General features: G+C 65.2%; 43 protein-coding genes, 1 tRNA gene and 1 riboswitch. Of the genes, 22 read left to right on the top strand and 22 right to left on the bottom strand.

Annotated elements, in window-relative coordinates; translation table 11 throughout:
• Positions 1 to 149: 149 nt before the first annotated feature.
• Together crcB and GGD65_RS39290 are read right to left on the bottom strand one after the other, a co-directional pair.
• Complete coding sequence (gene crcB, locus GGD65_RS39295; protein WP_183238681.1) at positions 150 to 539, bottom strand: fluoride efflux transporter CrcB; 390 nt, start codon at positions 537 to 539, stop codon at positions 150 to 152.
• Between the two features lie 19 nt (positions 540 to 558).
• Complete coding sequence (locus GGD65_RS39290) at positions 559 to 1,767, bottom strand: MFS transporter (RefSeq protein ID WP_018322581.1); 1,209 nt, start codon at positions 1,765 to 1,767, stop codon at positions 559 to 561.
• A gap of 112 nt (positions 1,768 to 1,879) precedes the next feature.
• Positions 1,880 to 1,970: riboswitch (Fluoride riboswitch) on the bottom strand.
• A gap of 272 nt (positions 1,971 to 2,242) precedes the next feature.
• Between GGD65_RS39290 and GGD65_RS39285 the strand changes: the two genes are divergently transcribed.
• Together GGD65_RS39285 and GGD65_RS39280 are read left to right on the top strand one after the other, a co-directional pair.
• Positions 2,243 to 3,106, top strand: coding sequence for a DUF1194 domain-containing protein (locus GGD65_RS39285; RefSeq protein ID WP_091964726.1), 864 nt, complete (start codon positions 2,243 to 2,245; stop codon positions 3,104 to 3,106).
• A 167-nt stretch (positions 3,107 to 3,273) separates the two neighbouring features.
• The gene (locus GGD65_RS39280; protein WP_018322583.1) at positions 3,274 to 3,909 is read left to right on the top strand and encodes a hypothetical protein; all 636 of its coding nucleotides are present in this window, start codon (positions 3,274 to 3,276) and stop codon (positions 3,907 to 3,909) included.
• 36 nt (positions 3,910 to 3,945) lie between these two features.
• Here the strand turns inward: GGD65_RS39280 and GGD65_RS39275 are convergent, their stop codons facing one another.
• Positions 3,946 to 4,719, bottom strand: coding sequence for an enoyl-CoA hydratase/isomerase family protein (locus GGD65_RS39275; protein ID WP_312017779.1), 774 nt, complete (start codon positions 4,717 to 4,719; stop codon positions 3,946 to 3,948).
• A gap of 15 nt (positions 4,720 to 4,734) precedes the next feature.
• On the bottom strand, positions 4,735 to 4,866 hold the full coding sequence (locus tag GGD65_RS40920; RefSeq protein WP_283813762.1) for a hypothetical protein: 132 nt from the start codon (positions 4,864 to 4,866) through the stop codon (positions 4,735 to 4,737).
• A 104-nt stretch (positions 4,867 to 4,970) separates the two neighbouring features.
• Between GGD65_RS40920 and GGD65_RS39270 the strand changes: the two genes are divergently transcribed.
• Entirely contained in the window at positions 4,971 to 5,354 is a 384-nt protein-coding gene (locus tag GGD65_RS39270; protein WP_183238679.1) for a VOC family protein, read from the top strand.
• Between the two features lie 77 nt (positions 5,355 to 5,431).
• Positions 5,432 to 6,064 (top strand): hypothetical protein, encoded by a 633-nt coding sequence (locus GGD65_RS39265; protein ID WP_183238678.1) that lies wholly within the window; start codon positions 5,432 to 5,434, stop codon positions 6,062 to 6,064.
• On the opposite strand, the gene GGD65_RS39260 is transcribed toward GGD65_RS39265, so the two are convergent.
• A complete protein-coding gene (locus GGD65_RS39260) occupies positions 6,061 to 7,170 on the bottom strand; it encodes an Acg family FMN-binding oxidoreductase (protein ID WP_246783584.1) in 1,110 nt (369 codons plus the stop codon). The genes GGD65_RS39265 and GGD65_RS39260 overlap by 4 nt on opposite strands.
• A gap of 80 nt (positions 7,171 to 7,250) precedes the next feature.
• Positions 7,251 to 8,255, bottom strand: a complete 1,005-nt coding sequence (locus GGD65_RS39255) for a GntR family transcriptional regulator (protein WP_244550723.1) — start codon at positions 8,253 to 8,255, stop codon at positions 7,251 to 7,253.
• On the opposite strand from GGD65_RS39255, the gene GGD65_RS39250 reads away from it, so the two are divergent.
• From GGD65_RS39250 to GGD65_RS39230, 5 genes are read left to right on the top strand one after another with little or no spacing between them, the layout of a single operon-like run.
• A complete protein-coding gene (locus GGD65_RS39250; RefSeq protein WP_183238677.1) occupies positions 8,249 to 9,184 on the top strand; it encodes a hydroxymethylglutaryl-CoA lyase in 936 nt (311 codons plus the stop codon). The two genes, GGD65_RS39255 and GGD65_RS39250, sit on opposite strands and share 7 nt — an antisense overlap.
• Complete coding sequence (locus GGD65_RS39245) at positions 9,181 to 10,395, top strand: CaiB/BaiF CoA-transferase family protein (RefSeq protein WP_183238676.1); 1,215 nt, start codon at positions 9,181 to 9,183, stop codon at positions 10,393 to 10,395. The genes GGD65_RS39250 and GGD65_RS39245 overlap by 4 nt, the downstream gene beginning before the upstream one ends.
• A 42-nt stretch (positions 10,396 to 10,437) precedes the next feature.
• Entirely contained in the window at positions 10,438 to 11,484 is a 1,047-nt protein-coding gene (locus tag GGD65_RS39240; RefSeq protein ID WP_183238675.1) for an ABC transporter substrate-binding protein, read from the top strand.
• Positions 11,481 to 12,329 carry an ABC transporter ATP-binding protein gene (locus tag GGD65_RS39235; protein WP_179735355.1) on the top strand — a complete coding sequence of 283 codons (849 nt, stop codon included), beginning with the start codon at positions 11,481 to 11,483 and terminating at the stop codon, positions 12,327 to 12,329. The genes GGD65_RS39240 and GGD65_RS39235 overlap by 4 nt, the downstream gene beginning before the upstream one ends.
• Positions 12,330 to 12,331: 2 nt before the next feature.
• Positions 12,332 to 13,183: an ABC transporter permease gene (locus GGD65_RS39230; RefSeq protein ID WP_179735357.1), complete on the top strand. Its 852-nt coding sequence runs from the start codon at positions 12,332 to 12,334 to the stop codon at positions 13,181 to 13,183.
• A gap of 10 nt (positions 13,184 to 13,193) precedes the next feature.
• On the opposite strand, the gene GGD65_RS39225 is transcribed toward GGD65_RS39230, so the two are convergent.
• The 8 genes from GGD65_RS39225 to GGD65_RS39190 form a co-directional block, all read right to left on the bottom strand.
• Entirely contained in the window at positions 13,194 to 14,441 is a 1,248-nt protein-coding gene (locus GGD65_RS39225) for a methyltransferase (RefSeq protein WP_183238674.1), read from the bottom strand.
• Complete coding sequence (locus GGD65_RS39220) at positions 14,434 to 15,168, bottom strand: TlyA family RNA methyltransferase (protein WP_183238673.1); 735 nt, start codon at positions 15,166 to 15,168, stop codon at positions 14,434 to 14,436. The genes GGD65_RS39225 and GGD65_RS39220 overlap by 8 nt, the downstream gene beginning before the upstream one ends.
• Before the next feature lie 51 nt (positions 15,169 to 15,219).
• Positions 15,220 to 15,774 (bottom strand): nucleoside 2-deoxyribosyltransferase, encoded by a 555-nt coding sequence (locus GGD65_RS39215; protein ID WP_092259915.1) that lies wholly within the window; start codon positions 15,772 to 15,774, stop codon positions 15,220 to 15,222.
• Between the two features lie 186 nt (positions 15,775 to 15,960).
• A complete protein-coding gene (gene dxs / locus GGD65_RS39210; protein WP_092259983.1) occupies positions 15,961 to 17,889 on the bottom strand; it encodes a 1-deoxy-D-xylulose-5-phosphate synthase in 1,929 nt (642 codons plus the stop codon).
• A gap of 604 nt (positions 17,890 to 18,493) precedes the next feature.
• Positions 18,494 to 18,745 carry an exodeoxyribonuclease VII small subunit gene (locus tag GGD65_RS39205; RefSeq protein ID WP_008132970.1) on the bottom strand — a complete coding sequence of 84 codons (252 nt, stop codon included), beginning with the start codon at positions 18,743 to 18,745 and terminating at the stop codon, positions 18,494 to 18,496.
• Between the two features lie 74 nt (positions 18,746 to 18,819).
• A complete protein-coding gene (locus GGD65_RS39200) occupies positions 18,820 to 19,749 on the bottom strand; it encodes a histone deacetylase family protein (RefSeq protein WP_026202776.1) in 930 nt (309 codons plus the stop codon).
• A 133-nt stretch (positions 19,750 to 19,882) separates the two neighbouring features.
• On the bottom strand, positions 19,883 to 21,538 hold the full coding sequence (locus GGD65_RS39195; protein WP_183238672.1) for a bifunctional UDP-sugar hydrolase/5'-nucleotidase: 1,656 nt from the start codon (positions 21,536 to 21,538) through the stop codon (positions 19,883 to 19,885).
• A gap of 182 nt (positions 21,539 to 21,720) precedes the next feature.
• Positions 21,721 to 22,479, bottom strand: coding sequence for an enoyl-CoA hydratase-related protein (locus tag GGD65_RS39190; protein WP_183238671.1), 759 nt, complete (start codon positions 22,477 to 22,479; stop codon positions 21,721 to 21,723).
• A gap of 205 nt (positions 22,480 to 22,684) precedes the next feature.
• Here GGD65_RS39190 and GGD65_RS39185 point away from each other — a divergent pair, with 205 nt between their 5' ends.
• Positions 22,685 to 23,923 (top strand): MFS transporter, encoded by a 1,239-nt coding sequence (locus GGD65_RS39185; protein WP_183238683.1) that lies wholly within the window; start codon positions 22,685 to 22,687, stop codon positions 23,921 to 23,923.
• A 91-nt stretch (positions 23,924 to 24,014) separates the two neighbouring features.
• Here the strand turns inward: GGD65_RS39185 and GGD65_RS39180 are convergent, their stop codons facing one another.
• Entirely contained in the window at positions 24,015 to 25,793 is a 1,779-nt protein-coding gene (locus GGD65_RS39180) for an acyl-CoA dehydrogenase (RefSeq protein ID WP_183238670.1), read from the bottom strand.
• Positions 25,794 to 26,051: 258 nt separating this feature from the next.
• On the opposite strand from GGD65_RS39180, the gene GGD65_RS39175 reads away from it, so the two are divergent.
• Positions 26,052 to 26,126 (top strand) — tRNA-Gln (locus GGD65_RS39175).
• Positions 26,127 to 26,190: 64 nt separating this feature from the next.
• On the opposite strand, the gene GGD65_RS39170 is transcribed toward GGD65_RS39175, so the two are convergent.
• Complete coding sequence (locus tag GGD65_RS39170; RefSeq protein ID WP_183238669.1) at positions 26,191 to 26,511, bottom strand: hypothetical protein; 321 nt, start codon at positions 26,509 to 26,511, stop codon at positions 26,191 to 26,193.
• Between the two features lie 104 nt (positions 26,512 to 26,615).
• A complete protein-coding gene (locus tag GGD65_RS39165; RefSeq protein WP_018322651.1) occupies positions 26,616 to 27,071 on the bottom strand; it encodes an Hsp20 family protein in 456 nt (151 codons plus the stop codon).
• A 326-nt stretch (positions 27,072 to 27,397) separates the two neighbouring features.
• Between GGD65_RS39165 and GGD65_RS39160 the strand changes: the two genes are divergently transcribed.
• Together GGD65_RS39160 and GGD65_RS39155 are read left to right on the top strand one after the other, a co-directional pair.
• The gene (locus GGD65_RS39160) at positions 27,398 to 27,622 is read left to right on the top strand and encodes a hypothetical protein (protein ID WP_049815116.1); all 225 of its coding nucleotides are present in this window, start codon (positions 27,398 to 27,400) and stop codon (positions 27,620 to 27,622) included.
• Positions 27,619 to 27,798 carry a hypothetical protein gene (locus GGD65_RS39155; protein WP_183238668.1) on the top strand — a complete coding sequence of 60 codons (180 nt, stop codon included), beginning with the start codon at positions 27,619 to 27,621 and terminating at the stop codon, positions 27,796 to 27,798. Before GGD65_RS39160 ends, GGD65_RS39155 begins: the two co-directional genes overlap by 4 nt.
• Positions 27,799 to 27,813: 15 nt before the next feature.
• On the opposite strand, the gene GGD65_RS39150 is transcribed toward GGD65_RS39155, so the two are convergent.
• A complete protein-coding gene (locus GGD65_RS39150) occupies positions 27,814 to 28,725 on the bottom strand; it encodes a LysR family transcriptional regulator (protein ID WP_183238667.1) in 912 nt (303 codons plus the stop codon).
• 111 nt (positions 28,726 to 28,836) lie between these two features.
• On the opposite strand from GGD65_RS39150, the gene GGD65_RS39145 reads away from it, so the two are divergent.
• On the top strand, positions 28,837 to 29,469 hold the full coding sequence (locus GGD65_RS39145) for a DsbA family protein (RefSeq protein ID WP_183238666.1): 633 nt from the start codon (positions 28,837 to 28,839) through the stop codon (positions 29,467 to 29,469).
• A 43-nt stretch (positions 29,470 to 29,512) separates the two neighbouring features.
• Positions 29,513 to 30,412 (top strand): MBL fold metallo-hydrolase, encoded by a 900-nt coding sequence (locus GGD65_RS39140; RefSeq protein ID WP_183238665.1) that lies wholly within the window; start codon positions 29,513 to 29,515, stop codon positions 30,410 to 30,412.
• Positions 30,413 to 30,422: 10 nt separating this feature from the next.
• Here GGD65_RS39140 and GGD65_RS39135 read toward each other — a convergent pair whose 3' ends face one another.
• Positions 30,423 to 30,911 carry a MarR family winged helix-turn-helix transcriptional regulator gene (locus GGD65_RS39135; RefSeq protein ID WP_183238664.1) on the bottom strand — a complete coding sequence of 163 codons (489 nt, stop codon included), beginning with the start codon at positions 30,909 to 30,911 and terminating at the stop codon, positions 30,423 to 30,425.
• 124 nt (positions 30,912 to 31,035) lie between these two features.
• Between GGD65_RS39135 and GGD65_RS39130 the strand changes: the two genes are divergently transcribed.
• The 5 genes from GGD65_RS39130 (at position 31,036) to GGD65_RS39110 (ending at position 36,317) form a co-directional block, all read left to right on the top strand.
• Positions 31,036 to 31,578 (top strand): VOC family protein, encoded by a 543-nt coding sequence (locus GGD65_RS39130; protein WP_018322658.1) that lies wholly within the window; start codon positions 31,036 to 31,038, stop codon positions 31,576 to 31,578.
• A gap of 27 nt (positions 31,579 to 31,605) precedes the next feature.
• Positions 31,606 to 33,243, top strand: coding sequence for an FAD-dependent oxidoreductase (locus GGD65_RS39125; RefSeq protein ID WP_183238663.1), 1,638 nt, complete (start codon positions 31,606 to 31,608; stop codon positions 33,241 to 33,243).
• Positions 33,240 to 33,446, top strand: coding sequence for a DUF2783 domain-containing protein (locus GGD65_RS39120; RefSeq protein WP_018322660.1), 207 nt, complete (start codon positions 33,240 to 33,242; stop codon positions 33,444 to 33,446). Before GGD65_RS39125 ends, GGD65_RS39120 begins: the two co-directional genes overlap by 4 nt.
• Positions 33,447 to 33,545: 99 nt before the next feature.
• Positions 33,546 to 33,998 carry an EF-hand domain-containing protein gene (locus GGD65_RS39115; RefSeq protein WP_183238662.1) on the top strand — a complete coding sequence of 151 codons (453 nt, stop codon included), beginning with the start codon at positions 33,546 to 33,548 and terminating at the stop codon, positions 33,996 to 33,998.
• Between the two features lie 33 nt (positions 33,999 to 34,031).
• Positions 34,032 to 36,317 carry a heavy metal translocating P-type ATPase gene (locus tag GGD65_RS39110; protein ID WP_183238661.1) on the top strand — a complete coding sequence of 762 codons (2,286 nt, stop codon included), beginning with the start codon at positions 34,032 to 34,034 and terminating at the stop codon, positions 36,315 to 36,317.
• Positions 36,318 to 36,336: 19 nt separating this feature from the next.
• Here GGD65_RS39110 and GGD65_RS39105 read toward each other — a convergent pair whose 3' ends face one another.
• A complete protein-coding gene (locus GGD65_RS39105; RefSeq protein WP_246783583.1) occupies positions 36,337 to 36,939 on the bottom strand; it encodes a hypothetical protein in 603 nt (200 codons plus the stop codon).
• A 285-nt stretch (positions 36,940 to 37,224) separates the two neighbouring features.
• Between GGD65_RS39105 and GGD65_RS39100 the strand changes: the two genes are divergently transcribed.
• The gene (locus GGD65_RS39100; protein WP_183238660.1) at positions 37,225 to 38,412 is read left to right on the top strand and encodes a CaiB/BaiF CoA-transferase family protein; all 1,188 of its coding nucleotides are present in this window, start codon (positions 37,225 to 37,227) and stop codon (positions 38,410 to 38,412) included.
• On the opposite strand, the gene GGD65_RS39095 is transcribed toward GGD65_RS39100, so the two are convergent.
• Positions 38,409 to 39,131: a DUF72 domain-containing protein gene (locus tag GGD65_RS39095; RefSeq protein ID WP_183238659.1), complete on the bottom strand. Its 723-nt coding sequence runs from the start codon at positions 39,129 to 39,131 to the stop codon at positions 38,409 to 38,411. The two genes, GGD65_RS39100 and GGD65_RS39095, sit on opposite strands and share 4 nt — an antisense overlap.
• 92 nt (positions 39,132 to 39,223) lie before the next feature.
• Here GGD65_RS39095 and GGD65_RS39090 point away from each other — a divergent pair, with 92 nt between their 5' ends.
• Positions 39,224 to 39,439, top strand: coding sequence for a hypothetical protein (locus GGD65_RS39090; RefSeq protein WP_018322666.1), 216 nt, complete (start codon positions 39,224 to 39,226; stop codon positions 39,437 to 39,439).
• A gap of 1 nt (position 39,440) precedes the next feature.
• Here the strand turns inward: GGD65_RS39090 and GGD65_RS39085 are convergent, their stop codons facing one another.
• Positions 39,441 to 40,589: an amidohydrolase gene (locus GGD65_RS39085; protein ID WP_183238658.1), complete on the bottom strand. Its 1,149-nt coding sequence runs from the start codon at positions 40,587 to 40,589 to the stop codon at positions 39,441 to 39,443.
• Positions 40,590 to 40,832: the final 243 nt, after the last annotated feature.

Here is a 40,832-nt window from a genome sequence, read left to right as displayed (position 1 = left end):
GGATCGCGCTTCCCTCCGGCGTAAAATCAAGCGCGCTGGCTGGGACAACGCATTCCTCTTGGCCACCCTCAGCCATATGCGATAGCCCTGCCGCAAGCGGGGCGAGGTGAAGCTGTGGCCCGGCCAACGCTTCGACAAATGCCATCGCGCTAGCCTCCCAGACTGTCGGCAAGGAGGAAACCGCAACTGACGGCGGCAAGGCAGAGCCCGACCGAGAACACGACATTGCCGAGCGCATGCATCGCCTCGCCGTTACGCGCGAGTGTCAGCGTCTGCAGGCTGAACGAGGACACCGTGGTGTAGCAGCCGAGAAATCCCGTCACCGCGAACAGCCACGGATTGGGCGTGGCAAAGGCCGAGCCGGGATGGGTCGCCAGCGCGCCGAAAATGCCGATCAGGAAGGCGCCGGTGACGTTGATGGTCATGGTGCCCCACGGAAACGTCTCGCCCAGCCGCCGCGCGATCACGCCGGAAATAAAATAGCGCGCGCAGCCGCCGAGCACGCTACCGACCATGATCGCGATTGCTCCGCTCAGCACGATGAACGACCTCCCATCCTCATTTGTCCTCCGCGGCCAGACCGTTGCCGACGGCCAAGAGTCCCACGAGCGAGACCAGCGCGAAGCCGAGTCCCGCAAAGAAGGTTCCTGCCGGACCATAGGCGTCCCACAGCGCGCCGGCGATCACGCTCGCGGCCAGCAAGGCAAGGCCGGTGAACAGGTTGAAATAGCCGAACGCGGTGCCGCGCAGGCTGGGCGGCGCGGCGTCGGCGACGAGGGCCGAGAGCAATCCTTGCGTCAGTCCCATATGCAGCCCCCACAGCACGACGCCGAGTGCGAGGCCGCCAAGGCTCGGCAGCAGCGCCAGCGCGAGATCGGCACAGGCGAGGAAGACGAGCCCGAGCGCGAGCAGGCCGGTCCGGTTGATCCGGTCCGAGAGCACGCCGGCCGGATAGGCCGACAGCGCGTAGGCGATGTTCATCAGCACCAGCACCGCCGGCACCCACATCGCATTGAGCCCGATGTTCTGAGCCCGCAGGATCAAGAAGGCCTCGCTGAAGCGGGCGAGGGTGAAGACGACGCCGACGGCCACGACGCGCCAATAGACCGTGCCGAGCTGCCGCATCGCGGCGAGATTGAGCGGATTCCCCGCAGGCTCCCGGCTCGGATCCGGCTCCGGCTCGCTCACCGCGAATGCGATCAAGCCGAACGACAGGAAGGCCGGCAGCACCGCCACCCAGAACACCGCGGCAAAATTGTCTGCCGTCCACCACATCAGGCCGATCGCCACGAGCGGCCCGAGGAAGGCGCCGATGGTGTCGAGCGATTGCCGCAGGCCAAAGCTCGCCCCGCGCAGGCCGCGAGGTGCGATATCGGCGATCAGCGCATCGCGCGGCGCGCCGCGTATGCCCTTGCCGACACGGTCGATGAAGCGGGCGGCCACCAGCCATCCGACGCTGGGGGCAAGCGGGAACAACGGTTTGGTGAAGGCCGCGAGCCCATAGCCGAGCGCTGCGAGCAGCTTGCGGCGGCCGAGCCAGTCGGACAACGCGCCGGAGAAGATCTTCGTGATCGAGGCCGTCGCCTCCGCGATGCCCTCGATGAAGCCGACGGTGAGCGTCGAAGCGCCGAGCACGGTGACGAGATAGACCGGCAGGAGCGCGTGGATCATCTCGGAGGAGATGTCCATCAGCATCGAGACGAAGCCAAGCACCCAGATCCCCCTGGGCAACCCGCTACGTGCAGCAGTCGGTGTCGTCGTCGTCACGTCGTCGCCGTCTCCTTCGCGTTCTCCTGGCCAAAGGCCAGACAACAAAAAACCCGCCACCGGCGGGTTTGTCCATGCTCCCGCCAAAGGCAGAGGCCCAATGATTGCCCCTCCTCAAGCAGGAGTCATCAGCGCACTACGGTCCAGGATTCGGGTTCAAGGCCGTCGGGCGGTTATCGGGGGACTCCATCCCCATCTGTCTGGCCAACCTAGCATGGAAATCGTGCCGGACAAGTAGGCGGGACGCTCTGTCCCGCGGCTCGTCGTTCCGGCTTTGCGCATCGCGAGCCCGATGATGCCAGCAATCTGGCGCGTTCCAGCGGCGCGAGCGCGGCAACACGGCGGCAGCTTTGCGCAAGGGCGTGCACATACCCAACCCGCAGCTTCCTAACCTGAATGTGAAGCGCAAGCGATCTTCGCCCTTTGCGGCTCGGCGATTGCATGTCACCATCGCGTCATACGACGGGAGACTGCGATGCGCTTGCTGTTCTCGATCGGGGCTGTGCTGGTTGCCGGCATGTTTGCCGGAGGGGACGTCGCGGGCATCGCGGCACCAGGACCAAAATTTGAACCGCCAAAGAACGAGCCGCAGCGGCTTGCGGCCGACAGGGACGCGCAGACGGTCGACGTCGAGCTGATCCTCGCCGTCGATGTCTCTTACTCCATGGACATGGACGAGCTCGCGATCCAGCGCGAAGGCTATGCGCAGGCGATCCAGTCGAAGGAATTTCTTCAGGCGCTGAAGCTCGGTCCGAACGGTCGGATCGCGGTGACCTATTTCGAGTGGGCCGCCTCGAGCGACCAGAAGATCATCATTCCCTGGCGGCTGGTCGACGGACCGGAGACGGCCGATGCGGTTGCCGCCGAGATCATGAAGACGCCGATCCGGCGCGCCTCGCGTACCTCGATCTCCGGCGCGATCACGTTCGCGATGCCGCTGTTCGACGAGGATCCCTATCGGGGCCTGCGCCGTGTGATCGACATTTCCGGCGACGGCCCCAACAACAATGGCGGCCCCGTCACGGTGGCGCGCGACGCCGCGCTGGAGAAGGGCGTCGTCATCAACGGCCTGCCGATCATGGTCAAGGAGCCGTCCTATTCGACCATGGATATCGATAATCTCGATTTCTATTACGAAGACTGCGTCATCGGCGGTCCAGGCTCCTTCGTCATAACGATCAAGGACCGTGACAAGTTCAAGGAGGCGATCCGCACCAAGCTGCTGATGGAGGTCGCCGGCCGCACGCCGGAGCGCCCCGTGATGCGGGTCGCCGACAAGGAGCCGCGCGTCAATTGCCTGATCGGCGAGAAGATATGGTCGGACCGCTGGGGGCGCTGAAGCCCCCGGGCTGAGACCTTTTGCCCATCCAACCGGCAGTTGAACTTAACGGCTCGTTAACCGGTGCATGGCCCTAATCGGTCGGTTTCTGTCCGTTTCAGTCGGCGTCCCGATATCGCTGAAGCCAAACGAAGTGGGTCTGTCGGGCCCGTCTTCCGAGCAATCATATGGCCGTCATCTCATCCAGCACCAGCCAGATTTCTCCCGCCAATGAGCGGCTGTATCACCAGAGCGCGCTGCTTGGTGACTGGAAGGGCAATTGGGTGGGCAACAACCAGCCCGTCGGCTTCAAGGTCGTGAACATCCGCGGGGCCCGCGCGCAGGTCGAGTACACCCATAACGGGCACACCGAGCGCGGCTTTGCCGAGGTCCAGGGCACGCTCATCACCTTTGGCGGGGTCACGGTCGGCACCAAGGACGGCAAGAACATGGTGATGCTGTTCTCGTTCGGGGGCGCTGGCAAGCAGACCGCCAATCTCGAGAAGCAGGCCCCGCCGGCTTCCGACAGCCGTCTCATGGGAAGCTGGGGCGGCTATTCCAGCGCCAACGGCAAGAGCGCGAGCTTCAAGGTGCTCGCGGTCAATGGCAAGGAAGCCCAGGTCAGCGTCACCACCGACGGCGTCACCCGCCAGGGCACCGGCTACGTCTACAAGAACGTCATCATGTTCGGGCAGACGCAGATCGCGACCGATGACGGGCAGAACGGCAAGGTCATCTACCAGGTCGGCACGAAATCCTTCATGGTGCCGGTCACGAAATATCCGCCGGCCGATTCATCGTCCTCCGTCGACAGGACCGCCTGAACGCGCGGCGACCCGACACGCGGGGGCCTGGTGTCCTCACCATTTCGGCGCCCGCTTCTCCACGAACGCCCTCAAGCCCTCCTGCGCCTCATCCGACGTCGCGACGTTGCAGAAATCGTCCACGGCGCTCGCAATGCTGCGGCGATAGTCGAGATCGATCTGGCGCATGAAGGCGGCGCGGCCCATCCGCAGCACCGCGGCCGATTTGCCGATGAACTGCGCAGCGAGCCTCGCGACCTCGGCCTCGAGCTCCGCATCCGCGACGACGCGGTTCACCACGCCGAGCTCGCGTGCTTCCATGGCGCTGAAGATCCGGCCGGTGAACAGCAGCTCGAAGGCGCGGTGACGTCCGACGATGCGCGGCAGATGCGCGTAGTGGATCGCGGGAATGACGCCGACGTCGATCTCGGGATAGCCGAACGTCGCGCTCTCGGCTGCCAGCACCACGTCGCAGGACACCGCCATGGTCATGCCGCCGCCGCGCGCCGCACCGCCGACCGCGGCGATCGAGGGTTTTCCGAGCCCGTACTGGGCATCGTAAAGGTCGATATAGAGCGCCCGGAGGAATTCCCGGATCTCGGCGCCAGACCTGCCAAGCAGGATGTCGAGGTCGAGGCCCGCCGAAAAACGTTCTGCAATTGCGCTCGCCAGCACGACAACGCGTGCGCCGTCGTCATCCGCAGCGCGGCGGAAGGCGGCGACGACGCTGCGGATCATCTCGAGGCTCAGAGCATTGACCGGCGGGCGGCGCAGCGTGATGCGGGCGATGTTGCGAACGCATTCGTACGCGACGGGATTGTCAGAGGTCACCGCGTTCTCCATGCTTCATTGGGGCAGCACCTTCAACTCCCGCTCGACCTTGCGCAAGCCTTCGCAGGCGGCCGCAAGCGCGCCATCGCCGATCAGCCGCCAGGCATCGTCGGCCCCTTCCGCCAGATGCGGGATCGTCAGCGGCAAGAGCGCGGCTTCCTAACCAGCTTACGTTGCGGCGCGACCCGTGCAAGACCTCGGGCGCGCATGCTAGGCTGCGCTCTGGAGATTGCTCGCGACGGAGAGGACAGATGACCGACGAACATCTCATGATGGCCGGCTCGGCCACCGTTTTCGTCGTCTCCGACATCGCCGCGAGCCTCGCCTATTACCGCGACGTGCTCGGGTTCGAGGTCACCTTCGAATATGGTGAGCCGCTGTCCTACGCCTGCCTCTGTCGCGAGGAGGTCGCCCTGCATCTGCTGGCAGCGGCCAGGACGAAACGCTTGCCCGGGCAGGGCGGCCTCTGCATTTTCGTCCGCGACGTCGACCTGCTCTATGCCGAATTGTCCGGCCGTGGCGCCAGGCCCATCAACCAGCCGGAGGATCGCGATTACGGCATGCGCGATTTCGACATCGTTGATGCCGACGGCAATCAGCTCACTTTCGGCATGGGTATCCCGGAACCCGGCTGAGGCGATGCCGGCGCGGCCTCGCTGGCATTCCTCATCGCCGGAGGGTATGATTTGCGAGGTTTTCGAAGGTTACCTGAATGTCCCGCCTTGCAGCTTCATGCGGTCTTGCAGCTATCGTCGCCGTGCTCTGCCTCGGCGGCACCTCCGTCGATGCGCAAGTTGCACCGCTGAGATATGTCATACCGGGCGGACCGTTTGGCTTTGGCGGCAGCGATGGCCAAGGCTCCGATCCTTACGGCAATTTTCCGAGCTTCAATGCCGGTGACGCAGGCGGGCGCACCAATTTTGCGAACGGCTTCTTCGTCGGCAGCCAGCGCGGCAACCTCAATTGGAGCGGCCTCAGTCAGACCGGACTTGGTCAGAGTGGATTTGGTCAGAGCGGTTTTGCCGGCAATTTCAGCGCGCTCTCGTATGACAGCACCCAGTTCGGCTACACCACCAAAACCTTGGGCGACATGCCCGTCACCTTTTTTGCCGGTTTCGACACGCTGAAATATGGCAACGGCATCGGCAGCTCGCTTGCGCCGCTGACGTCCGGTGCGACGCCCGGCACCAGCGCATTTGCGGGCGTCGAGTTCAAGCCGACCTCCAACCTCAGTCTGTCGTTCGGCGCCGGTTTCATCCAGCAGGACTCGGGTCGCATGGACAGCGATATCAGATCGAACATGCTGCCCGGCGAGTCGCCGGCCCTGAGCGGTCTTCGGCGTTAGGATCGCATCACCAGTTCAGGCGGACGCCGCAGCGATTTCGGCAGGTCCGGGCCGTACCCGAAACGCATCACGATATCGGGGCGCCGCTCGCCGAGTCCGAGTGAGGCCGCGAATTGCGGCCTCAGCGCCGCCACCTCGACCGGCTGGTTGACGAAGGCATATTTCAGTCCCAGCGCGGTCGCCTGCAAGCCGAAGCGCTGGCAGGCGCGCCCCACTGCAATCCAGCGCGGTGTGTCGCTGCGATTGGCCGTGAGCACGACGACGCCCGCAGAGCTGACGAGCTGTTCGCGGTACTTCTTGTTTTCGCCGCTCTCCGTGAAGAAGAGTTTCATAAGCGGCCGCGCCAGCCACGACGGCAGGGACGGGTTTCCCGAGGCGGGTGAGAACAACCCGTCCATGCTCGCGAGCGCCTCCGTCTCGTTGAAGCGAATCCAGTTCACGAGCTCGCGCATGAAGGCCCCGTCGCGCATCTGCGCGGCGTTGCCTTCGAGCACGTAGTCGGCGACCTTCGCGATCGCGGCGTGCTCGGTCAGCAGGATGGTTGTGACATCAGGTTCGCGACAGGCGTTCTCGAGCCGGCGCAAGGTCTCGGGCGGGGCCGGCCTGCCGTCGAACGTCGCGCGCGTGCATTGCCGTACCGGAATCGCGGCCGCCAACGCCGATGCGGCGGGCGGTGTTTCCTCGAGCGTGATCACGATGCGGTCGCCGTCGATGACCGGGTCGGCGCGCCAGCCCAGCGTGGATGCAGCGAGGATGAGGTTTTCGGCGGCGCAGCCGAGGCTGACGAAGAGGTGATGATCGTCCGGATCGACAGCCGGACAGCGGCGCGAAAAATCCGGCGCGATCGTGATTTCGTTGCCGTGCGCGGAGAAGACCCACGGCTGGGTGTTATGGCTATTGGCGGCGAGGGTGGCAAAGCGCACGAGCTCGCGATCCCGTGGCACGGCCTGCAGCGGAGCCCGCGACGTCGTCACCGCCGCGTCATAGGTCATCGTTGCTCCCGCGGCAGGGAAGCCGCCGATCGCAGCCGCGGGAATCCCGAGTGCGGCCGCGATGAACTGCCGTCGGTGAACCACAAACGTCCGCTCCATGTCCTTGCGCAGCATGCCTCTAGCAGCAACGGGCGCCAGAACGATTGACCGGAATCAAGATCAGATGACCGGTCCACGCAATTCTGGTTTGGGCATCACGACAAGCCCGCCACCAGCGGCCTTTGCAGGTGCCTGGCCATCAGTTCCGCCGCCTCCGTGTAACGTCGCGTTTCCAGGACGTCGAGCAGGCGCAAATGCTCGCGCACGTGCCGGCGCATGCCGTCGCGGTCGGCGAAGCTGCGATAGGCGAACAGGCGTCTGATCGAGTTCACGCGCTTGAGCGCTTCGAGAAAAAAGGGATTGCCGGCGCCGCGGATGATGTCTTCGTGGAATTCGCAGCCGGAGTGAAAGATCTCGCCGATCGTCATCTTCTCGATCTCGCCTTCGAACACGCGCTGTTGGCGCTCGCGCAGGCGTGTGATCACCTCCTGCGGCAGCGTAAAACCCGGCTGCGCGATCGCCGCCGGCTCGATCACCGCGCGAAACGCCTTGGCCTGTGCTTGAGCTTCGGGGCTTGAGACCGTCTCTGCGAAACGCCAGCCATAGCCCGGCAGGCGTGCGATCCAGCCCTCGGCAGCGATCCTGTCCAGCAGCCGCTGCAGCTCGGCCCGCGTGACGTCATAGCGGCGCATCAGCTCCGCCTCGGTAACGTCGGTCGGCAGCCGGCTCGCGAGCACGTCGCCTGCGACGGACGCATAAACCTGCTCGTTGCGCCTCACTGCCGCGAGCGCCGGTTGGGCTGCGCCGCTGGTGGGATTCTTGGCCAGCACAAAACCGCGATGCGGCTCGCCGCGCGCCAGCCCCGCTGCTTCTAGCGCCTTCAGGCCGAGCCGGATCGGCGCGCGCGAAAGGTCCAGCGCATCGGCAAGCCTTTGTTCGATCAGGCGGTCGCCGGCCTTCATGCCTTCGCGCCGGGCCAGCGCCATGATGAGCCCGGCAAGGTGTTCGGCGCGTTCGGAACCGTTCTTGTCGGTGCGTTGTCGGGAACTGTCTGATGAGCTCATTGCACTGCACGCGAGATTTAGGGCTTGACAGACTGTCCCACGGATTGTTCTTTTATGCAACAATATACAATCGACCCAGGGAGAGCCCGATGGCACGCGCGCCGGATGTCCATATTTGCGAGGTCGCTCCCCGCGATGGTCTGCAGAATCTCGACATCTTCGTTCCGACCGAAGCCAAATGCGCGCTGATCGACACGATCGCCGCTGCCGGCGTGCGCGAGATCGATGCCGGCTCGTTCGTGCCGCCAAAGGTCGTGCCGCAATTCGCCGACGTCGATACGGTGATGACACACGCGCTCACGCACAAATCGGCGACCATCGGTGCGCTAGTGCCGAACGTGAAGGGCGCCGAGCGCGCCATCGCCGCCGGTGTCAACGCCGTCTACTTCGTGATCTCCGCCAGCGAGACGCATAATCGCGCCAATGTGCGCCGCACGGTCGATGAGCAGATCGAGGGATTTCGCGCGGTCCGCGCCGCGATCGACGCCCGGCCCGTGGGCCAGCGGCCGCAATTGATGGGCGCGATTGCCACCGCCTTCGGCTGCTCGCTGGAGGGCGAGGTGAGCGAGGCAGCCGTGTGCCGGGTGGCGCGCGCTTTTGCCGAGGCCCGTGCCGACGAGATCGGCCTTGCCGACACCGTCGGCTATGCCACCCCGAAATTGATCGGGCAGATCATCCAAGCCGTGCGGGGTGAGGTCGGGTCGGAAATGACGCTGCGGCTGCATCTGCACGACACGCTCGGTGCGGGCCTTGCCAATGCCGTCGCCGGTCTCGAAGCCGGCATCCGCCGTTTCGACGCTGCGGTGTCCGGCCTCGGTGGCTGCCCCTTTGCTCCCGGTGCGCGCGGCAACATCGTCACCGAGGACCTCGTGTTCATGCTGGAACGCATGGGGCTCTCCACCGGCATCGACCTCGACCGTCTGATGCAGACGCGCGAGATCCTCGCCCGCCATATCCCGGCAAAACATTTGACGGGGCATCTGCACGAGGCGGGCATTCCCAAAGTCCTGCGGTGCGCGGCATGACCCCCGCTGCACATGAGACGGCATCGGAGCTTCGCCCGCTCGCCGGACTTCGCGTCATCGAGTTCAGTCAGATGGTGATGGGGCCGAGCTGCGGCTTGATCCTCGCCGATCTCGGCGCCGACGTGATCAAGGTCGAGCCGCCCAAGGGCGACCGCACCCGCACTTTCAAGGGTCCAGCCGCCGGTTTCTTCGCCACCTACAGCCGAAACAAGCGCAGCATCGCGCTGGATACGTCGACCGCGGACGGCCAGAACGTCGCACGCAGGCTGATCGAGAACAGCGATGTCCTGATCGAGAATTTCCGGCCGGGCCTCTTGAAACGGATCGGCCTCGACTACGAGAGCGTCGCGGCGTTTGCGCCCCGCCTGATCTATTGCTCGCTCAAGGGCTATCTGCCCGGCCCGTACGAGAACCGCCTCGCGCTCGACGAGGTGGTGCAGATGATGGGTGGCCTCGCTTATATGACCGGCTTGCCCGATCGTCCCATGCGCGCCGGGGCCTCGGTCAACGACGTCATGGGCGGCATGTTCGGCGTGATCGCGATCCAGGCCGCGCTCGCCGAGCGGCAGCGGACCGGCCGCGGCCGTTACATCCAGAGCGCGCTGTACGAAAACAACGTGTTCCTGATGGCGCAGGCCATGATGTGCGAGGTGGTCAGCGGCCAGCCGTCGATCCCGTATTCCATCAAGGACAGTCCGTGGCCGGTCTACGATCTCTTCGACACCAGGGACGGCTCGAAGCTGTTCGTCACCATCGTCGGCGAAGAGCAATGGGCGGCGTTCTGCCGCGCCTTCGATCGTGACGCCTGGCTCGTTGATCCGCGCTTTGCCACGAGCAACGACCGCGTCGATCATCGCAGCTGGCTGATCCCGGAAATCGCGAAGATCTTCAAGCAATGGGACAAGGCCGATCTCGCTGCGCGCCTCGAGCAGCTGGATCTGCCCTACGCGCCGGTCAACAAGCCCGGCGATCTCTTCGATGATCCGCATCTCAACCAGTCGGGCGGTCTGACCGATATTCGGCTGCCCGATGGCGGCGAGGCCAAGACACCGCTGTTGCCGATTTCCATGGACGGAAGGCGGCTGCCCAACCGCTACGATCCACCTGGGATCGGTGAGCACAGCGGCGAGATCCTGCGCGAGATCGGCATGTCTCCGGAAGACATCGAGGCGCTGCGACAAGCAGGGACGATCAAGTTCGCGCCGTCCTGACCGATCCGCGTAATCGAACAAAAAACGAGGGAGGAGGAGCACATGAGCATTACTAGGCGCCAGGCGCTGATCGCGGGCTCCGCATTGGCCGGAGCATCGCTGTTGCCGGGGCGATTGCTTGCGCAGAGCAAGCAGGTCTCCCTTGCGTTCGGACCAGTGTCGCCGGTCTACGCCATCGGCATGATCGCGGAGCTGAAGGGGTACTTCAAGGACGAGGGGCTCGATTCCAAGCTCATCACCGGCAATGCCGGCACGTTCGGACGCCAGACGCTGGCGGCAGGGCAGGCGCTGTTCGCGCATGGCGATGCCAGTCACCCGCTCCAGCTCGGCGCGCGCGGCAAGCCATGCAAGATCCTGCTCGCCACCGAGATGGTGTGCTCCTACGCCAACATCATGGTCCGGCAGGATCTCCACGACAGCGGGATCAATTCGGTCGAGAAGCTCGCCGACTACAAGCGGCCGGACGGCGCCAAGCCGATCGTTGCCGCCACCGCGATCGGCTCGGGCACCTGGGTGTTCGGCACCTATGTGTTCGAAGCGCGCGGGCTCGGCGACAAGGTGAACTGGGTCGCAGGCGGCGGGACCAACACGATGTTCCCCTCGCTCCAGACCAAGCAGTTCGACGCGATCATGGCGCCGCCGAGCTGGATCGTCGAGGTCGAGAAGAAAGGGTTTGGCAAGACGATTTACGACACGTCCAAGCCGGGCGTGTTCGAGAAGGATTTCGGCGGCACGCTGCCCGTGCTCGTGATCTACACGCTCCAGGACACGGTGGAGCAGGACAAGGCGTTGGTGCAGGCCTACGTCAATGCGATCTACCGCGCGATGGCGTTCGTGAAGGCGGCGCCACTCGCGGAGGTGCAGGCGCTGGTCACGCCGAAATATTTCTCGGGCATCGATCCCGACGCGGTCAATGCCGAACTCGGCTTCGACAAGTCGACCTGGGCCTATGACGGCGTCATCGACAAGACTGCGTTCGAACGCGGCGCCAAGCCCTGGTACCGCAAGGGCACGGATATTCCAGAGACCAAATACGAGGATGTCGTCGACATGAGCTTCCTCCAGGCCGCCAGGGCGAAATACAAATGATCGCCGCGACGGGCCAAGGCCTTGCGCTCGCGCGCGACTACGATCACACAGCGGCAGCGCGCGTCCGCATTGCCGTGCAGGGGCTTGCCAAGCGCTTCAACGCGTCCGGCCGCGAGTTCGTGGCGGTGGATGACGTCTCATTCGAGGTCAAGCAGGGCGAGTTCGTTGCGCTGCTGGGTCCATCCGGCTGCGGCAAGAGCACCATTCTCAACATGGTCGCGGGATTGTTGCCGCGCTCGGGTGGACGCATCCTGATCGACGAGGACGCGGTCGAGACCGGCACGGTCAACCCCAGGGTCGGTTATGTCTTCCAGCGCGATACGCTATTTCCCTGGCGAACCGTGGAGCAGAACATCGGCTATGGGCTGGAGATCGCCGGGTTGCCGAAGACCGAGCGCGCCAGCCGCGTCGCTTCGGCGGTCGAGAAGGCCGGGCTCTCGGGCTTTGGTCAGAGTTTTCCACGCATGCTGTCCGGCGGCATGCGCCAGCGCGTCGCCTTGATGCGCACGCTGATCCTGGAGCCCGAGATCCTGCTGATGGATGAGCCGTTCGGTGCGCTCGACACCCACACCAAGCTGGAGATGCACAAGACGCTGCTGGAGATCTGGGAACGCGAGCGGCAGACGGTGCTGTTCGTGACGCACGATCTCGGCGAGGCGCTGACGCTCGCGAGCCGCATCATCCTGCTCTCGGCCCGGCCCGGGCGTCTCAAGGAAGATTTCGACGTCGCCATCCCGCGGCCGCGTGACCCCGTGGCCGTGCGCGAGAGCGCCGAATTCGGCCGCCTCTATTCTCACATCTGGCACTCCCTCGGCGAAGAATTCCGCCGCACCAGGGTCGATTGACCATGTCCAACAACCGCGCCGTGATTCTGTTCTGGCAATTGGCCATTCTCGCAGCCGTGCTCGTCATCTGGCAGTGGGGCTTTGAATGGAGCAAGGCGTTGCTGCCGAGGGCTTACGTGCCCAAAATCCTCGATCCCTATTTTGTCGCCAAGCCGTCGCTGATCTGGCAGAGCTTTCTGCGGCTCGGCTGCTTCGCTGACGCTGGCGGCTTTGCCGCCTGCATCAGGGGCAACGACAACAATCTTTGGCTCGCCACGCTCGTCACGCTGAAGAATACCTGGTGGGGCTTTCTGTTCGGCTCTGCGAGCGGGATCGCGGCTGGCCTGGTCCTCGGCCGTTCGGATTTCCTTGCCCGCGTGTTCGGACCCTACATCGTGGCGCTCAACTCGATACCGCGCATTGCGCTGGTACCGCTCGTCATCCTGATCTTCGGCCTTGGCGATCTCTCCAAGATCGCGACCGCCTGGCTCGTCGTGTTCTTCGTGGTGTTCTTCAACACCTTCGAGGGAACGCGTGCGGTCGACCGCGACCAGATCGCTGCCGCCCGTCTGCTCGGCGCCAGCGAGTTCACCGTGCTGCGTACGGTCGTGATCCCGTCCGCGCTCGCCTGGGTGTTCGCTTCGCTATTGCCGGCGGTGTCTTTTGCGCTGATCGGCGTCATCGTTGGCGAGTTCATCGGCGCCGAGCGCGGCCTCGGCAAGCTCATCATCGAGGCGGAGGCGCGGGCCAATGCCAGCGAGATGATGGTGGCCATCTTCGTCATGATGTTCGTCGGCATCCTGCTGGCGATCGCGGTGCGCTCGCTACAGTCCTATCTGCTACGATGGCAGCCGCAATTCGAGCCATCGGCATAGCGGCCTGACCTCAACGGCTGAACCGCGCCACCAGCTCCACATGCGGCGTGTGCCGGAACTGATCGACCGGCACCACCACCTCCAGCCGATAGCCGCCGTCGATCAGCACCCGCGCGTCGCGGGCAAATGTCGCGACGTTGCAGGACACCGCGATCACGACCGGCACCTTGCTCGCGGCGAGCTTAAGCGCCTGCGCCTGTGCGCCCTGGCGCGGCGGGTCGAATACGACGGCGTCGAAGTCACGTAGCTCGGGCGGCACCAGGGGGCGGCGGAACAGATCGCGCGGCTCGGCCTTGATCGGCTTCAGGCCCGGCGTGCGCGCGGCTTTCGCCAGCGCTGCGACAGCGCCGGCGTCGTTGTCATAGGCGATGACGCGGGCCTTCTCTGCGAGCCGCAGAGCGAACGGACCGACACCGCAGAAAAGGTCGAGAACCTCCTTGGCCTTGCCGATGCGCTCGGCGACGAGCGCTGCCAGCGTCTCTTCGCCCGCCACGGTCGCCTGCAGAAACGAGCCCGGCGGCAGCGTCACCTCGGCGCGGCCCATCTTTATTGTCGGCGCCAGGCGTTGCAGCACCAATTCGCCATGCCGCGTCAGCCGCGCCAGGCGGTGCTGCTCGGCGACGCGCGAGAGCGCGGTGACGAGCGCCGTCGGCAGCGGGCCGGAGCCGCGCACGTCGACATCGAGGCCGTTGGCGGTGGCGGTGACCTGGATGTCCAGCGGCTTGGTCACCGGCATCCTGGACGTCAAAGGCTCGGCGAGCGCCCAGGCGGCATCGAGCGCGCCGTCGAGTCCGGGATCGAGGATCGGGCAGCGATGAATCGGGATGACGTCGTGTGAGCTCGTCGCCGAGAAACCGACCTTGAGGATATCATGCGTGCCGAAGCGGCCATGCAGCGTGACGCGGCGGCGTCCGGCGCCATGGGCATCGACCAGCGGCGCGACCTCGCATGCGATGCCGGCCTGGGCCAGCGTCTCCACCACGATGCCGCGCTTCCAGGCGTGATATGGCTCGGCCGCCCAATGCTGGATGGCGCAGCCGCCACAGACGCCGAAATGCGGACAGAACGGCTCGATGCGCTCGGGGCTTGCGACGTCGACTGCGAGCAGCTTGCGGCGATCGGGATGGTTGCCCACGACGTGATCGACCTCGACGGTCTCGCCGCCAAGCGTGTAGGGCACATAGATCGCTTCGCCGGCGTCGAGGCTGACGCCGTCGCCGCGATGGCCGACATGATCGATCCTGATGCGCTCAACCACGACGCGCGCCCAGGAAGAATTCGATATTGCCGTCGCCGCCGGTGATCGGCGAGGGGAATATCTCGATGTCGGTGCAGCCGAGCGAGGCGGCAAAGGCGGCGATGTCGTCGCAGATTTCCCGGTGCACGGCGGCGTCGCGGACGATGCCCTTCTTGTTGTGCTTCCTGTCAGCCTCGAATTGCGGCTTGATCAGCGCCAGCAGGCTCATCGGCGCTGCCGCCAGCGACAGCGCCACCGGCAACACGGTCTTCAGCGAGATGAAGCTGACGTCGATGACGACGACATCGGGCCGTGCCGGCAGCCGCTTGCCCTCATAGCTGCGGATGTCGGTCTCCTCCATCGACACGATCTTGGGATGGTCGCGCAGCGAAGGATGCAGCTGGATGGTGCCGACGTCGATGGCGAACACCAGGCTCGCGCCGTTCGCCAGCAGCACCTCGGTGAAGCCGCCGGTGGAGGCGCCGACGTCGAGGCAGACATGATCTTCGATCTCGATCGGATACCGTTCCAGCGCGCCGGCGAGCTTGACGCCGCCGCGGGAGACATAGGGGTGCGCGGGCTCGGCCTGGATCACGGCGTCCTCGGCAATCGTCTCCGACGGTTTGGCGACCGGCTTGTCGTCGGCGGTGACGAGCCCGGCCTCGATCGCCGCGCGCGCCCGCGCCCGGCTCTCGAACAGGCCGCGCTCGACCAGCAATACATCAGCGCGCTTGCGGGCAGGGGACATCACGCTCTCTTGGTACGGGTCTTGGGACGCTTCTTGGGACGATTGATCTGCTTATGTAGCGATCAATCGCGCGGCCGCCATCCGGACGCAAGCCTCGAACGCGGCGAGATCATGCCAGACGTCGATCGGCATCGCGGCCGGCGTCACCAGCGGACAGCCGTGCAGCTCCAGGGCATGGATCATCATGAGATTGTCGACGAGGCCGAAGTCCTCGACCGTCAGTCCCTGCGCGTCGACCAGCCGCCCATCCTCGGAGGTGACCTCCATGAAGCGGCCGACACGGTCGGCATAGGCGGCACCGTCGTTGGAATAGGCCAGGCAGAATTTGCGGCGGCCGGCCATGTAGCCGAGCTCGTAGACGGTGCCGGGATCGGCGCCGGCGCCGCGGAACGGGGTGAGATTGGCAATGATGGCGTCGGCCGCCTCCATCATCGCCTCGTTGCCGCAGAAGATCTGCCGCGCGGCATCGGGCGCGGTGAGATCGATGGCGTTGTCGAGGGGATAGAGGCCGGTGAGCCCGTGCGCGGCGCAAATATCGACCTTGCGCCGGCCGATCTCGATCGCATCCGGCAGGAACACGTCGGGGCCTGCCAGATAGATTTTCATGGCTGACTGCTTCGGAGAAATTCAGGCGAGCTGCGAGCCGCGGCGAAAACTGCGCTCCCTCTCCCGCTTGCGGGGGACGGTTGGGGAGGGGGTGTCTCGGCAATCGAGAACCCCCAAGAGGCGAAAACCCTCACCCGGATCGCTTCGCGATCCGACCTCTCCCGCAAGCGGGAGAGGTGTACCACCTCAGGCCAGCTTGACCGTCTCGGCCTTCACGTCCTTGCCGAGCGCCTCGAACACCTTGGCGACGATGCCCTTGGCGTCCAGACCGGCGCGGCCGTACATCGCGGCTGGAGTGTCGTGGTCCTGGAACACGTCGGGCAGCACCATCGAGCGGAACTTGACCATGCCGGTGTCGAGCACGCCCTGATCGGTCAGGTACTGCGCGACATGCGAGCCGAAGCCGCCGACCGAGCCTTCCTCGATCGTGATCAGGATCTCGTGGTCGCGGGCAAGCTTGAGCACCAGCTCGGTGTCCAGCGGCTTCATGAAGCGCGCGTCGGCGATCGTGGTCGACAGGCCGTGGGCTGCAAGCTCGTCGGCCGCCTTCTCGCATTCGGCGAGGCGCGTGCCGAAGGAGAGCAGGGCGATCTTGCTGCCCTGGCGAATCACGCGGCCCTTGCCGATCTCGAGCGGGATGCCGACCTCGGGCATCTCGATGCCGCGGCCTTCGCCGCGCGGATAGCGCAGCGAGCTCGGACGGTCGTCGATCGCGACCTGCGTCGCCACCATGTGCACGAGCTCGGCTTCGTCGGCCGCGGCCATGATCACCATGTTCGGCAGGCAGCCGAGATAGGCGTTGTCGAACGAGCCGGCATGCGTGGCGCCGTCGGCGCCGACGAGGCCGGCACGGTCGATGGCGAAGCGGACGGGCAGGTTCTGGATCGCGACGTCATGCACGATCTGGTCGTAGCCGCGCTGCAGGAAGGTCGAGTAGATCGCGCAGAACGGCTTGTAGCCTTCGCTGGCAAGACCGGCGGCGAAGGTCACCGCGTGCTGCTCGGCGATGCCGACGTCGAAGGTGCGGTCGGGGAAGGCCTTGTTGAAGATGTCGACACCGGTGCCCGACGGCATCGCCGCGGTGATGGCGACGATCTTGTCGTCTTTCTGCGCTTCCTTGACGAGGCTCTGGCCGAACACGTTCTGGTAGGCCGGCGCATTCGGCTTGGCCTTGGCCTGGGTGCCGGTCGCGACGTCGAACTTGACGACGGCGTGGTACTTGTCGGCGGACGCTTCCGCCGGGCCGTAGCCCTTGCCCTTCTGCGTCACGACGTGGACCAGGATCGGGCCGGTCTCCATGTCGCGCACGTTCTTCAGGACAGGCAGCAGATGGTCGAGATTGTGGCCGTCGATCGGGCCGACATAGTAGAAGCCGAGCTCCTCGAACAGCGTGCCGCCGTCCATCATGAAGCCGCGGGAATATTCCTCGACGCGGTTGGCGCGGTTGGCGATGATCTTGGGCAGGCGCTTGTTGATCTGCTTGGCCGCATCGCGCAGCGTGCGATAGGTCTTGCCGGAGTAGAGCCGCGACAGATAGGCGCTCATGGCACCGACCGGCGGCGCGATCGACATGTCGTTGTCGTTGAGGATGACGATCAGGCGCGAGTTCATCGCACCCGCATTGTTCATGGCCTCATAGGCCATGCCGGCCGACATCGCGCCGTCACCGATCACGGCGATAACGTTGTTCTTGCCGCCGGAGAGGTCGCGCGCCACCGCCATGCCGAGGCCGGCGGAGATCGAGGTCGAGGAATGGGCCGCGCCGAACGGATCGTAATCGCTCTCGCTGCGCTTGGTGAAGCCGGACAGGCCGCCGCCGGTGCGCAGCGTGCGGATGCGGTCGCGCCGGCCGGTGAGGATCTTGTGCGGATAGGCCTGATGGCCGACGTCCCAGATCAGCCGGTCGCGCGGCGTGTCGAAGACGTAATGGATCGCAGTGGTGAGCTCGACCACGCCGAGGCCCGCGCCGAAGTGACCGCCGGTCACCGAGACGGCATCGATGGTCTCCTGCCGCAGCTCGTCGGCAACCTGGCGAACCTGCTCGATCTTGAGCTTGCGCAGGTCTTCCGGCGTCCGGATGGTGTCGAGAAGCGGCGTTTTACTGTATGCGTTCACGGCGATTTCCAATTTGTCAGCGCCGGAAGTTCATTCCGGTGCGCGATGGGTTTGCACAATATCGGCGCAGCGCGAGTCCTCAAACCGTCGGAGCCACCTGCATGGGGCAAGGCCCCGTCTTCAAGCTTAGGTAAGCTTAAGTGCGCTCCGGTTCAGTCTCTGTGATCCCTGTCACTTAGATCGGCTTCGTCCGTCCCAGCCAATTTCATTAGCAGTTTGAAGCGCTTGTCGTCGGAATTCTCTGCCCACGCAAGGCTTGCAAAAAGCCACACTCCGCGCAGCTTTACACCAAAGCTTGGGCCAAAGCCAACCCGCAGGACCGATTGGGGGTATGCAGATGCAACCGGCGGGCCAGAGTGGTTAACCGTGGCCCGGGACAATGGGTTCCAGCCTTGCCGGGTCCCCTGGCAGGCTTTTCCGCCTGAATGAGATCTTTTTTTGGTCCCGAGGGACGGATTTCCGGACGGATGGCATCGATCCGGCTGCACGGAACCGTGCTGGTTGGCGGGATCGCGCCGTGCGTTCATGAAATCATGGCGGCCACGCTCCCGTGATGACGTTTCGGGCCTGCCCTCGGAAGGCTGAGCGGGAACTCTCGGCTTTCCTACTGCACGTCCAGCGGTGCGGTGCCGGTGGCCTGGCCGCTGGCATCGGTGGTGATCTTGTCGACGCGCGCCTCGGCCTGGCGCAGCAATTCCTCGCAGCGGCGCTTCAGCGCCTCGCCGCGCTCGTAGATCGTCACGGATTCCTCGAGCGGCACCTTGCCGTCCTCGAGCCGCTTCACGATCGTTTCGAGTTCCTCGATCGCGCGCTCGAAGGTGAGCCTGGAGACGTCGACTTGAGTATTTTCGGCCATATCCGTTTCCGATTGCCCGATTCGCTTTCATTGCAGTGAAGGCGGGTTTTGCGGGCTTAATGTGGCGGGCGTCGTCAGGCGCCCATCAGGGCGCCGACATGCGCCGTAACAGATTCTTTCAGTCCCTGCAGGTCATAGCCGCCCTCGAGCACCGAAACAACGCGCCCTCCCGCGGACTTGTCGGCGAGATCCATCAGCTTGCGCGTCACCCAGGCATAATCCTCCGCGCGCAAATTCAGCGAGGCCAGCGGATCGCGATAATGCGCGTCGAAGCCGGCGGAGATGATGAGCAGCTCGGGGCTGAATTTCTCGAGCTGCGGCAGAATCAAATTCTCGAACGCGGAGCGGAATTCCGGCCCGCCGTCCTCGGAGGCGAGCGGCGCGTTGACGATGGTGTCGTGGTCGCCGCGCTCGCCCGTCGCGCCGGTGCCCGGAAACAGCGGCATCTGGTGCGTCGAGCAGTACATCACGGTCGGGTCCGACCAGAAGATGTCCTGCGTGCCGTTGCCGTGATGCACGTCGAAATCGACGATGGCCGCGCGCTTGATGCCGTATTTGCGCTGGGCGTGGCGCGCGGCAATGGCGACATTGTCGAAGAAGCAGAAGCCCATCGGCTTGCCGATCTCGGCGTGATGGCCGGGCGGACGCACCGCGACGAAGGCGTTGCGATGCTCGCCCGCCATCACCGCTTCGGTCGCCGCCACCGCGCCGCCGACACCGCGCATCACCGCTTCCCACGTGCCAGGGGACATCGAGGTGTCGCCGTCGATATAGACCTGCCCGCTGCTCGGTGCGATGTGGCGCAGCTCGGTGACGTAGTGCTCGTTGTGGCAGAGCGTGACGAGATCGAGATCGCCCTCCGGCGCCTGGTCGCGCACCAGGAACTGGAAGCGCTCATGCGACAGCGCTTCCTCCACCGCACGCAGGCGATCCGGCCTTTCAGGATGTCCCGGCGGCGTGACATGGTCGAGGCAGGCCTTGTGGGAAAGGAGAAGCGTGCTCATCAGGTCGGCCTCATGGATCCGGGCTTTCGACGTCGCTTGGCGCATCCGGCGCCAAAACGCAATGCAAATCCCAATCTATGCGTTTGAACGGGAATGGCAAAGGGTCGTCCGGTTCTGGCCCGTTTGATCCGGATCAATTCACGCGCAGGATGCGACTCAGCGGCAGCGGGCCGATCGGACCGTGCGCCCGGAAGAACGCGAACAGCGCGTCCGCGTCGTAGCCGCCATATTGCGGCGCCGTGCCTTGTTTGGCGACGGTAAAACCATCGCCGCCGACCGCGAGGTAATCGTTGAGGGTGACGCGGTAGCCGCTGGCCTGCTCGATCGGCTTGCCGCCCAGTGTCATCCTCTCGGCGATCACGCGCTCGCCGAATGGCTTCGACGCATCCCAGGCATAGCTGAACCCGTTCGATACCTGGAGAATCCGCGGCCGCTTCGGGTCCAGCCATTGCAGCTCGAGCATGTCCTTGAGCTGACTGCCCGTCAGCGTCATCGTCACGAGACGGTTGCGGAATGGCTGGCTGGCGAACACGTCGCCGAACGTGATCGCGCCATTCTCCTTCGGGACGATGTCGGTGCGGATGCCGCCGGGATTGGTGAGTGCGATGACAGCGCTGCCATCCTTCGCGTCCCTGGTCGCGGCAAGCTGCGCGTCCGCGATGATGTCGCCGAGCGCGCTTTCGCCGGCCTCGTTCGGCACGCGCGACAGCGTCTGCGTCACCGATCCGGCCGGCCGGTTGGCGATCGGCGCCGAGAGCTTGTCATAGGCCTCGATCAGCGCGGTCTGCTCGGCGTCCTTCGCCAGCGAGGCGTTGGCGACCATGACGTTTTCGGCTTTGGCGCTGACGATGTCGCGGGTTACAGGATCGAGCTTGAGATCGATCGCGGTGACCAGCGTGCCGTATTTGTCGCCGCTGGTGACGAGCCGTCCGTCGATGTCGCAGACATAGGCGCGGTGGGTGTGGCCGCTGACGACGACGTCGACGGCGCGGTCGAATTTTTTGACGATGTCGACGATCGGCCCGGTAATGGCAGGGCATTCATTGTAGTCGCCGGCGGGCTCGCCGCCCTGGTGGATCAGCACCACGATCGCCTCGACGCCGCGCGCCTTCAGCTGGGCGACCTGCGCATTCACCGTCTCGGCTTCGTCGCGGAATTCGAGCCCGGCGATGCCAGCAGGCGAGACGATGCCCGCGGTCTCCTTCAAGGTCAGCCCGATGAAGGCGATCGGGATGCCGTCGAACTCCCTGATCTCGTAGGGCGGCAGCACGCTGTTGCCCGTCGCGGTCTCGATGGTGGACGCGGCGAGATAACGGAATTTGGCGCCCGTGAACGGATGCGGCCCCTGGCAGCCGTCGACCGGATGACAGCCGCCGTTCTGCATCCTGAGCAGCTCGGTCTTGCCCTCGTCGAACTCGTGATTGCCGGCCGAGCTGATCGCAAGCCCCATCAGCGAAAGCGCCTCCACGGAAGGCTCGTCGTGAAACATCGCCGACAGGAACGGGCTCGCGCCGATCAGGTCGCCGGCGGCGACGAAGATCGTGTTCTTGTGTCCCTCGCGCAGCTGCTTCACCAGCGTCGCCATGTATTCGGCGCCGCCGGCCGCCACCATCACTTTCCGGGCTCCGTCCTCGGGATCATTGATGCGGATGCCGCCCGGCGGCGGACGCAGATTGCCGTGAAAATCGTTGATCGCGAGCACGCGCAGCTCGACCGGCGCGGCGGTCTGGGCCGAGGCGGGGAGGGCGGAGGCGAGAGCGAGGGCGGCAAGGATGGATCGGTATCGCATGGAACAAGACTAGTCGGTCCGCGCGAAGATTTCACGAAGCATTGTCGTAACCGTGCTGGACTTCTCCCCAACCTCAGTATCGTAGGGTGGGCAAAGCGAAGCGTGCCCACGTCTTAAGGCGTGGGCACGGCGCAAGTGCGCCTTTGCCCACCCTACGATACCGGGCTCGCGGAGAGAGCCCGCTACTTCTTCTTCCGGTTCGCAAACGCATTGAACGCCGCCACCGCTTCGTCAGATTTCAGCCGCTCGCCGAACAGATGGCCTTCCTGGTCGATGCGGCGGGTGAGCTCTTCCGCCGGCGCGCGCAGCAATTTGCGGGAGGTTGCGACCGCCTCGGCCGGCAGCCGGCAGATGTCGCGCGCCACCTTGCGCGCCTCGACCTCGGTATGTCCGGGCGACACCACGGTGTTGACGAAGCCTGCCGCGTGCGCCTCCGCGGCGGAAAAAGTCCGCCCCATCACCAGCATGGCAAAGGCGCGCTGATATCCCATCGTGTTCGGCATCAAGAGGCTGGCGGCGCCGACCGGCACCAGCCCGAGATGGATGTAGGGCGCGGAGAAGGTCGCAGCGTTCGAGGCCAGCACGTAGTCGCAGTGAAACAGCATCACGGTGCCCATGCCGATCGAGGCGCCGTCGACGGCGGCGATGATCGGCTTGATGTTGAGGGCGAGCGAATAGAGGAACTTGGCGCCTTCCGACAACGTCTCGGGGCGCGCGGTGTCGGCGTGCATGAAATCGTCGATATCGTCGCCGGCGGTGAACACGCCTGAGCCGCCGGTGATGATCATGCAGCGGATGTCGGGGTTGTTCTGCGCGGTATCGATCGCGTGGCTCATCTCCCGATACATATCCTGGGTGATCGCGTTCTTCTTGCCCGGGCGGCGCAGGGTGATGACACGCGTTCCGCGCTCTTCGGTGACGACGATATTGCCATTCGGCATGAGAGCCCCCTGCGCTCGCCGCGATGCTCGCCGCTTCGCGAGTCTCGCCGAGCATCAGCCTACATGATCCCGCAGGCGTGCCAATGCGCTGAGTCAACCTTTTCGGCGCCAACGCATCGCAACAATTGGCTACAATGTTTCATTTGAAAAACCAGTGGTTGTGGTGCACGATCCCGCGGTTCCATGTGATCCGATTGCCCGATTGATGATTGCCGCAACCCGCATCGACGAATCCTCGCTGCACTACCGCGGCTGGCGCGTCGTGCTGGCCTGCTTCCTGATGGCCTTCTTCATGTTCGGCTTCGGCCTGTATGGCCAGGGCGTCTATCTCGCCGAGCTGCAGCGCGCCCATGGCTGGCCGGGCACGCTGGTCTCCGCGGCCAGCACGTTCTCGTTTCTCCTGACCTCCGTCCTTGTCATCTTCACCGACGATCTGCTCGCGCGCATCGGCTTGCGGTCGCTGATCCTGTGCGGCCTGGCGGCGCTCGGCGCCTCGACGGTGCTGCTGGCGCTGATGCAGTCGCCCTGGCAGCTCTATCTCGCCTATGCGCTGATGTCGGTCGGCTGGACCGGCATGGGCACCGTGGTGATCGCGACCGTGCTGAACTCCTGGTTCGAACGCCGGCGCGGGCTGGCGCTCAGCCTCGCATTCAACGGCGCGACCTGCGGCGGCATCATCCTCGTTCCCCTGCTGCTGTCGCTGACCGGCAGCATCGGCTTTCGCTCCGCCATGCTGGCGGCCACGTTCGCGATGATGGTGCTGGTGCTGCCGGTGGTCGTGACCTTCATCGGCTGGCCTGCCGGGACCTCGCCGGCTTCGGGCGGACGCCCTTCCGGTGAGAGCACGGCCGCACCAAGCCATTCCCGCAAGACGCTGCTCGCCAACGCGGCGTTCTGGACCATGGTCTTGCCGATCGCGATCGCGCTGCTGGCGCAGATGGGATTCATCATCCACCAGGTGACTTTTCTCGAGCCGCTGATCGGCCGCTCGGCCGCAGGCGGCGCGGTCACCATCATGGCGGCGATGGCGGTGGTCGGCCGCCTGTCGCTCGGCCTGTTCGTCGACCGGCTCGATCCCCGGCTCGCCTGCGCGGCGTCGATGACGAGCCAGGCGGCGGCGCTGTTCGTTCTCGTGCAGAGCACGAGCCCGACGGTGCTGCTGGTGTGCTGCGCCGTCTACGGCTTCTCGATCGGCAACATGATCACGTTCCCGCCCTTGATCATCCAACGCGAGATCGGTGCCGCCGCCTTCGCCGCCGCAATGGGATTGGGCACCTCGATCAGCGGCGTCGTCAGCGCCTTCGGTCCGGGCATCGTCGGGCTCGTGCGGAGCTTGACGGGCAATTACACCGCGGCTTTCGCGATGTGCGTCGTGCTGGATCTCGTGGCGGCGGGCGTCGTGTTGTGGCGGCCTGGGAGAAGCGCGAAGGCCGTGGCCTCGTAGCCCGGATGGAGCGAAGCGTAATCCGGGATTCGTGCCATGAGCGACGTCGGCCCCGGATTGCGCTGCGCTCCATCCGGGCTACAAGGCCTCCTTACCCCAGCAACACCGCATCCGCCGCTGCGACGGACTCAGCGCTCTCGGTCACGGTGCGCTCGAGCGCGCCGGCCTGCACACTGATGTTCTCGGCGAAGAAGCGTGCGAGCGAGACGTAGCGCGCGGCGTCCGTGTTGCCGTCGGCCTTGGCGGCAAGCGCTTCGGAGGCGAGCAGGCAGCCGCCGAGCGTCGAGCCGAACTGCTGCAGATAGGGTGTCGCGCCGGCAAGCGCCTCGTTCGGCGCGGACGTCACGCGCTCCAGCAGCCATTTGCTGGTGCGGGTCAAGGCCTCCAGCGCTTCGCGCAGCTTGACGCCCGTGGTGCCAAAAGCCGGATCGTTCGACGCTTCGACTTTCTTGACCGTCGCTGCGAGCTCGTCGAGCAGCGCCCAGACGGCAGCGCCGCCATTGGCCGCGAGCTTGCGCGTGACGAGGTCGATCGCCTGGATGCCGTTGGTGCCCTCGTAGATCGCGGTGATGCGGGCATCGCGATAATGCTGGGCCGCACCGGTCTCCTCGATGAAGCCCATGCCGCCATGCACCTGCACGCCGAGATAGGCGACCTCGTTGCCGATGTCGGTGGAATAGCCCTTGGCCATCGGCGTCAGCAGCGCCGCGCGCGCGGCGGCATCGGCACGCACCTTGGGATCCCTGGCGCGCGTCGAGACGTCGATCGCGACCGCGGTCGCATAGCAGATGGTGCGCGCGGCGGCGGTCTGCGCCCGCATCCGCATCAGCATGCGCTTGACGTCGGGATGCACGAAGATCGCGTCCGAGCCGTCGCTCTTGCTGCCGACGGCGCGGCCCTGCTTGCGCTCCTGCGCATACGACAAAGCCTGCTGGTAGGCGCGATCGGCGACGCCGACGCCCTCGAGGCCGACGCCGAGGCGGGCCTGGTTCATCATGGTGAACATGCAGCGCATGCCCTGGTTCTCTTCGCCGACGAGGAAGCCGATGGCGCCGCCATGATCGCCCATGGTCATGGTGCAGGTCGGGGAAGCGTGCATGCCGAGCTTGTGCTCGACGCCGCTCGCATAGATGTCGTTGCGCTGCCCCAGCGAGCCGTCTGCATTGACCATGAACTTGGGCACGAGGAACAGCGAGATCCCTTTGGTGCCGGCGGGCGCATCGGGCAGGCGCGCCAGCACGAAATGCACGATGTTGTCGGTCATGTCGTGCTCGCCATAGGTGATGAAGATCTTCGTCCCCTTGATGCGATAGGTGCCGTCGGCCTGCTTCTCGGCGCGGGTGCGCAGCGCGCCGACGTCGGAGCCGGCCTGCGGCTCGGTCAGCTGCATCGTGCCGGTCCATTCGCCGGAGACGAGCTTTTCGAGATAGATCTTCTTCAGCTCACTGCTGCCATGCGCGTCCAGCGCCTCCATCGCCGACGCCGTCAGCAGCGGGCAGAGGCCGAAGGCGAGGTTCGAGGCGCTCCAGATCTCGGTGCACGCAGCATTGATCGCGATCGGCAGGCCCTGGCCGCCGAAATCTTCGGGGCCGGACACCGCGTTCCAGCCGCCCTCGGTCCAGCGCTTGTAGGCGTCCGGCCAGCCCGGCGCGGTCGTCACCTTGCCGTCGTTGAGCTTGATGCCGTGCTCGTCGCCGATCTTGTTGAGGGGGGCCAGCACGTCGGTCGCGAACTTGCCGGCTTCCTCCAGCACGGCCGCGGCGATGTCGGCATCGAAATCGCCGTAATGACCGGCCTCCACGGCAGCCTTGAGGCCGGCGCCGTGATTGAGCGACAGCAGCATGTCAGAAATCGGCGCGCGGTAGGTCATGGCTCACTCCCGTGGACAGGTCTTGGCGCCCTATTCCCATGAAATGGGGGAGGTCTCAATGGGGCGGGAGGGGCCGGACGATGACGGTCAGAACGGGGCCGTCGCGGGCCTTATTAAGAGAGTGGGCGGCGCCGAACCCGGGGCTGTGGTATTTTGCCCCTCCAGGCGGTTGAAATGCTGCGCCGCTCCCTATAGACCGGCTGCGACCAAGGGAATCTGCGGTAGCCAGTTCTTCCGCCGGCCCCCCAGGTCGCCTGTTGGGGCGTAGCCAAGCGGTAAGGCAGCGGATTTTGATTCCGCCATTCGGAGGTTCGATCCCTCCCGCCCCAGCCAGAAGCTCCGCTTCCCTGAAATTTGGCGAAGCCCCGCCTTGTTCAGACCCTTTCGCTGGTCCTCGTTACGGCGTTGCGGCGGCCCAGGGCCGCCGCAGCCGCATCGGGACGCCGCCGCCGGGCGGCGGGTCGTCGTCATCATCATCGAGCTTCCGCAGCGCGGCGAGAATGTCCGCGAGCCGGATCGGCTGATCCATGCCGGGAATGTCGCGCAGCGCTGGATAGGATTCGACCGCGTACATGTCCGAGGCCCAGGACGACAATATGATCCGCTTCTCCGCTGTCGAGAGCTTGCCATCGTCGAGGACGGCGCTTGGCGATGCATAATGCGCAGCGGGATGGAACAGCGCGCCGAGAGCGCCGGTGGTCGCATTGGCATTGGTCATCACTTGTCTCCCTCTACACTCCTTTCGAAGGGATGGTCCGGTCGGCGGATGGCGATCCGGTCGCCATCCGTCAGGGTGGTCGCTGTCGAACGCGTTCGACCGGCCTAAGCCGCTTTCTTCTGCTCGATCTGCGGTGACGCAGCACCCGCGATCTGGATCCGGCGCGGCTTCATGGCTTCCGGAATCTCGCGCAGCAGATCGATGACCAGGAGACCGTCCTGGAAAGCGGCCTGCTTGACCTGGACGTAGTCGGCGAGATTGAACACGCGGCGGAACGGACGCGCGGCGATACCCTGATAGAGATATTCACGCGTGGCGCTGTCCGGCTTCCGGCCCTCGATGGTGAGCGCGTTCTGTTCGGCGGTCACGCTGATGTCGTTGACGCCAAAGCCCGCCACGGCCAGCGTGATCCGGTATTGGTCTTCGCCGGAGCGCTCGATGTTGTAGGGGGGATAATTGTCCTCCCCCGCCTGGCGCAGCGTGCTGTCGACGAGGTCGGCCAGATGGTCGAAGCCGATGGTGGAGCGCCACAGCGGCGCAAAGTCAAAGGTGGTCCTCATACCAAGTCCTCCAAAGAGCAAGATGGATACGAAGGAGCGCCGTTAAGGAATCGGGAACGGATCCGAAGATCCCGGCCCGGCGCCCGCGCCGGACCCGATCGGGCATCCGGCACACCGCTCTCGCGGCGAAAAACGACTTAGAGCGCCGCAAGGCCCTTGCAAGAGGGACGCGCAAAATTTTTTTCGGGCACCCCCAACGGTGTCAAGCAAGCGGCGAAAGAGGATCTTGACAGCAAAACAAGCCTGAATATTTTTGCGCCGGAAGATGTTTCTTCCCGCACCGCAAATTCGAAAAGGACCGTGAAAGACCGTCAGGAGTGACGACGATGCTCGATCAGGATTTCGCCCGCATCCGCGCGCACCGCAACAACCTCTCTCGTTATCGACGCCTGCTCAAGACCGAGCTGTCGGACATTGAGCGCCAGTTTATCGAACGACGCCTCGCCGAGGAGCAGACCGCGCTCGAGGCTCTCGCCGCCGATGCCTTCCCGGCCGCATTCACCGTTCCGAACACGCCATCGGCGATTGCCACGACCGGAGCGGAACGATGAGTGACGTCCGCAACCTCCTCATCAGCTGCAGCGAGAAGGTGATCGGGCACTATCGCGTGTTGCTGGCCGGTGCCAGAAGCGAGAGCGAACGCGAGCTCTATCGCGCCCGGATCGAGCGCGAGCAGCGCCTGCTTGACGCCCTGCGGGGCGGCCTGCCGGATCGATCCGCGGCATGAACCAGCGGGCACCTGTCATTCCGGAAATTTGCTGGCGAGCGTGCGGCCTTCCTGCACCAGCATGGCCACGAACTCGGTGATCTTCGGCGGCCGGAACCGGGCCGCGGGATACACGGCATGGATGCCGCCGGTCGGCAGGCTCCAGGACGGCAGGACATGGACCAGCCGGCGGGACTTCAAATGCTCCGCGACCAAATAGTCGGGCAGCACGCAGAGTCCGCCGCCGGCAAGCGCGGCGCCCAGCACCGCAGGCGTCGTATTGATCGAGATCGACTGCCGCATGCGGATCGTGCGGCTGTCGATATCGCGTCTGGTGAAGCGCCAGACCAGCGGCTCGTCGAGCGCGCCGTTGGCAATGAACGGCAGAGCCGCAAGCTCGTCGGGCGTCTTGCTCCGGAACGCCGCGGCCACGTCCGGCGCGGCCACCAGCAATTGTCGAAACGATCCGATCCGCCTGGCCTGCTGACTTGAATCGTTCAACCAGCCGACCCGGATCGACAGGTCGATCTGGTTGGCGAGGAGGTCCGTTCGCGTGTCCGACAGGATCAGCTCGACGGCGCAAGCGGGATATTTGCGCGCAAACTTCGCTGCCAGCGGCGCGATCATCGTTGCGCCATAGTCGTTCGGCGCGGCGATCCGCAGCATGCCCATCGGCTCGGCATTGGTCTGGGCGAGCTCGTCCACGGCATCTTCCGCGGTGCGCAGGATCATGACGCAGCGGGCATGCAGCAACCGGCCGGCTTCGGTCGGCTCGACCCTCCTGGTGGTCCGCAGCAGCAAAGCCGTTTTCAATTCCGCTTCGAGCCGTGCCACCTGCTGGCTGACGACGGTCTTGGTGATGCCGAGGCGCTCGGCAGCGCGTGTGAACGAGCCGGCATCGACCACGGCTGCGAAATAGGCGAGGCGGTTGAGATTGATCGCTTCCATGCGAGTCGCCATTGTCAGCTAATAACAAACAATATGTACCATTATCTGATATTTATCAAATAATGATCGGCCGCTAGGTTCTCCGCATCGAACATTGGCGGCCCGAAAATCATGCAAATCACCTATCTCTTCGACCCTCTCTGCGGCTGGTGCTACGGCGCATCGCCGGTGCTGGAGCAGCTTGCCGCGCACGGCGATGTGACGCTGGTGCTGGCACCGACCGGCCTGTTTGCGGGCCCCGCGGCGCGGACCATGGACCAGCATTTTGCCGCCTATGCCTGGCAGAACGACCAGCGCATCGCACGGTTGACCGGCCAGCCGTTCAGTGAGGCCTATCGCACTGGCATTCTCGGCAATACCGGCAGCCTGTTCGACTCGGCGCCGGCGACCCTTGGCGTCGTCGCCGTGGGCCTGGTTGATCCGGCTCGTGAGCTCGAGGCGCTCAAGCTCTTGCAGCGCGCCCGCTATGTTGACGGCCGCGACAATTCCAACCTTCAAATCGTCGCCGATTTGCTCGACGGCGCGCAACTGACCGATTCGGCGCGCCGCGTGCGGGCGCCTGACGATGCATTGATCGCGGCTTACCAGGCGCGGACCGCGGCCGCGCGCGCCGACGTGACGCGATTTGGGGCCGGTGGCGTGCCGGCCCTGGTCGTCGGCGAGGGCGCCGGGCGGAGGCTGCTGGACGGCAGCATGCTGTTCGGGCGGTTCGATCTGCTGGCCGCACAACTCCGTGCCGCCTGATCATCCAAACCGATTTTCCCTGCAGAGTTCAATGGAGAAAGCGATGTTGTCGAGGAGACAGACCATGAAGACCAGCCTTGCCGCGGGGGCCGCCGCATTATTCGCGCCCGCCGACGTCGGCCATGCCGCGGAGGGCAAGCTGAGCTGGAAACATTTTCCCGCAGGCCCCAATGGATTTTTCCGTGCGCCCGTCCTGCTTTCCGGTCCGACCGAGGCGGTGCTGATCGACGGCGGCTTCTCCTATCCGGACGGACGCGCGCTCGTCGAGGCGATCAAGGCGAGCGGCAAGAAGCTCACCACCATCTATGTCAGCCAATCCGATCCGGACTATTATTTCAGCCTGAAGCCGGTGCGCGAGGCTTTCCCGACTGCCAAGGTGCTGGCGGCGTCCGCGACGCTCGCGGCCATCAAGGCGAATGTGGAGAAGAAGCTCGCCGTCTGGGGACCGCAGCTCAAGGAGAATGGTCCGCAGACGCTCGCCGATGTCGTGCTGCCGGAAGCGTTCGATGGGGCTTCCCTTGCGATTGACGGCGAGGCGATCGAAATCGTCAACGCCGAAGGTCTCGCCAACCGCCGCTATCTCTTCGTTCCGTCCTTGAATGCCGTGTTCGGCGGCGTGATGATCTTCTCCGGCGTGCATGTCTGGACCGCCGATACGCCGACCAAGGAGCAGCGCGCAGCCTGGGTCGCCAACCTCGACAAGATCGCGGCCCGCAAGCCGTCTCTCGTCGTGCCGGGCCACATGGCAGCGGGCGTCGCCGTCGATCTTTCCGGTGTCGAGCACACCAGGAAATATCTGCTCGCGTTCGACGAAGAGCTGGCCAAGGTCGCTGACAGCGCTGCGCTGAAGGCTGCCATGGAAGCGCGCTTCCCGAATCTCGGAATGGGCGTCGCGCTCGATATCGGCTCGAAGGTCGCCAAGGGCGAGATGAAGTGGGGCTGAGCGGGAGAAGCTACGCCAAGGCGGCCGACAATTTGCGCATCACCCGGTCGAGTACCGCCACTTCCTCGGCAGTCAGCGCCCCAAGCAGCTTCGTCTCCCGCGCCAGCGCGTAGGGCACGATCTTGCGATAAAGCGCGCGACCGGCTGGGGTCAGCGAGACGATCAGCTCGCGCCGATCGTCGGGATGGTGCTTGCGGCCGGCGATGCCGCGCGACTCCAGGCCCTGCACGGCGCGGCTGACCTGCATCTTGTCGAGCGTCGTCAGCGGGCCGATCTCCTTGGTCGCAATCTCCGGGCGCACGCCAAGAATGGCGAGCACGTGCCATTCCTGCCGTGTCAGCGCAAAACGTTCGGAATAGACCTCGGCAACCGCCAGCGACACCTGCTCGGCAAGGCGTGCCAGCCGGTACGGAAAATATCGCTGCAGGTCCAGCTCGACGCCATCCTGCGCCGTGGCGGCTTTGGCCGCTTCGCCGCGCGCCACGCTTGAACGTCCCATCACGCGATTCCCGTCGCCCGACACACTCGAAAAATTCTTCGGAGTGGATTGATCCAAATCAAATTCAGGAAATAGTAACATCTGATACTAATTTCGCAACCGCAGATCCAGGGAGCGAAACGCCATGAAAATCGAGAAGATCCATCACGTCGCCTATCGCTGCGTCGATGCCAAGGCGACCGTCGAGTTCTACAAGACCGTCATGAACATGGATCTTCTCGGCGCCATTGCCGAGGATCGGGTGCCTTCGACCAAGGCGCCCGATCCCTACATGCACATCTTCCTCGATGCCGGGAACGGCAACATCCTCGCCTTCTTCGAGCTGCCGAACTCGCCGCCGATGGGCCGCGATCCCAACACGCCGGAGTGGACCCAGCACATCGCCTTTCAGGTCAAGGACCTCGCCGAGCTCGAAGAGGCCAAGGCGCGCGCGGAGGCCGCCGGCCTCGACGTCGTCGGCGTCACCGACCACACCATCTTCAAGTCGATCTATTTCCGAGACCCGAGCGGCCATCGCCTGGAGATCGCGGTCTGGACCGCGACGCCAGAGCAGATCGACCGCATGAAGTCGGTCGCGCACGAGATGGTCGAGGAATGGTCGCGCACCAAGCGCCCGCCGCGCCACACCGCCTGGATGCACGAGAAGGAATTCGCCGACGCGCATTGACCCCGGCACGCGCATCAGGAAGCGAACATGACGAGCTACATCTATCCGAAGTTCGGCTATCGGCGTTCCCAAGAGCAGGCCGAGGGGATCGTGAAGCGGCATCCGATCGTGGTGATCGGCGCAGGTCCCATCGGCCTGACCGCGGCGCTCGATTGCGCGGCGCGCGGCCAGCCGGTCGTGGTGCTCGACGACAACGACACCGTCTCGATCGGCTCGCGCGCGGTCTGCTACGCCAAGCGACCGCTCGAAATCTGGGACCGCCTCGACTGCGCGGCGCCCATGGTCGAGCGCGGCGTGAGCTGGAACGTCGGGAGGGTCTTCTTCCAGGACCAGCTGTCCTACCAGTTCGATCTGTTGCCCGAGGCCGACCACCAATGGCCGGCCATGATCAATCTGCAGCAATATCATCTGGAAGAGATGCTGGTTGCCAAATGCCGGGCCAATCCGCTGATCGAGCTGCGCTGGAGGCACCGGCTCCTCAGCCTCAAGCAGGCCGCCGATCACGCCACGCTGGCGGTGGAAACGCCCGACAGCATCTTCCCCATGGAGGCGCAATGGGTGATCGCCTGCGACGGGGCCAACTCCGACGTGCGCAAGATGGTGGGGGCCGAGTTCACTGGACAGTACTTCCAGGACCGCTTCCTGATCGTCGACGTCGCCATGAAGGCGGATTTCCCGACCGAGCGCTGGTTCTGGTTCGATCCGCCGTTCCACCGCGGCCAGTCCGTGCTGCTGCACCGGCAGGCGGACAAGATCTGGCGCATCGACTTCCAGCTCGGTTGGGAAGCTGATCCCGATGAGGAAAAGAGGCCCGAGCGGGTGATACCGCGCATTCGTGCCATGCTCGGCGAGGACACCGAGTTCGTGCTCGAATGGGTCTCGATCTATCAGTTCGCCTGCCGGCGCATCGACAATTTCCGCCAGGGCCGGGTGTTGTTCGCCGGCGATGCCGCGCACCAGGTCTCGCCGTTCGGCGCGCGCGGTGCCAATACCGGCGTCCAGGACATCGACAATCTCGCCTGGAAGCTCGCGATGGTGCTGCGCGGCGAGGCGTCGGAAGCACTGCTCGACAGCTATCACGAGGAGCGTGCTTATGCCGCCGACGACAACATCCTGAACTCGACGCGCGCCACCGACTTCATCACGCCGAAGACGAAAGCGAGCCGCTATTTCCGTGACGCGGTGCTGGAGCTCGCCCGCCATCACGCCTTTGCGCGGCCTCTGGTCAACAGCGGCCGTCTCTCGACGCCGACGCCCTATGTGATGTCGGCGCTCAATACCCCCGATGACGACGCGATGATGGGCGGCGTGCGGCCCGGCACCAATGCGGCCGATGCGCCGATCACGGTGGATGGCAAGCCCGCCTGGTTCCTCCATTGTCTCGGCGATGGCTTCACGGTCGTGGCCTTCGGCAAGGAGACCGACAAGACCGAGATCGCGGTGGGTCCCCTCGACGCGAAACTCATTGTCGTCGGCCGCGATATCGCCGATCCCTCCGGCCTGCTTGCCGAGCGCTACGGCGCTTCGGCCGGGACCACCTACCTGTTCCGGCCCGATCAATACGTCGCGGCACGCTGGACCGGATTTGACGAGGCTGAGATCGCGGATGCGATGTTGCGGGCCTCCGGGCACGACACCGCCGGACGGAAGGAGCTGGCAGCATGACGCTCAATTTGTCACCCAACATCGCCGATCCCGACGACTTCTACGCCGAGCTGATCGACGGCCAGCGAGATCTCGACGAGGAACAGGCGCTGCGGATGAACGCACGGCTGATCCTGTTGCTCGCCAATCACATCGGCGACCGCAAGGTGCTCACGGAGGCGATCGGCTGCGCCCGCACCGGCGGCGGCGTCGAAAAGCCATAGGAGCCAAGCTGGAGCAAAAGCCGCTTTTTGATTTGGCTCAACGTAAACTCGGTGAAGTCCGACACCTTGTAGGCCCACCCCAAGGACGGAGGAAGCGCCATGCCAGGTCGAACCATTGCTGCAGCGTTGCTGCTCGCCACTTTGGGCCAGCCGGCTTTGGCTCAATCGCCAGCGGACCATCAGAGCCACCATCCCGGACAGGAGCAGGCGCCGGCCTCGCCACACTCGAGCTCTCCTGCAAACCCATCCGCCGAGCGGCAGAGCCCGATGCGCGGTGGAGATATGATGGGAATGATGGGGCGCGGAATGATGGGACAGGGAATGAAGGGGCATGGTGCGACAGGCGGTGACGCCATGGGGCCGCCGGTCGCCTTTCGCATCATCTTCGCGCTGATGGATGCCGATGGCGACGGAACCGTCTCGTTGCCCGAGTTTCAGGTCGCGCACGAACGAATTTTCAAGGCCATGGATCGCGACAAGGACGGGAAGCTCACTCCGGACGAGATGATGGCGTTCATGCACGGGAACAAGAGCGCCGTCCCGCAGCAATAGCGAGTGGAAACCAAAGGGCGGGCGCGCCAAGCCATGTCGTTTGATCGGGTCCTGCGATGGGCTCTGGTTGCGATCGCAATCGCAGGATTGACTGCAGGTATTCTCGCGCGAGCCGCGGGCCGGCCTGATGTAGCAGACTTCGCCTGGGCGCTCGGCACGGCGCCCGTGATTGCGGGATTGGCGGTCTCGATCGTCAAGGATCTCTTGAGCGGCCGCGTCGGCGTGGACGCGATCGCGCTGCTGTCGATGAGCGCGGCGTTGGCGCTCGGACAGCCGCTCGCAGGCGCTGTGGTCGCGCTGATGTATTCCGGCGGCAACGTGCTGGAGGAGATCGCGGTCGCACGGGCGGAGCATGATCTGCGATCCCTGGTTGATCGTGCGCCGCGCCAGGTCCATCGCAAATCCGGCGAGCGGATCGAGGATGCTCCGGTTGGGGACGTCGCGGTCGGCGAGGAGCTTCTGGTTAAGGCCGGCGAAATCGTGCCGGTCGACGGTGTCGTTGCGTCGGCCTCTGCCACCATCGACGAGTCCGCTGTGACTGGCGAGCCGATTCCGGCGGAGAAGACACGCGGAAGTGCCGTTCTCTCCGGTTCTCTGAATGCGGGTGAGACCTTCCAATTGACCGTGACGGCGGTGGCCAGCGAGAGTACTTACGCGGGCATCGTGCGCATGGTGACTGCGGCGCAGACTGCGAGAGCTCCGTTTGTGCGGTTGGCCGACCGCTATGCGCTGATCTTCCTGCCGGTCACACTCGTCATCGCCTTTGTGGCATGGCACATCTCCGGCGACTTGACCCGCAGCCTTGCCGTGCTGGTGGCGGCGACGCCTTGCCCCCTGATTCTGGCCGCACCCCTCGCCTTCATCGCGGGGGTGGCACAAGCGGCCCGCCGCGGCATCCTGGCCAAGGGCGGAAGGGCGCTGGAGGTGCTGGCCCGCGCGCACACCGTGCTATTCGACAAGACCGGTACCCTGACGGTGGGCGGGGCGCGGCTGCTGTCCGTAGAGGTCGCGCCGGGCGAGGATCCGGATGAGGTCCTCAGGCTCGGAGCGTCGCTCGAGCAAGCGTCGCATCATGTGCTTGCGAAGGCCGTCGTCGCTGCGGCGCTCGCCCAGGGGCTCGAGCTGAGGCCGCCGGAACATGTCAAAGAGATCATGGGATCCGGCCTCAGCGGCCAGATCGACGGGCGCCACGTTGTGGCGGGCTCGCGGGAAATGCTTCTCTCGCATGCCGATCTGTCGCCATGGGAGTTGCGAGCGATACGACGTGCCTCGTGGCGCTCGGCGCTGATCGTCTTTGTCGCGGTGGACGGCCGTCTGATCGGCGCGCTGCTGCTGGCCGACGAATTGCGGGCCGACACGCCACGCGCGATCCGGCTGCTGCGCGATGCCGGCATCGCGCGGATGGTGATGGTCACGGGTGATCGCGCCGCGGCGGCGCAGGCCATCGGAGCTGCGCTCGATCTCGATGCCGTGCTGGCCGACCGCGTTCCCGCAGATAAGGTCGAAGCGGTGCGTAGCGAACAGCGGCTGCATCCGACCATCATGGTCGGCGACGGTATCAATGACGCCCCGGCGCTGGCCGTGGCTGACACCGGGATCGCGCTCGGCGCGCGTGGTGCAAGCGCCTCCTCCGAGGCGGCAGATGTGGTGATCCTCACGGACCGGCTGGATCGGGTCGGCGAAGCGATCATCATCGCGCAGCGGGCGCGACGCATCGCCCTGCAGAGCATCTTCGTCGGTATGGGATTGTCATTGGTAGCCATGGTCGCTGCCACCGTTGGCTGGCTCGATCCCGTGCCCGCTGCCATCGTCCAGGAGGTGATCGATGTTGCCGTCATTCTGAACGCGCTGCGAGCGCTCAATCCGCCTCTCGTCAGGAGTGGTCCGCGCCTCACCGCAGAGCAGGGGCTGACGTTGCATCACGATCATCAGGCCCTGCTCAGGGATCTCGACCGCTTGCGCCAGATCGTCGATGCGCTCGACGACGCGGTGCCCGAAGCCGTCGCTGCCTTGATTGGCGAGGCCCATCGACTGGTCCAGAGCAGCGTCGTGATGCACGAAGGCGAGGATGAAGACAGCGTCTATCCGAAGCTCACGCAGGTTCTGCGCGACCGCCACGGACTCTCCGCCATGAGCCGTGCGCATCGCGAGATACTGCATCTCGCGCGGCTGCTCGCCCGGATCGCGGAGGATCTGCCGTCAGAGAAGATCGACCGCTACCTCATTCGCGACGCCCAGCGCGTGATCGAGGCGATCGAGACGCTGGTGCGCATGCACACGGCCCAGGAGGAGGACATCTACGAGGCCGTGGCGGCATAGGAGGCAGCGGCAATCGACCTCAATGTTGCAGCGGTTGCCAGCCGGCATGGTCAAAATACTTGCCGTATTGAGCGAGCGCCCGCACGATCTTCATGGCTCCCTGATCGCGGCTGGTCCCGGTCTTCATCTTCGCCGCGCCATCGATGATCTGCTCGAGGACGAGGTGAAGCTGCTGATCGGCCCGCTCGGGCAGCTTGCAGTTTCCGACCACGTCATCGACCTGCGCCTGGATTCGCGTCGCCAAAGCCTCGTATTGCGCAGGCGTAAACACGTTGCTGTGAATGGGTGCCAGCGATTGCCTCATCGCGAGACTGATGTCGTCCATGCCGCGGCGCAAGACATCATCAGTCGGCCACTTCTTGCCGTGGTCGAGCTCCGGCTGGGCGGTCGTGGTTGGTCCTTCATGGCTGTGGGGTCCGGCGGCGAGAGCAGGCTGCCCCAGCATGAAACAGAGCGCGAGAACTGCCATCAGGAGTGACTTGGTTGAGATGATCACGGGATTCCTCCGAAGAGCTTCTTTGCCTTCAAGTGGGAGATTGCGACATCCAGGAGTTTGCGCTGGAGCAAAGTCGTGGACGGAATGAGCTGCGGCCCCGCGACGCAGGATGCGTCGAGCCAGCATGCCGTCCTTCCCTCACGATGTTACGGCGCACCTTAGGCTCTCGTCTTGCTGCGGCTGGTCCTGGCGATCGGTTGAATGAGCATGGCGATGATCCTTGCGCTGCGGTCCGGCGGGTTTCGGGGAAGCGCTCAGACGAGACCTCAGCGCGCACGGTTTCCCTGTCGAGAAGCGTTTCATCAGGAACTGTTCGCGATGCGATGATGAAAGTCGCGCGTGCGTCCCGCTTCCCAACTTGCCCTGGCAGCCAGTCCCTGTAATCTGCGGAAAACAACAGGGAAGGAATCGATGGGAGGTGTTCTGGAGGGCGTGCGCGTGCTCGATTTCGGGCGCTATATCGCAGGGCCCTATTGCGCGACATTGCTGGCCGAATTCGGCGCCGAGGTCATTCGCGTGGAGAAGCGCGAGGGCAGCGAGGATCGGTTCGTCGCGCCGGTCGGCGAAGGCGGCGAGGGCGCGTTGTTCCTCCAGGTCAACCGCAACAAGAAGTGCATCACGCTCGATCCGATGAAGCCGGAAGGGCAGGAGGTGATGCGCCGCCTGGTTGCGACCGCGGACGTCGTCGTCGCCAACCTGCCGCCGCAGACCCTGCGCGCGATGAAGCTCGACTACGAGTCCCTGAAGGCGATCAAGCCCGACATCATCCTGACGACCGCAACCGCGTTCGGCGGGCCGGGCCCCTGGTCCGACCGCGTCGGCTTCGACGGCGTCGGGCAGGTGATGTCGGGATCGGTGTACATGACGGGCACCGGCGAGCCGCCGTACCGTGCCGCGGTGAACTGGGTCGATTTCGGCACCGCGCTGCATTGCGCGTTCGGCACGCTCGCCGCGCTGATCGAGCGCGGCAAATCCGGGCGCGGGCAGATCGTCGAGGGCGCGCTGCTCGCAACCGCGCTGTCCTTCACCAACGCGACGCTGATCGAGCAGGCCGTCATCAACGTCAATCGCGTGCCGACGGGCAATCTCGGCCAGACCGCAGCGCCCGCCGACATCTACCGCACCCGGGACGGCTGGGTGCTGTGCCAGGTCACGGGGCATCCACTGTTCAAGCGCTGGGCGAGGCTGATGGGCGAGGAGGAGGTGTGGCTGAACGATCCGCGCTTTGCCGACGACATCAGCCGCGGCAATAACGGCGCCATCATCAGCGAGCGGATGGCGCGCTGGTGCGCCGAGCGCACCACGCAGGAAGCCGTCGATGCGCTGGGCCAGGCCATGATTCCGACCGGGCCGGTCCTCTCACCGCAACAGGCGCTGGATCATCCGCACATCCGCGCCGCCGGCTTCATGCAGGACGTCGATTATCCCGGCCTACAGAAGCCCGCCCCGGTGACGCGTGCCGCCGTCCGGTTGTCGGAAACGCCGGGCGAGATCGCGAGCCGCCCGCCGACGCTCGGCGAGCATACGAATCGCGTCCTCGCCGAGCTCGGCTATGACGCGGCCGCGATCGCGGCGCTTCGGCTAAGCGGTGTGATCTAGAGCAGTTGCTTCAACGCTTGCGCATCAGCGGGTGCCGCGCTCTTCTGGTCGTTGTCGAAGTAGACATAGACGTCGCAGCCCTGCCGCTTCCACGACTTGATGCGCTTCGCCCATTGCGCCAGCGCCGCCCTGGTATAGTGCCCGTGATAGCGCCCGCCCGGCCCGTGCCCGCGCACATAGACGAAATCCGCCGTGCGCTTCCATGGCGCGGGCGCATCGTGATGGTCGGACAGGCAAAGCGAGATGTTCTCGTCCGCCAGCATTTTGAGGATGCACGGCTGATACCAGCTCGGATGCCGGAATTCGAAGCTGTAACGCCGTTTCCGTGACAGCAGCTTGAAGAAGGAGGCGAGGCGGTCCGCGTCCGCCTGGAATTGCGGCGGCAGCTGGAACAGGATCGGGCCGGCCTTGCCGCCGAGCCGCGAGATGCGGTCCTCCAGCAGCTCGAGGCTGTTGACCGAGCGCTCCGACAGGCGCTTCCAGTGCGTGATGAATTTGGATGCCTTCCAGGCGAACACGAAGTCGCGGCCGGTCTGCTCGCGCCAGCCCTTCACCGCTTCAGGCGTCGGCGTGCGGTAGAACACGCCGTTCAGCTCCGTCGTGTCGAACTGTCCGGCGTAGTAGCTAAGCTGCTGCTTCAGCGTCACGCCTTCAGGGAAGAACGGGCCGCGCCAGGAGTCGTAATGCCAGCCCGAAGTTCCGACCAGAACGCGCGCCATGGTTTCCGTGCCCTCCGTTGCCTTTGCCGGAAAGGAACGTCCAGGCAGCCGATACGTTGCTGGTGAACCCGCCAACGCAAGGACCGGAACCGATGTACGCGCTGTTCGAAGGCAACAAGCAGATCGGCGATCCCTTTCCGACCGAGAAAGAGGTGTGGGAAGCCGCCTTGATCGAGGGCCTAGTGACCGACGTTCCGGTCGCGGACGAGGAGGGCGGCCGGCTTCTCCCTGCCGGATATCACGTGGCGCCCGTCGAGGAGACGTTCGCGCCGCGGTCGGATTGGAAGCTGCCGCGCGAGATCTCGTGAACTAGTTCGACGCCAGCGCCGTCTTGGCGACTTCCGCCATCCAGCCGGAGGCGACGGGCAGGATCGCGTCGTTGAAATCGTAGCGCGGGCCGTGCAGCTCGGCGCCGTCGCGCAACTCGCCATTGCCGATCCAGACGAAGGCGCCTGGCCGCTGCTGGAGATAGTGGGCAAAATCCTCGCCGGCCATGCTGGGCGCGAGGTCGCGCCGCACCTCGGCCCGCACCTTCTCGGCAGCGATGCGCGCAAGCGCGGCCTCATCAGGCGTGTTGACCACGACGCCGACGCCCATCACGATCTCGGGTGACACCTTGACGCCAAAGCTGGTCGCGATGCCGGCGCAGGTTCGTTCGATGCCGTCGAGGATGACGTGCTTGACCGCCTCGCGATGGTACCGCAGCGTGCCGCGGATGGTGACGCGTCCGGCGATCTGGTTCGGCGCGGTGCCGCCCTCGATGGTGCAGAGCGACAGCACGGCGGTGTCGAGCGGATCGACGCCGCGCGAGACGACCGATTGCAGCGCCACGATCAGATGGCCCGCCGCCATCACCGGATCGCGCGTCAGATGCGGCATGCCGGCGTGGCCGGCATGGCCCTCGATGGTGATGGTGATGCGTCCGCCGGAGGCCATGACGACGCCGTCATGCACGGCGATGGTGCCGGCGGCAAGGCCCGGCCAATTGTGGAAGCCGAACACGCGTTCCATCGGAAAGCGGTCGAACAACCCGGCCGCGACCATCGCGCGCGAGCCGCCAAAGCCTTCTTCGGCCGGCTGGAAGATGAAATCGACCGTGCCGCTCCAACTGGTATCAGTGGCGAGCAGCGCGGCGGCACCGAGCAGCGAGGCGGTGTGCCCGTCGTGGCCGCAGGCATGCATCACGCCTGATGTCCTGGAGGCGTAGGCAAGCCCGGTATCTTCGGTGATCGGCAGTGCATCCATGTCGGCGCGCAAGCCGACGCGGCTGCGCGCATGCCCGCGCGTCAAGGTCGCGACGATGCCGTGGCCGCCGATGCCCGCCTCGAAGGGAATCCCGAGCTCGATGAGCTTGTCCTGCACGAAGGCGGCGGTCTCCTTCTCCTGGAGCGACAGCTCCGGGTGCGCGTGGAGGTGCCGGCGCCACGCGGTCAGTTTCTGGTGCAGCTCGGGTGTCAAGGAGGGGATCTTTCGCAAAAGTGTTGGTTGCCGCCACCATAGCGGATTATCCGTGGCCCGCATCAAGCGCGTTGGAATGCCTCGCGTGCAGCAACGCGCTTCGTCGGCGTGAGATCAGGTTCGACGGTGCCGCGGGGAAAGGTGCGCCCCCTCTCCCGCTTGCGGGCAGGGCTATCGCATATGGCTGAGGGTGGCCAAGAGGAATGCGTTGTCCCAGCCAGCGCGCTTGATTTTACGCCGGAG

The organism is Bradyrhizobium sp. CIR18 (assembly GCF_014198295.1).
GTDB lineage: Bacteria > Pseudomonadota > Alphaproteobacteria > Rhizobiales > Xanthobacteraceae > Bradyrhizobium.
This window is presented reverse-complemented; position numbering and strand designations above follow the sequence as displayed.

Excerpts from the sequence above, each read along its gene's own strand:
- GGD65_RS39285 (WP_091964726.1), top strand. The coding sequence starts at position 2,243 with ATGCGCTTGCTGTTCTCGATCGGGGCTGTGCTGGTTGCCGGCATGTTT.
- GGD65_RS39280 (WP_018322583.1), top strand. The coding sequence starts at position 3,274 with ATGGCCGTCATCTCATCCAGCACCAGCCAGATTTCTCCCGCCAATGAG.
- GGD65_RS39270 (WP_183238679.1), top strand. The coding sequence starts at position 4,971 with ATGACCGACGAACATCTCATGATGGCCGGCTCGGCCACCGTTTTCGTC.
- GGD65_RS39265 (WP_183238678.1), top strand. The coding sequence starts at position 5,432 with ATGTCCCGCCTTGCAGCTTCATGCGGTCTTGCAGCTATCGTCGCCGTG.
- GGD65_RS39260 (WP_246783584.1), bottom strand. The coding sequence starts at position 7,170 with ATGCTGCGCAAGGACATGGAGCGGACGTTTGTGGTTCACCGACGGCAG.
- GGD65_RS39250 (WP_183238677.1), top strand. The coding sequence starts at position 8,249 with ATGGCACGCGCGCCGGATGTCCATATTTGCGAGGTCGCTCCCCGCGAT.
- GGD65_RS39245 (WP_183238676.1), top strand. The coding sequence starts at position 9,181 with ATGACCCCCGCTGCACATGAGACGGCATCGGAGCTTCGCCCGCTCGCC.
- GGD65_RS39240 (WP_183238675.1), top strand. The coding sequence starts at position 10,438 with ATGAGCATTACTAGGCGCCAGGCGCTGATCGCGGGCTCCGCATTGGCC.
- GGD65_RS39235 (WP_179735355.1), top strand. The coding sequence starts at position 11,481 with ATGATCGCCGCGACGGGCCAAGGCCTTGCGCTCGCGCGCGACTACGAT.
- GGD65_RS39230 (WP_179735357.1), top strand. The coding sequence starts at position 12,332 with ATGTCCAACAACCGCGCCGTGATTCTGTTCTGGCAATTGGCCATTCTC.
- GGD65_RS39220 (WP_183238673.1), bottom strand. The coding sequence starts at position 15,168 with ATGTCCCCTGCCCGCAAGCGCGCTGATGTATTGCTGGTCGAGCGCGGC.
- GGD65_RS39215 (WP_092259915.1), bottom strand. The coding sequence starts at position 15,774 with ATGAAAATCTATCTGGCAGGCCCCGACGTGTTCCTGCCGGATGCGATC.
- GGD65_RS39205 (WP_008132970.1), bottom strand. The coding sequence starts at position 18,745 with ATGGCCGAAAATACTCAAGTCGACGTCTCCAGGCTCACCTTCGAGCGC.
- GGD65_RS39200 (WP_026202776.1), bottom strand. The coding sequence starts at position 19,749 with ATGAGCACGCTTCTCCTTTCCCACAAGGCCTGCCTCGACCATGTCACG.
- GGD65_RS39195 (WP_183238672.1), bottom strand. The coding sequence starts at position 21,538 with ATGCGATACCGATCCATCCTTGCCGCCCTCGCTCTCGCCTCCGCCCTC.
- GGD65_RS39190 (WP_183238671.1), bottom strand. The coding sequence starts at position 22,479 with ATGCCGAATGGCAATATCGTCGTCACCGAAGAGCGCGGAACGCGTGTC.
- GGD65_RS39185 (WP_183238683.1), top strand. The coding sequence starts at position 22,685 with ATGATTGCCGCAACCCGCATCGACGAATCCTCGCTGCACTACCGCGGC.
- GGD65_RS39180 (WP_183238670.1), bottom strand. The coding sequence starts at position 25,793 with ATGACCTACCGCGCGCCGATTTCTGACATGCTGCTGTCGCTCAATCAC.
- GGD65_RS39170 (WP_183238669.1), bottom strand. The coding sequence starts at position 26,511 with ATGACCAATGCCAATGCGACCACCGGCGCTCTCGGCGCGCTGTTCCAT.
- GGD65_RS39165 (WP_018322651.1), bottom strand. The coding sequence starts at position 27,071 with ATGAGGACCACCTTTGACTTTGCGCCGCTGTGGCGCTCCACCATCGGC.
- GGD65_RS39160 (WP_049815116.1), top strand. The coding sequence starts at position 27,398 with ATGCTCGATCAGGATTTCGCCCGCATCCGCGCGCACCGCAACAACCTC.
- GGD65_RS39155 (WP_183238668.1), top strand. The coding sequence starts at position 27,619 with ATGAGTGACGTCCGCAACCTCCTCATCAGCTGCAGCGAGAAGGTGATC.
- GGD65_RS39150 (WP_183238667.1), bottom strand. The coding sequence starts at position 28,725 with ATGGAAGCGATCAATCTCAACCGCCTCGCCTATTTCGCAGCCGTGGTC.
- GGD65_RS39145 (WP_183238666.1), top strand. The coding sequence starts at position 28,837 with ATGCAAATCACCTATCTCTTCGACCCTCTCTGCGGCTGGTGCTACGGC.
- GGD65_RS39140 (WP_183238665.1), top strand. The coding sequence starts at position 29,513 with ATGTTGTCGAGGAGACAGACCATGAAGACCAGCCTTGCCGCGGGGGCC.
- GGD65_RS39135 (WP_183238664.1), bottom strand. The coding sequence starts at position 30,911 with ATGGGACGTTCAAGCGTGGCGCGCGGCGAAGCGGCCAAAGCCGCCACG.
- GGD65_RS39130 (WP_018322658.1), top strand. The coding sequence starts at position 31,036 with ATGAAAATCGAGAAGATCCATCACGTCGCCTATCGCTGCGTCGATGCC.
- GGD65_RS39125 (WP_183238663.1), top strand. The coding sequence starts at position 31,606 with ATGACGAGCTACATCTATCCGAAGTTCGGCTATCGGCGTTCCCAAGAG.
- GGD65_RS39120 (WP_018322660.1), top strand. The coding sequence starts at position 33,240 with ATGACGCTCAATTTGTCACCCAACATCGCCGATCCCGACGACTTCTAC.
- GGD65_RS39115 (WP_183238662.1), top strand. The coding sequence starts at position 33,546 with ATGCCAGGTCGAACCATTGCTGCAGCGTTGCTGCTCGCCACTTTGGGC.
- GGD65_RS39110 (WP_183238661.1), top strand. The coding sequence starts at position 34,032 with ATGTCGTTTGATCGGGTCCTGCGATGGGCTCTGGTTGCGATCGCAATC.
- GGD65_RS39105 (WP_246783583.1), bottom strand. The coding sequence starts at position 36,939 with ATGCTGGCTCGACGCATCCTGCGTCGCGGGGCCGCAGCTCATTCCGTC.
- GGD65_RS39100 (WP_183238660.1), top strand. The coding sequence starts at position 37,225 with ATGGGAGGTGTTCTGGAGGGCGTGCGCGTGCTCGATTTCGGGCGCTAT.
- GGD65_RS39095 (WP_183238659.1), bottom strand. The coding sequence starts at position 39,131 with ATGGCGCGCGTTCTGGTCGGAACTTCGGGCTGGCATTACGACTCCTGG.
- GGD65_RS39090 (WP_018322666.1), top strand. The coding sequence starts at position 39,224 with ATGTACGCGCTGTTCGAAGGCAACAAGCAGATCGGCGATCCCTTTCCG.